Here is a 55,498-nt window from a genome sequence, read left to right as displayed (position 1 = left end):
ACGGCCGGGGCCTGGAGCTGGTGGACGGCCTCGCCGACCGCTGGGGCTGGCAGCCGGAGGGCTCGGGCAAGCGCATCTGGTGCGAGGTCGACCGGCGCGCGCCGCTGATCCAGCTGCCGCTGCACCCCGGCGCCACCGGCACGCCCGCGCCGGACCTGCGCAAACGCCCGGTGAAGCGGGCCGTCACGCATCTCGCGTGACGCCCCGGGAATCTGCATAAAGGTTAAAGCAGTCGGAGTGCGCCGCCCCCGGGGCGGCCCGCTCCGACTGCGTCGAGCGTGCCGAGTGCTTTGATCGGTGCGGACGCCCGGCGTTCAGGGCCTGTTGGCGAGGAAGAGGGCGAGGGGCCCGGCCGGGAGAAGGAAGCGCCCGCTCCCAACGGCCCCCAGAGCATCTGTCATGGGCCACCAGGAAAGCTTGAAGTCCTTCTCCGTAACGGTCAGTTCCTGTGGCCCGAGGGTCAGGTCGCGGGCTTCGTAGAGGTGGACGCGGGCGGCGGAGTCCAGGGTGATCGCGTACACGCCAAGGGGCCGCCAGTGGCCGGCGGTGATCCCGGCCTCCTCGCGAAGCTCGCGCCGTGCGCATTGCTCCGGTGTCTCGCCGTCCTCCCGCCGTCCGCCGGGGAGGAACAGGTGCTCGCCGCCATGGCGGGGGAAGGCGGCGGACAGCAGTGCGACCATGCCGTCGGCGTCGCGGGCCACGACGACGGCTGCGTCGTGGGCCGGACCACATGCGGGTGCCTGGTTCTCGGTCATGGCGGGCGAGCATAATCGCAGGGCTTATCGCACCCAGGCCGCGTAGGGAACGTTCATCACGACGGAGTGTGCGATACCCCGTCCGTGGTAGCCGTCCTCTCCGTAGGCGTCGCCGTGGTCGGCGCACATGATGACGAGCCATCTGCGTTTGGCGGTCAGGGTGGTGATCAGCCGGGCGAGGTGCTCGTCGGCGTACGTGAGCGCGGCCTTCTGCGACGCGGCCGTGTCGGTGGATTCGCCGAGGTAGTGACCGTGAGGTACGTGGGTGGCGGAGACGTTGAGGAACAGGAACAGTGAGGTGCCCGCGTGCGATTCCGCGGCTTCCAGGACGTGGTCGACCTGGTGGCGGGTGGAGTCGGGTTCGGGTGAGCAGAACTCGGGCCGCCAATGGTCCTCGTCGAACATGTCCGGGAGGACGCTGCCGAGGGGGGTCTCGCGGGAGAAGTAGGTGACGCCGCCGATGCACACCGTGCGGTATCCGTGCTGACCGAGTCCGGCGAGAAGGTTGGGGGCGTCGAACACGAAGGTCTGGTCGGGGACCTTCTTGAAGGCCGGAGGCCGGCACTCCCACATGCGCGGTGGCTGGTCGGGGCGGGGAAGCTTGGGCAGGAACCCGGAGAAGAGCGCCATGTGGGCGGGCAGGGTGAAGGTCCCGGGGGTCTGCCGCCTTTCCCACCCACCGTGGGGCAGGAGGGCTGCCAGTCGGGGCGTGAGGCCCTCGCCGTACGCCTGCTGGGCGACGTCGTAGCGCAGGGAGTCCAGCGTGACGAACAGGATGCCTGCACCAGTTCCGATGAGTTCGGCCGCGTTGATCACGCCTGCCCCTCCCCGCACGGGTACGGTGCGACGGTGCCCTTGGCCGCGGTGTTGACGGGGATGGGCACCCGGTCGGAGGCGATCAGGTCCCGGATCCTGCCCAGGCCCTCGTCCTCCCCGAGGGGCCGGCCTTCTTGGTCGTACAGGGAGATCCGTACGGTCTGCCCGTCGTGGGCGGGCAGGGTGGACACGCGGATGCCGGGTACGGCCCCAAGATCCTGCATGGCGGCCATCAGGACTCCTTTCGTCGCTTCGCCGAGGTCGGCGACATGGCAGGCGTGGTGGTCGGCGTTGACCGCCCCCCGGCACAGCCGGTCGTGGAACGCGACGCTGGTGGGGTGCCCGTCGTGGGCGACCGCCAGGTGTTGGGCCCTGGTGATGACGACCAGGCAGGCCGCCACCCACCAGGCGACGCCTTCGTGGATCTCGCCGGGGAAACGGCCGGTCACGCCGCCGTCGCGAATCACCTTGTCGGTGTCGATGGGGTTAAGCACGATCGGTCTCCAGGCGGTTGGCGATCCAGTCGGCGAGTTCCTCGGGGGTCTTGTTGTCGGTGTCCACAGGGACGGCGGTGGGGTCGTCGGCGGCGACCGCCTCGAAGTTGGCCAGCAGCACGGCCAGCCGTCCCGGCACGTCGAACAGGTCCTGGTCGTCGGGGGTGAGCCCGGTCGCTGTCTCCTTGGCCGTCATGCGGTCCCTGAGCGCCGCCTCCGAGCACCTCAAGTAGAACGTGTGGTGCGGGATCTCCAGATAGGGACGGAACGGTGCCATGAACCGGGCCACGTCCTCGACGCCGACCCTGTTGACGGCCGCGTGGCAGGCGATGACTGAGGACGCGTACCGGTCGGCGATCACAGGGCCGAGCGCACGGTCGCGGCGTACGACATCGGAGGCGTGCAGGAGCCCGGAGAGGTAGAACGCGAACTGGGGCAGCGGACGCAGTTGTCGGTTGGCGTGGCCCGACCATTCGGAGTGCGGATCGGGCAGGGTGTGCAGACCGGTTCCGCCGAGTCGCTCGGACAGGAGCTTGGCAAGGGTGGACTTCCCGATGCCGGAGACCCCTTCCAGGACGATGAACGGCTCCTGGCGATCGACGGCGGAGGACGGCTCGTAGCCGTGCGGCAGATTCACAGGGTCCCCTCGGTGAAGGCGGTCACGTGCCGGGCAACGGCGGCGGCGAGCTGGTCGGGGTCGTCCAGATAGGGCTTGAGGTCCATGCGTAGGTCCTCGCGGAGCAGGCACGGCTGGAGGCCACCGTCGTGGTCGACGCGCAGGGCCCAGAGTCCTTCGACGCACTGGGGGCGCAGGGAGCACGCGCCGCACTGGCCGACGTGATGGCGGCCGAGGTTGCGGTGGATGACCTCGATCTCGACCCCGTCGACGCGGAAGACCCTCCGCCCCTGCCCGACTCCGGCGACCTCGGTGTGCTCGTCGCTGGTCAGGGTCCGTAGGTAGGCGATGGTGTCGTCGGCGGGGACGGCGGAGGCGGCCCGGCCCGTGTTGAAGTCCGTGCCGACCAGTTCGATGAACTGCACGGGCATGCGCCGATTGAGGGCGAATTCCAGGATGGGGCGGATCTCGTGGGCGTTCTCCCGCATCAGCAGGCAGTTCAGCTCCACCCGGTCGAAGATCTCGCGGGCGGTGTCGATGCCGTCGAGGATGGTCGTGATGCCGATGCGGGTTCCGGCGATGGCCTTCAGAGTCTCGTCGGAGAAGTAGTGCAGGGACACCTTGACCTTGTCCAGTGGCGTGCGGGCCAGCCATGACCGGTGAGTACGCACCCGCGTCCCGTTCGTGATCAGGGTGTACGAGGCGTCGGGAGGTGGTGGTGGGAGTTGTTCGAGTACTGGGCGGGCCAGTGGAGAGGTGAGTGGTTCCCCGCCGGTGAAGTAGACCCGCTTCAACCCGGCCTCCATCAGCGCGGTGATCATGATGAGGTAGTGCTCGGCGCACAGGGCCCGTTCACGGGGCTGTTGACTGCGGTTGGTCCGGGTCAGCGGCGGCGGCACGTCGCCCTCGTTGTGGCAGAACCAGCAGGCGATGTTGCAGCGCGGGGTCAGCGAGATCCGTAACTGCCCTCGCAGAGCAGCGAAGTTCTGCAAGGCGGTCCAGTCGATCTCCGGCCGCGTGTTGGGTGGCGCGAGGGTGAGAGGGATGTCCAATTTGTCCTCCAAGAGGGCTGGGGCCCGCCGCCGGTGACAGGCGAATGTTCGAGGTGTCGGCGGAGTGGAGTCCTCGGCTGGCGTTGTCATTCAAGGACAGGCGCCAACGGGCGGTAACCTCACGAAGGCCCCCCCATGGCGGGGGGCACACCATGGGGTCACCGGAGAGGTAAGCAGCATGGAACTTCCCGTGTCACCGGCAGCACTCCCCGCTGACCTGCGAAAAGACCGACGTGTGATCGAAGCTTTACATCGGCGCGACATCGGCGTCGTCTTCGCGCTCGCCCACGACGAGGCGGGCATCAGCTACAACCGGCTTGCCGAAGCCTGCGACATCCGCCCCCAACGCGTGAGTCGCATGGCTCGCGGAGACGGAGCAGTCACATCCCTGCCGGTCCTAGAGCGCATTGCCGACGGGCTTCACATTCCGGGCGCTGCCTTAGGCTTGGCCTCAAGGCCATGGGAGGTGAATCGCCACTCAAGTTCCTTAATGAGTAAAGGAGATGAGGACGATCCGATGAAGCGCCGCGATGTGATGCGCGGCGCGCTCGCTGCCGGTCTGGCAGGTACCGGGCTCGCCGCTTTGACTACCACCCGTACCGACGTTGACGCAGCCCTCGCCGCCGATCACACCCACTCCGACCTCGCCCACTGGGAATCGACCGCCGAACGCTACGGCTACGGCTACCATGGCCAGGCCCCTGCCGACGTGCTCTCCGACCTGGCTGTGGACTTCCAGGACTTGAAAAACCTGCTGGCCAGGCCGCAGACGGACAAGAGTCGATCCCGGCTGTGTCACGTCACCGCGCAGATGGCCGGAATGGTCGCCATCGTCCTCCACGACTTGGGCGAGCATCGCGAAGCCCACCGCTGGTTCGGTACTGCGGGGCGGGCCGCGAGCAAGTCCGGAGACAAGCTCCTACACGCCTGGGTCGTGGGCCGCGAGGCGATGGTGCCACTGAACTACGGCGCCCCGCAGGCCGCTGCAGACCTCGCCGAACGAGCCCTCTTCCTCGCAGGAGAGAAGCCGTCCGCGCCCGCCGCGCTGGCCTACGCGGTCGCGTCCCGGGCGTACGCGGTCGGCGGGTACACCGAAAAGGCCCTGGACGCCGTTGCCCGAGTGGAGGCCCTGGTCGAACGCCTCAGCCCACAGCAGCAGAGCGACACTTGGTTCGGCTACCCCGCCCAAAAGCACCACGTCCATATGAGCCAGGCACTGACGCTGCTCGGTCAGACCGGGCGGGCGTACGAGACCCAGGCCAGAGCCCTGGAGCTGTCGAGGGCCCCGTCGCTGATGACACGGGCACTGATCTCGATCGACCGGTCAAGCTGCAAGGTTCACGACGGTGAGCGCGCCGAAGCCGCCTACATCGCAGCCCAGGCGTACGGGAACCTCCCCGTTCCCTACCGCAATGGGCTTACCCGGGCCAGAGCCCTGGCCGTGTACCGCATGCTCCCGCGCGATACCCCCGGCCTCGGCCGGTTCGCCGACGCCCTCGCCATCGGTCGTGGTGGCACGAATCGACTTTAGGCAGCCCCACGGCAGCTGCTCGGCGCGTGGCATGTCGGACCGTCCTGTGCGCTGTGATGCGGGCCGGCCCATCGGTGGTCGAGCGTCGGCCCTGGATTTTCGGGGTTGTCGTCATCGCGGCACCGCCGACGCTGCGGGTCAGAGCACCGCGACCGGGGCGACCGGGGTGCCCGTGGCGCCGGTGAAGGGTTCCGGCATCGCGGAGAGCAGGAAGGCGTAGCGCTTCTCCTGCGCGCAGGCGGTGGACAGCGCTTCCAGGTTCCAGTTCTGGCCCTGGAGCATGCCCATCTCGACCAGGTCCAGCGCGTGCACCCCCAGCCACAGGTTCTCGATCTCCGGCGGGAAGATCTCGAAGGTCAGGGTGTCGTTGGCGACCGCCGCGACATCGCGGGCGCGGAACCACTCGGGCGTCCGGATCGACAGCCCGGGCGAGGGGTAGGCGTACGCGTGCGTGTCGCCCGCCAGGTACGCCTGTATCTGGCCGGTGCGTACGAGGACGATGTCGCCGGGGCGCACGCGCAGCCCGGCCAGTTCCTCGGCCGCCTCCAGGTCCTCGGGGGTGACGGCGTGGTCGCCGGGCAGCCGGTCCGTGCCGAGTGCGCGGGCCACGTCGAGCAGCACCCCGCGCGAGACGAGGTGGGGCACCTTGTCGATCCCGCTGAACTCCGCGCCGCCGTGCGCGGTGATCGTGGCGGCGGGGCGGCCGTTGTAGATCCGCCCCGAGTGCGAGGCGTGGGTGAGGGCGTCCCAGTGGGTGGCGGTCTGGAGGCTCAGTACGGCCATGTCGTCGCTGGTGGCGACGGTGCCGGGGCCGAACAGCTCCTGGTTGATCTGGACCATGGTGTGCGTCGGGTTGATCCGCCCGGGGACCAGCCCGCTCTGTACGCCGTCCTGCCGCAGCGGCAGCGCCAGCGGGACGCGCAGCCCGCTCCGGACGGTCGCGGCGGCCTCGCGGACCACGGCGTCGGTGATCAGGTTGAGGGTGCCGATCTCGTCGTCGGCGCCCCAGCGTCCCCAGTTGTTGACCCGCTTCGCGATGTCGTGGAACTCGGCCGGCAGTGACATGGCGCCTCCCGGGGCTTGTGCTCGTGGACCTGATGGCCCATAAAATCTAACGGTCCGTCAGAAACCGCGGGAAGGGGCCGGGCATGGGGAACTTCTTGGCAGGCAAGGTGGTGGCCGTGACGGGTGCCGGGCGCGGCATCGGCCGGGCGGTCGCGCTCGCGGCGGCGGCCGAGGGCGCGAAGGTCGTCGTCAACGACTACGGGGTCTCCATCGAGGGCGGCGAGCCGAGCAGCGAGGTGGCCGAGTCCGTCGTCAAGGAGATCGTGGCGGCGGGCGGCGAGGCGGTGGCGGTCGCCGACGACATCTCCACGATGGCTGGCGGCCAGCGCATCGTGGACACCGCGCTCGCCCGGTTCGGCCGGATCGACGGGGTGGTCTGCGTGGCGGGCATCCTGCGCGAGCGGATGCTCTTCAACATGTCCGAGGAGGAGTGGGACCCGGTGGTCGCCACCCATCTCAAGGGCACGTTCACCGTCTTCCGGGCCGCCTCGGCGGTGATGCGGAAGCAGGAGGGCGGCGGCACCCTGATCGGCTTCACCAGCGGCAACCACCAGGGCAGCGTCGCCCAGGCCAACTACAGCGCGGCGAAGGGCGGGATCATCTCGCTGGTGCGGAGCGCGGCGCTCGGCCTGCACAAGTACGGCGTCACGGCCAACGCGGTCGCGCCGGTGGCCCGTACCCGGATGTCCGCCAATGTGCCGATGGAGCTGAAGGAGATCGGCGAGCCCGAGGACGTGGCGGCGCTCGTGGTCTACCTGCTCAGCGAACGGGCCCGGGCGGAGGGCATCACCGGCCAGGTGTACACGGTCGCCGGCCCGAAGATCGCGGTCTGGGCCCAGCCGAGGGAGCTGCGGGCCGGGTACGTCGAGGGGGCGTGGACGCCGGAGCGGATCGCGGACTTCCTGCCGGGGACGGTGGGCACCGACCCGATGCCGATGCTGGCGCGGCTGGAGGAGATGGCGGCCGCCGCGGCGGCGAAGGCACGGCCGAACGCGTAGGCCGTGCGGGGCCCGCAGCCCTTCCGGGGCCCTTCCACAGCTCTTCCACAGCCCTTCCGGAGTCCTTTCGCGGGCCGTTCGCGGGCCTTCGTACGGATCGGACCGGACCATCTTCGCCGGGCGGCCGAGACCGCCCGGCCCACCGAGGGAGACCGGATGAGAGGCGTCGTCTTCGACGGCGAGCGGACCGAGGTCGTCGACGATCTGGAGATACGTGATCCGGGGCCCGGCGAGGTACTGGTGCGGGTGGCCGCGGCCGGGCTGTGCCACAGCGACCTGTCGGTGATCGACGGGACGATTCCGTTCCCGGCGCCGGTGGTGCTCGGGCACGAGGGCGCGGGCGTGGTGGAGGCGGTCGGGGCGGGCGTCGGCCATGTCGCGCCCGGCGACCACGTCTCGCTGTCGACGCTGGCCAACTGCGGGGCGTGCGCCCAGTGCGACCGGGGGCGGCCGACGATGTGCCGCAAGGCGATCGGCATGCCCGGGAAGCCGTTCACCCGGCGCGGCACACGGCTGTACCAGTTCGCGTCCAACTCGGCCTTCGCCGAACGGACCCTGGTCAAGGCCGTGCAGGCGGTGAAGATCCCGGCGGACGTTCCGCTGACCTCGGCGGCCCTGATCGGCTGCGGGGTGCTGACCGGTGTCGGGGCCGTCCTCAACCGGGCGAAGGTCGACCGCGGCGACACGGTCGTGGTCATCGGCACCGGCGGCATCGGGCTCAACGTGATCCAGGGCGCCCGGATCGCGGGCGCGCTGACCATCGTCGCGGTGGACGCCAACCCGGCGAAGGAGGCCGTGGCCCGGCAGTTCGGCGCGACCCACTTCCTGACCTCGGCGGACGGGGTGCGGGAGATCCTGCCGCACGGCGCCGACCACGCCTTCGAGTGCGTGGGCCGCACCGAGCTGATCCGTACCGCGATCGACCTGCTGGACCGGCACGGCCAGGCGGTCCTGCTGGGCGTGCCGCCCGCTACGGCCGAGGCGTCGTTCCTGGTCTCGGCGATGTACCTGGACAAGTCGATCCTCGGCTGCCGCTACGGCTCCTCGCGGCCGCAGCGGGACATCGCGCTCTACGCGGAGCTGTACCGGCAGGGGCGGCTGCTGCTGGACGAACTCGTCACCACCACCTACCCGGTGGAGGACTTCGCCAAGGCGGCCGAGGACGCGCACCACGGCCGGGTGGCCCGCGGCGTGCTGGTGTTCTGAGCGTCCGGGGACTTCGAGGCCCTGTGGCCGCGAACCCCCGGACGGGGCCTCTCTCAGCTCCGCCCGGCGCGGAAGGTGCGCCGGTAGACCGTCGGGGAGACCCCCAGCGCCGCCTGGAGGTGCTGCCGCAGGGACGTGGGCGTACCGAAGCCCGCGTCCCGGGCCACCTGGTCGATCGACAGGTCCGTCGACTCCAGCAGGTGCCGGGCCCGCTCGACCCGCTGCCGGGTCAGCCACTGCACGGGGCTCACCCCGACCTCCTCCCGGAACCGCCGGGTGAAGGTCCGTACGCTCATCGACTCCTGCTGCGCCATGTCGCGCAGCAGGATCGGCCGCTCCAGCCGGCCGAGCGCCCAGGTCCGCGCGGTCGTCGTGGTCGCGAGCCGGGCCTCCGGCACCGGGCGCCGGATGTACTGCGCCTGCCCGCCGTCCCGGTGCGGCGGCACCACCGTGCGGCGGGCCACGTCGTTGGCGACGGCCGTGCCGTGGTCGCGGCGCACGATGTGCAGGCAGAGGTCGATCCCGGCGGCCACCCCGGCCGAGGTGAGGACGTCCCCGTCGTCGATGAACAGGACGTCCGGATCGACCCGGACCGCGGGGAACAGCTGCTGGAAGTGGTCGGCGTGCCACCAGTGCGTGGTGGCGGGGCGCCCGTCCAGGCGGCCGGAGGCGGCCAGCACGTAACTGCCGGTGCAGATCGAGACCAGTCGGGTGCCCGGCCTGATCAGGGCGAAGGCGGCGGCCAGTTCGTCGGTGAGCCTGCCCTCGGAGTGGACCGGTCCCAGCTCGTGACTGGCCGGGATCACCACCGTATCGGCCGTGGCCAGTGCCTCGGGGCCGTGCTCGACGCCGATGGTGAAGTCCGCGTCCGTGCGGACCGGGCCCGGCGGGCGGACCGAACAGGTCACGACTTCATACAGGCGGCGCCCCTCGTTCCATGCCTCGACGCCGAACGCGCGGCCGAATATCCGCTGGGGGATGCCGAGTTCGAAGGGAAGCAGCCCGTCGAGGGCCAGGACGACGACCCGGTGCGGCGGACGTGGCATGCGCAGGACTCCTTTCACCTCTAGTGGTATAGACCTCGACCCTGATACATGTCACTCCCGTGAAGGCAAAGTCAGCGCGGCTCCCGCGCATTCCCGCTGCGGAGAGCGAGGGCGCGCAGCCCCTCCCGCCCGGTTCCTCCGCTGCGCCCCCGATCGGCGACGACCGGTCACAAGCTCTGTGGAACCGTAACTTCCGGCTCTTCTTCGTCGCCCGCACCGCCGCCCTCTTCGGGGACGGCATGATTCCGGTGGCCCTCACCGCCGGGCTGCTGGGGGCCGGCCGGCCGCACTCCTCCGTGGGGTACGCGCTGGCCGCCTGGATGGGGCCGCTGGCGCTGTTCGTACTCTTCGGCGGCGTACTGGCGGACCGGTTCACACCCCGCCGGATGATGATCATCGCGGACGCGCTGCGGCTGGTCGGCGCCTCGGCGCTGGCCGTCTCCTTCGCCACCGGGAACCCGCCGCTGTGGGCGGTGTACGCGCTCAGCGCGGTGGCCGGGGTGGGTGCCGCGCTCTTCCAGCCGGGCGTCGCCTCGACCGTGCCCCGGGTGGCGGCGGACGTGCAGCGGGCCAACGCGGTGCTCCGGGTCTCCGAGGCGCTGATGACCATGGCGGGCCCGGCCTTCGCGGGCATGCTCGTCGGACTGGCCAGCGCCGGGGCCGTCTACGCGGCGAACGCCTCGACGTTCCTGGTCTCCGGGGTCTGCCTGTTCCTGCTGCGGCTTGCCCCGGCCCCCGCGGACGAGGCCCGGCGCGGCGGGTTCATGGCCGAACTGGTCGACGGGTGGCGGGAGTTCCGGGCCCGCAGCTGGCTGTGGGGGGTGATCGCGATCTGGACGGTGTACGGCTTCGCGGTGCTCGGCCCGATGCTGCCGCTCACCGCGGTCGAGGTCACCGAGGCGCACGGGTCGGGGACGTACGGCGTGATGATGGCGGTGAACGGCGCGGGCAGCGTCGTCGGCGGGCTGCTCGCCCTGCGGCTGCGGCCCCGCCGCCCGCTCGCGGCGGGGGCCGTCGCGCTCACCGGGGTCTGCGTGAACCTGGTGGTGCTGGGGGCCGGGATGCCGGTGCCCGCGCTGGGGGCCGGGCAGTTCACGGCGGGCGCGGCGTTCGCGTTCTGGCTGGTGATGTGGTCGACGACGGTGCAGACCCATGTGCCGCCCGAGGCGCTGAACCGGCTGCACGCCTACGACGTGGCGGGCTCGCTGCTGATGCTGGCGGCGGGCCGGGCCCTGGCGGGGCCGGTCGCGGACCGGCTGGGCGCGCCCGAGGTGCTGCTGGCCGGGGCGGTCATCAACCTGCTGGTGGTGGCGGTCCTGCTGGTGGCCCGGCCGATCAGCAGACTGGAGCGGATCGCGTGACGGGCGGCGGGGGCGCCGCCCGCGGCCCGCGGACGCGGACACCGGTACGGACGGGGCTGCGGGAACGGGCGCCGGTACGGTCGCGGCTGCGGGTGCGGACGCGGCTGGTGGCGGCCGGGGCCGCCGTGGCGACCGTTCTCGCGGGGCTCGGGATCAGGGCTCTCGCCGACGGGGACCTCGCCAAATACGCGGGGGACGCGCTCTACACGGTGCTGGTCTGCGCCCTGGCCGCGGTGATCGCCCCCGGTGCCCGGCCGGCCGGGTGGGCGGGGGCGGCGCTGGCGGTCAGCTGGGCGGTGGAGCTGGCCCAGCTGACCGGGGTGCCCGGCGAACTCTCCCGGCGCAGCGCGGTGGCGCACCTGGTGCTCGGCTCGACCTTCAACGCGCCCGACCTGCTGTGGTACGCGGTGGGGGCCGGGTTCGGCTGGGCGGTCGCGGCCGGGTGGCGGCGGGTGCGCGGATGGCCCGATCCCTGCGAAGGGTGTCCTTCCGGCCACTCGTGAGCGGGTCCCGCACGACCGGATGCTGAGTGGCGTGACCCAGACAACCCAGAGCACCGCGCGGGACGGTGGCCGCCGGGGCGCGGCAGCGGGCTCCCGGCGGCCGCTCCGTCCGCGTATCCGGCCCGAGCGGCCGGCCCGTTCCCGTGGCGGCCGCCGCATCCATCGCGCGTGGATCGTCGCCGCCGTCACCTTCGTGACGATCATCGGCGGCGCCGCGTTCAACTCGCTGCCCGGCCTCCTCATGGACCCGCTCAACCAGGAGTTCGGCTGGTCGCGCGGGGAGATCGGGCTCGCCGTCTCCATCGACATGGCGCTGTACGGGCTGACCGCGCCGTTCGCCGCCGCGCTGATGGACCGCTTCGGCATCCGCCGGGTCGTCGCCGTCGCCCTCGGCGCCGTGGCCGCCGGGGCGCTGGCCAGTGTGTGGATGACGGCGTCCTGGCAGCTGATGATCTACTGGGGCCTGCTCGTCGGCCTCGGCACCGGCTCCATGGCCATGGCCTTCTCCGCCACGGTCACCAACCGCTGGTTCGTCGCCCGGCGTGGCCTGGTCACCGGCATCCTCACCGCCGCGGGCGCCTCCGGCCAGCTGGTCTTCCTGCCGCTCTGCGCCTGGATCGTCGACCACCACGGCTGGCGCCCCGCCTCGGTGACGGTGGCGCTCGCGGCCCTGGTCGTCGTCCCGTTCGTCTGGTTCCTGCTCCGCGACCACCCGGCCGACGTGGGCCTCGCCCCGTACGGCGGCGCGTACGAGCCGAAGCCCGCGCCCGCGCGCGGGGCCGCGCGGCGGACCGTGCGGGTCCTGGCCGACGCGGCGCGCACCGGGCCGTTCTGGCTGCTGGCCGGCACGTTCGCGATCTGCGGCGCCTCGACCAACGGCCTGATCCGTACGCACTTCGTGCCCTCGGCCCACGACCACGGCATGCCGATCACCGCCGCGGCCTCGCTGCTCGCCGTCATCGGGATCTTCGACGTCATCGGCACCGTCTTCTCCGGCTGGCTCACCGACCGCTTCGACGCCCGCCGCCTCCTCGCCGTCTACTACGCGCTGCGCGGCGTCTCGCTGCTCTTCCTGCCGATGCTGATGGCCCCCGAGGTGCATCCGCCGATGCTGTTCTTCATCGTCTTCTACGGTCTGGACTGGGTGGCCACCGTGCCGCCGACCCTGGCCCTGTGCCGCGAGCAGTACGGCGACGACAGCGCCATCGTCTTCGGCTGGGTCCTGGCCTCCCATCAGGTGGGGGCGGCCCTGGTCGCCTTCCTGGGCGGCGTGGCACGCGACGTCTTCGGCACGTACGACGTGGTCTGGTACGCCTCGGGCGCACTGTGCGCGACGGCGGCCCTGATGGCACTGGTCATCCGCCGCGTGCAGAAGCCCGTGTAGCGGAAGCCCGTGTCGCGGAAGCCCGCGGGCGGGAATCCGTGGAGCGGGAATCCGTGGCGGGTATCCGTGGACTCAGTCGTCGAGAGGGGCGAAGCGGCCGAACGCGCCCCGGTGGAACAGCAGGGGAACGGTCCCGTCCGCCGCGCCCAGGGCCTCCACCCGGCCGACCACGATCAGGTGGTCGCCCCCGGTGTGGACGGCCTGGACGCGGCAGTCGATCCAGGCGGCCACGGAGTCCAGCCGGGGCGAGCCGGTCACCGGGGCGGGCCCGTACGCCACCCCCGCGAACTTGTCCGCGCCGCTCACCGCGAAGCTCCGGCACAGCGCGCCCTGGTCCGCGCCGAGCACGTTGACGCAGAAGGCCCCGGCGCGTGCGATGCGCGGCCAGGTCGTCGACGTACGGGCGACCATGAACGTGACCAGCGGCGGGTCCAGCGAGAGCGAGGCGAAGGACTGGCACGCGAAGCCGGCCGGGCCCGCCGGGTCGTCCGGGTTGTGTGCCGTGACGACCGTGACGCCGCTGGCGAAGCTCCCCAGCACCCGGCGGAACTCGCCCGGATCCACCGGCGGTTGCTCCCCCTCGGCGACGGCGCGCAGATGCGGGCGCGGCAGCGGGTCGACCGGTGCCGGTCCGGCGGTGGTGGCGGCGCCGACGGACCTGAGATACCGGACGGCGGTGGCGGCCATGCCTGCGTGTCCCATCATCCCTCGATTAGAGCTGACGTGCCGTCAGATGGGAAGGGGGTGGTGGGGTGCCGGGCGCGGGAGCTGACTATCCTCGCCCGGAGACGGGGGAGCGGGACGGGGGAGGGCGCATGCCGATGTCCGAGGCGGGGGACGGCGGTCCGAGAGGGAACACGGGTCCGGCGGAGGGCGCCATGGAGTCCGATCCCGATCCCGATCCCGATCCCGATCGCGTATCCGAGCCCGAGCCCGAGCCCGAGCCCGAGCCCGAGCCCGAGCCCGAGGCCGAGGCCGAGGCCGTATCCGAGCCCGAGCCCGTATCCGTGTCCGGTGCCGTGCCGACGGTGTGGGCCGCGCGGCCGATCGTGGCATCCGCGTGCACGCTGTACACGGCGGCCGTGCTCGGTGTGGAGATCGACGGTTTCGTGGAGCTCGCCCTCCCGTCCTTCGGCCCGCCGCCCGGCCCCTGGACAGTGCTGTTGATCGCGCCGATCCTGTTCTGCTTCGGGGGCCCGTTCGCCCTCATGGCGAGCCCGCTCCTGGTGCTTCCCACCGTCTCGGCGGCGCGTTGGGCGGCGACCCGGTTCACCGGCCGTGACGCGTGGTGGTGGGTGCCGGTGGTCGCGTCGGTCGTGGCCGGGGCGGGCATCGCGGTCCTCGCCGCGGCCCGGCACCTCGGCCCCGGCGCGTCGGTCCTGGGCTGGTCGGCGGCCACGGCGATGCTCACCGCCGCCGGTCTCGTGGCACGCCGCACCGCACTGCGCGGGGGCAGGGTCCGGCACGTCCTCGGCTGGGGCGTGGTGGCCGGGGTGGCCGTGCTCGCGATCGGCGCGGGAGCGTTCGCCACCGGGCTGGTCACGGAGTACCGGCCGCCACGGGCCGACGCGGCGGTGCTGTCCGGGAGCTGGACCGACGGCGAGGGCGGCACACTGCTGCTGGCCGCCGACGGTACGGCGGATGCCGAGGGGCTGACGGACCATGCCGCGGCCTACGCGGACGACGCGGAGCCCACCGCCGCGAAGTACCGCTGCTCGGGGCAGGGCACCTGGAGCTACACCGCCGGTGAATCCACCACGTGGGACCAGCGCGTGCGGATCCGGATCAAGGGCTGCGACGGCCTGGACGACCCCTACGGGTGGCGGATCGGCGGTACGCCGGACCGGCTCGGACTCGGCAGCGAGTACGGCGACCCGGACACGCCGGACCGGTACGAGCTCACCCGGCGGTGACCGGCCGGACCGGCCGCGGTCGGCGCACCTGGCGGATTCGGTTCCCGGTCGCACCCCCGACGTTCGTCAGGGGTGGGGACTGCCGTTCGGCACGGGCGACGGGGGCCCGCCGCTTCTAGGTTCGCCTCCCATGAGACGAGAAACCGGAAGCAGTACCAGGGCCGGACGGCCGCTGACCGCCTGTGCCGTGCTGGCCGCGGGGGCAGCGGCGGTCGCGGCACTCGCCCCGGGCGGGCTGGGTACCGACCACGCCGTGGAGGTGACGGACGGCGCCTCCGCCTCCGCCTACCGCGCGGTGACCCGGGCGGTGGCCGACGCGCCCTCCTGGACGGGACCGCTGCTGGAGGCGGCCACCGACGGCACGCTGGTGGTGCTCGGCCTGCTGCTGGTGTGGGCGTGGTGGAGCGCCGTACGCCGGGACGACACCCGGATGTCCGCCGGCGCCGTGCTCACCGGCGTCGGCACCGTGGCGGCGTACGCGGTCAGCGAGGCGGTCAAGCTGGTGGTGGACGAGGAACGCCCCTGCCGGGCCCTGCGCGGCATCGCCGGGACGGCCGCCGAGTGCCCGCCGCCCGGCGACTGGTCCTTCCCGAGCAACCACGCCACCCTGGCCGTCGGGCTCGCGGTGGGCCTGGCCGTGCTGCGCCCGCGCCTGTCCGCAGTCGCCCTGCCGGTGGGCGGGGCGGCGGTCCTGCTGCGGGTCGCGGTGGGGGCGCACTACCCGCACGACGTGCTGGCCGGTGCGGTTCTCGGCGCCTGTGTGGTGGCGGCCCTGCTGCTCGCGTTCCTGCCGCTCGCCCGTACGGCGGCCTCAGTGCTCGCCGGACGGCTGCGGGGGCGCCGCGATCCCGGCCTCGTGGGCGACGACGGCCGCGGCGGCCCGGTTGTCCACGCCCAGCCGGGCCAGGATGGAGCTCACATGCGCCTTGACCGTCCCTTCCACCAGGTGGAGCCGCCGGGCGATCTGCCCGTTGGACAGCCCGCTGCCGAGGAAGGCCAGTACGTCGCGTTCCCGGGAGGTCAGGGCGGCCACCCGTTCCCGGGCGGCGGTACGGCGGCCGGCCAGGGAGCCCGCGTCCGTCGCCGAGAGGTGGGCGACGACCCGCGCCGCGACCTTCGGTGACAGATAGGCGGCGCCGTCGGCCACCGCGCGTACCCCCGCGATCAGTTCCTCGGGCTCGCCCGACTTGATCAGGAAACCGGCGGCGCCGCCCCCGAGCGCCTGGAGGATGTAGTCGTCCTCACCGAAGGTCGTGAGCATCACGACCCCCGTCCCCGGAACCGTGCGGCGGATCTCGGCCGCCGCCTCGATGCCGTTCGTCCCGGGCATCCGGATGTCGAGCACGGCGACGGAGGGGCGGTGACGGCGTACCAGCTCCACGGCTTCGTGCCCGTCGGCGGCTTCCGCGACGATCTCGATCTCCGGGTCGGTGGACAGCACGGAGCGCACCCCCGCGCGGATCATCGGCTCGTCGTCGGCGACCAGTACCCGGATCACCGGTCACCCGCCGTGCGGGCCGGGATCACGGCGTCAGGGCCTCCTTGGACAACAGCCGGCCGTCCCGGAAGCACAGCCGGTAGGCGTCCCCCGAACGGTCGTCGAAACGATCCGCCGTCATCGCGTAGTACGCGCATGCGATGTCCTTCCCTCTCGGCTCCCCGGCCACCGGCCGCTGTCTGGTCTCCCGGTCGGGCAGCAGCCGCCGGACCGCTTCTTGATCCTGTCCCACCCGCAGCCGGGCGTAGTCCCCGGGGTCCAGCACCGACTGCCGGGCCGAGCGGACGTCCCACACCATCAGGGCCGCGCTCAGCACGGCCCACACCACCAGCGGCAGCACGGCCGCGAGGACCAGCGCCCGGCGGACCCGGCCGCGGGCCCGGTGGTGTTCCGGCGGCAGGGCGGGGGCCGGGCGAGCGGTCCGGGGCGGGGCGGGCGGCCGGTCGGCGGGCTGGGCGTGGGGGATCCGCGCGGTGACCGTGAAGCCGCCGGGGGCGTACGCGTCCGCGGCGCTCCGGTTCGGGGGGCGCGTGCCCGGGTCAGGGGCGTACGCGTCCGCCCGCGCCTCCGGGTCGTCCGCGTGCGGGCCGCCGGTGTGCGGGTCGTCCGTGTGCGGGCCCTGCGTGTTCGGTCCGTATGCGAAGGTGCCGCCGGTCAGCCGTACGCGTTCGTCGAGCCCGATCAGTCCGCTCCCGGTGCCCGGGGCGGAGGTGGAGGCGGAGGCGGAGGCGGTGCGGGCCGGGGCGGGGGCGGGGCCGTTGGACACGCGGACCGTCGTCTCCCCGGCCGCGTGGGTCACCCGCACCCGCACCCGTGCTCCCGGCGCGTGCTTGGCCGCGTTGGTCAGGGACTCCTGGACGACCCGGTGGGCGGCCCGCGCGGCGGTCGGGGGCACGGCGCCCGCGTCCCCCGCCACCCGCAGCTCCACCGCGAGCCCGGCCGCCGCGGCCTCCTCGACCAGACGGGGAACATCCGCGTCCGTCTTCCCGCCCGCTCCCTCGCCCGCCTCCTCGCGCAGCAGGCCGATCACCTCGCCGAGCCGCTCCACCGACGCGGCCGCACGGGCCCGGATCTCCCCGGCCGCCGCCCGGTGCGCCTCGTCGAGCCCGGGTGCCAGCTTGAGGGCACCGGCCGACAGGGCGATGAGGCTCAGATCGTGCCCGAGGACGTCGTGCATGTCCTGGGCGATCCTGGCCCGTTCGCGGGACCGGGCCTGCTCGGCCACGAGCCGCTGCTCGCGCTCCAGCCGGGCCGCCCGTTCCCAGCCCGCCCGGACGAGGTCCTGGTACTGACGCCAGAAGCGCCCCACGAACCACGGCAGCATCGCGGCCAGCACCACCGTCGCGACGAACTGCCCCGCCATCAGCAGCCACGACGGCACCAGGGCCACCGCCGCCACCCCGCCCGCCACCACCGCGACGAGCACGAGGACCGCGGGCCCGGTCCGTCCCGGCTCCCGGCCCGCGAGGAAGGCCGCCACGGCCGCGGGCAGCGCCCACCACGGACTGACCGCGCTCGACGCCACGCAGGCCCCCGCACCGACGGCGGCCACCGTTCCCCGGGCGGCGACGGCCCGCCGGACCGCCCCGCTGATCACCACACCCTTCACCCGTACGACCGTACGCGGACCGCCGCACCGGCCGTCCGTCAGCGCATGCCGTCTCCGCCGCCGTTCCTGCCGATCACGACGTACGCCTCCCCGTCCCCCGGGGGCCGCGTCCACGAGCGCGTGGTGAACGTGTGCAGCCGGCCCTCGGTGAGGGCATGACGCGGCAGCCGGACGCCGAACTCCTCGGAGACCGCCTCCAGCAGCGACCGCTCCCGTGCGCCGTCGCCCTCGGGGCCGAAGAACCGGCCGGGGTCCAGGGCCGGGGGTATCTCCCCGGTGCGGTGCGTCTCTCCGGCCACGTACGTGAAGGCGTACTGCTCGGCCCCGTCCCGCGCCACGGACAGGTGGAAGAACGGCTCCCCGTGCCCCGACCGCGATCCGCTCCACACGACCACCGCACGGGTGCCCGTGCCGGCGGCCGCGGCCACGGCGGGGGAGACGAACCGCCTCGCGTCGAAGTACGCGGGACCGCCGTCGAAGGCGAAGCTCCACCCGGCCCCGGCCCGGCCGACCGCCACGAGGGCCCGGTCGTCGTAGGAGGAGAACTCCCGCCGCCCGTGGAACGAACGGCTGCGGGCCTCGTAGGACGTCATCGGACCGGCCAGCACCGCCCCGTCCGACTCACCGTCCGACTTGCCATCCGGCTCCCCGTCCGGCTCCCCGTCCGTGAGGAGCCCCGGCAGGTCCTTCGGCTCCACGCCCTCCACCAGGACGAACCGGTAGGACGTCGGACCGTCGTGGCCGTCCGGGTCCGCGAGCCACGCCAGGCCGTCCGGGTCGAGGGCGGCCGACCGGTCCGGGAGCTCGCCCCGCTGCCCGCCCCTGGGGGTGGACAGCAGCTCGCGGCCCCGCTCCGGGGTCAGCAGGGGCCCGAGCAGGGGGTCGGCCAGCCACCCCAGCGGGGCCAGGTGGTCCGGGCCCAGTGGCAGCCACTCCGGCAGGGCGTCCATCAGCGTCCGCCACGCCCCGTCGCCGTCGCCCCACCGCGCCTGCTCCCGCGCCCGCCCGACCGCCTCCCCGAACGGCCCGGCCGGCGCGTACCGGTACGTGCCGGCGCGCATCTCCTCCAGCATCGCGCGGGCCGACGACACCACGTCCTCGCCGGCCCCCCGCATGTGGAAGGTCAGTGTGGAGTCCCTCCGGAAGGGGTGCGCCGCGTGCTCGGTGACCAGCACGGGCAGCAGGTCCGGCGCGTACCGGGGGTCGGCCGCCACGTCGTCGAAGCGGAACGTGCCGGCCTGCCCGAGCAGGCGGCGTATCTGGTCGCCCAGACAGACCGCCCGCGGCCTGCCGTACTCCTCCGCCTCGTCCAGCGCGGGCAGGGCCCCCTCCCAGTCGCCGCGCAGCGCCGCCGTCCGGGCCCGCTCCATCAGGGCGTCCAGCTCGCGCGTCGTGTCGTTGACGAACTCCGGCTCCCCGTCGCCCGGATGCGCCCGCAGACCGTGGAACTCCCGGTACATGTCCCGCATGAACGCGGCGAAGCCCGCGTACCGCTCGGGCGGCGCGGCCCGCCAGCTCGCCCAGCTGTACACGGCCCACTCGCCGTCCTCGTCCACGTCCTCGGGATCCAGGACGACGTGCATGGCGTCGGCCTCGACATCGATCTGGAGCCCGCGCCGCCAGACGGTCGCCTCCCGCCGCTCCTCGGGATCGGAGTCCTCGTCCAGGCACTCCTCGAAGATGTCCGCCAGGCCGGACTCGTCGTTGTGCCAGTGGACCTCGGCGGTTCCCGCCAGCAGCCAGACGAAACCGCCCGCGTGCTGCCACCCGTCGCTGACCTGGAGGAACTCCCGGTACGACGGGGGCAGCCGACGGCCGAGACGCTTCTCCACGGCCGCGATCCGCTCCTCGGACGCGGGCGGGAACCCCAGCCACCGCGCCCGCCGCGCGGCTTCGTCCTCCTTGCTCCGCACCTCGCCGTCGGGCAGGGAGTCCGCCCACTCCTCGCTCCACCTGAGCAGGAACGTCCGCCAGTCGAACGGTGTCGTATCCGTCATGGGCCCGATGCTGCCACCCGCCACTGACAGCGCCCGGTCCGAAGAAGCCCTACACCCCCCGGAATTCGGGCTTCCGGCGTTCCACGAAACTCGCCACGCCCTCCTGCGCGTCCCGTGTCGTCATGTTGATCTCCTGGGCCGCCGCCTCGGCGGCGAAGGCGGTCGAACGGTCGTTCTCCATCGAGGCGTTGACGAGCTGCTTGGCGAGGGCGATCGCCCGGGTCGGCCCCTCGGCCAGCCGTTGCGCCCACTCGGTCGCAGTCTTCGCCAGCTCCTCGTCCGGCACGACGCGGTTGACCAGCCCGATCCGTTCCGCCTCCGCGGCCGGGAGCGCGTCGCCGAAGAACATCAGCTCCTTCGCGCGCTGCGGGCCGATCAGCCGGGGCAGCAGATACGCCCCGCCGCCGTCCGGCACCAGACCACGGCGTACGAACACTTCGATGAACCTCGCCGATTCGGCGGCCAGCACCAGATCGCAGGCGAACGCGAGGTGGGCGCCGATCCCGGCCGCCGTGCCGTTGACCGCCGCGACGACCGGCTTCTCGCAGTCCAGCACCGCGCCGATCAGCCGCTGCGCGCCGAGCCGGATCGTACGGGCCACATCGCCCGGCACCCGCTCGCCGGACGCCGGAGCCGTACCGCGCAGATCGGCGCCCGCGCAGAAGCCGCGGCCGGTGGCGGTGAGGACGACGGCCCGCACGGCCGGGTCGGCGGAGGCGTCCGCGAGCAGGGCGATCACGCGTTCCCGCTGCTCCCAGGTGACGGCGTTCATCGCCTCGGGGCGGTTGAGGGTGATCCGCAGGACGCCGTTGTCAGTGGTGTGCAGTACCAATGAATCGAGCGGATCGGCGGGGCCGGTGGCCGGCTCGGATGCGGTGGATCCGGTGGTGTCTTCGGGGGAGGACGGCATGAGGCAGCTCCTGAGTGGGTCGTTCGGGCGGCGGCAGGGTGACGGCCGGTCAGCGGCAGACGGCGAGCGCGTCGAGTGCCACCGCGCCCTGCCCCCGCCCCAGCACCATCAACGGGTTGATGTCCAGTTCGGTGAGGTCGTCGCCCAGCTCCAGCGCCATCCGCTGCACCCGCAGTACGACTTCGACGAGCGCGTCCACGTCCACCGGCGGTCCGCCCCGCACGCCCTCCAGCAGGGCCCGGCCGCGCAGTTCGGCGAGCATCGAGCGCGCCTGGTCCTCGCCGAAGGGCGGCACCCGCACCGCCGCGTCGTGCAGCACCTCGACGAGCACGCCGCCGAGCCCGACCGTGACGGTCGGCCCGAACAGCGCGTCCCGGGTGACGCCGACCATCATCTCGACGCCCCGCTCCACCATCTGGCAGACCAGGATTCCGTCCAGCTCGATGCCTTCGTACCGGGCGATGTCGGTCAGCTCGCGATAGGCGTCCCGCACCTGGCTCGCGGAGGTGAGCCCGACCTTGACCAGGCCCAGCTCGGTCTTGTGGGCGAGCCGGTCGCCCGACGCCTTCATGACCACGGGGTAGCCGACCAGCCCCGCGGCCCGGACGGACGCCGCCGCGCTGGTCACCAGCTGCTCGCGCGGTACGCGGATGCCGTACGCCCGCAGCAGCTGCTTCGCCGCGTGCTCGCTGAGCTGGCGGCCCGGGCGTATCAGGGCCTGCGCCTTGCGGAAGGACGGCGAGGGCGTGCGCGGCGCCTCGTCGAAGGGGGAGCGGTACGCCTCGGTGAACCGGTGGTGGTCCAGGTAGGCCTTCACGGCCGTGACGCAGTTGCCGAAGGTGCGGAAGGTGGCGACACGGGACGAGCCGAGCAGCGTCGTCCGGTAGGCCTCCTCCGTACCGACGGGCGAGCCCCACACCACGCACACCAGCTTGTCCGTGGTCTCCGCCGCGTCCACGAGGTCCTGCGCGAGCTTGTCGCTCATCGGCGGGAAGGGGCCGGTGATCGGACAGATCAGCACCCCGACCGCGGGGTCGGCGAGTATCGCGTCGATGATCTTCCGGCCGCGCCAGTCGCCGACCGGATGGCCGCCGTTGTCCACCGGGTTCGCCACGTTCAGGTATTCGGGAATCCACGTGTGCAGTTCGCGCTGCTTCGCGTCGGACAGGGTGGGCAGGCTCAGCCCGGCGCCGGTCGCCAGGTCGGCGAAGTGTGCCCCGGTGCCGCCCGAGATCGAGTAGACGACGACGCCTTCGGCCCGCGGCGGACGGGCCCGGGCGAGCAGGGTCGCGGTGTCCTGGAGCTCGTCGAGCCCGTCCACCCGGATCACGCCGAACTGCCGCATCGCCGCGTCGACCACCTGGTCGGCGCCGGTCAGCTTGCCGGTGTGCGAGGCGGCCGTCCGGGCCCCCGTCTCCGTGCGCCCCACCTTGACCGCCACCACGGGCACCCCTGCCCGCGCCGCCCGGTCCGCGGCCAGCAGGAAGGACCGCCCGTCCTTGAGCCCCTCCACGTAGCAGGCGATGGCCCCGACCTCGGGGCGCTGCGAGAAGTACGAGATGAAGTCGGCGGTCTCCAGATCGGCCTCGTTGCCCGTGGGCGCCCAGTGCGAGAGCCGTACGCCCAGCTCCTGGAGGGTGAACAGGGGGCGGCCCTGGTGGCCGGACTGGGTGACCAGTGCGATGGCCGGGCCGTCGAGGTCGTCCCGGAACCGCTCGAAGGCGTTGAGGTTGGTGTTCGGCCCCAGCAGCCGCAGCCCGGACCGTTCCACCGCCTCGGCCAGCCGCGCCTGCGCGGCGGCCCCCTCCTCGCCGGTCTCGGCGAAGCCAGACGCGAAGGCGACGGCGAACCGCACCTTGGCCTGCGCCAGTTCCTCGATCACCGGCAGCGGGTCGCCGACCAGCAGCACCGCCAGGTCGACCTGTTCCGGCAGCTGCCCCACCGACGGCGAACAGGGCAGCCCGAACACCGACTCGCGCGTCGGGTGCACCGGATACAGCCGCGCCCCGACCCGCTCGGCCCAGCCGATCAGCTGCCGGGTGATGCCGGTGTTGGGGCGGCCCTCGGCGTCGGAGGCGCCGATGACGGCCACGGACTCGGGCCGGAAGAAGCGGTCCAGTTCGGGCACGGGCATGTGCAGCGGCCGGCCGCTGACGTCCAGGGCGCATTCCTCGGTGGCCTCGACCGTCACGCTGTGGACGGCCGCGTGCGGCTCCTCGCCGCAGGCCACCACCCTGGCGCGGAAGTCGGTGGTAAAGGTGCCGTGAGTCGATCCAAGCATCGTTCCGCCCACTCCTGCCTGAGGTCCGTCGGGGGATCCTGCCCGGCCAGCCAAAGCTGACACTCTGTCAGGTTACTGAACTGACGGCACGTCAGGAATGGGTGTGCAGGCAAAGACCGGCCGGAATCCGGTTGTCACGCGGCGAAGCGGCGGTGGGGCCATGCGGCCGTGCGGCGGTGCGGATGCGCGATGGCGCGGCCGCGCGGCGGTGCGGTGAAGCCGTGCGGGCCACTGGTGAAGCCGCGGGGAAGTCCTGGTAGTTCGCGCGGCGTCGTACAACCCCTTGGCGATCTTGGGGGTCCAACGAACGGCCGGACCCACCGGCCGCCGTTCGCGGTTCAGGGCCCGGCCGGGCCAGGGACCACTTCGTTTGGGGGAATGATGAGACCCGTCTCCGCCCGGCGTACCGCACGCCTCGGAGCCCTGGCCGCCGCCCTGGCCGCCGGACTGCTGACCGCCGGCCTGGCGGTCCCCGCGGCCGCGCAGGAGCTGCCGGCGAGCGACCGGCTCTGGATCCAGGCACCCGGCGAGCAGAGCCTCCCGCTCGGCGCCGATCTGCCGGGCCGCCCGCTCGACATCGGGCTCTACCACGACAACGACGACTTCACCGTCACCGACGGCCGGCTCTCGGTCGACATCTCCGGCCTCGCCGGGGTGGCCGAGGTGTACTGGCCCTCGAACTGCACTCCGAGCGGGACCACCGCCCTGTGCACCGTCGACGAGGTGCCGGTCCTCGGCGACGCCTACAGCCCGCAGGTGCAGCTGCTGGTCAACGCCGCCGACGGTGCCGCGACCGGGGCGCAGGGGCGGATCACCTACGCGGCCGTCGCCACCGGCGGCCCGGACGGGACCGTGGAGGCCCCGCACGACTCCTCCACCGACGTCACCGTCGGCTCCGGCCCGGACCTGTCCGTCGGCGGACTCGCCCCGGTGAAGGGGGCCCAGCCGGGCGATGTGCTGACCATGCCGTTCACCGTGACGAACCGGGGCGGTCAGCGGTCCGAGGGCCTGCGCGCCGTCATCACCACCACGTACGGGCTGAAGCTCCCCGACACGTACGCCGAGTGCGTGAACGGGACGACGACGGGCGGCGACGACGTCCCGATGTTCACGGCCACGTGCGACTTCGACCAGGCCGTCGAACCGGGCGGCACCTTCACGTTGCCCCGGCCGCTGCGGGTGGCCCTCGCCGACCACGCCTACCGGGAGCGGGTCGAGGTCTCCGTCCGGCCCGGCAACGGGGCCACCGACCTCGCGGAGGAGGACAACTACGCCGCCGCCGGCGTCCAGGCCACGAACACGGCCGACTTCGAAGCGCGCGGGGCCCGGGTCGAGGGCGCCGCGGGCGAGACCGTCACCGCCCGACTCGCCTTCCGCAACAACGGCCCGGCCTGGATCGGCAATCTCGGCTCCGGCGACTCGGTCGCGGCCGTCGACCTCACGGTCCCCGAGGGCGTCACCGTCACCTCCGCCCCGGCCGGCTGCGAGCCCCGCACCCTGAGCGGCGGCTTCCACCCGAACCCGGTCGGTGCCCCGCGCTACAGCTGCGAGATGCCGATCTGGACCCTCCCGGACACCGAGCGCGCCTTCCCGTTCGAGCTGCGCGTCGACCGGGTGGTCCCCGACGCGACCGGCCGCGTGGTCCTCACCGCCGGCGGTGCGAATCCGGTGACCTTCCCGTTCGACCCGCAGCCCGCCAACAACACGGACCGGCTCGTGGTCAACGCCACGCCCGCCTCCTGACAGGACCCCATGGCGAAGCGGGGCGCGACCGGTTCCCCGGCCGCGCCCCGCGCACCTCATTCCCGGTGTCCGTCGGCGGACACGACCCGAGGGCCGTCCGGGACCGCGCCGTGGCCCGCCGCCCCGAGATCCTTCAGCGCGTCGTGCCAGCGCCGGGAGAGCGTGGACAGGCCGGGCAGGGACGAGTCCGTCACGAAGCACACCACCGAGGTCTCGCCGTGGGTGATGATCAGCGCGGCGAACGGGAACCCCTCCGGCAGGCACATCAGGGGGTCGAGCCGCACCACCTCGGCGCCGAGGACGGTCAGCGGATGCCGGAGTGTCAGGTGGGACACGATCGGCAGGGCCCGGGACGGTGTCCCGAACGACCTGAGATGCAGGGCGGCGAGCCGGTGGGGCGTGCTCCGGCCGAGCCGGTCGGCCACGAGCCGGGTGGCGGGATTGCGCAGCGCCCAGGTGGAGGGCCGCACCTGCGCCAGGTGCTCGGCGGGAGCCGCGGGGGGCGCGGGCACGGGCACCGGGAGGAGCACCACACGGTTGCCGGGCACGGAGACCTGCCGGCTCGTGCGCACGTTGGCGGGTACCAGCATGCGCACCTCGTCCCGCGGCGCCGATCCCGCGTCGAACTCGGCGGCCCAGTCCCGTACCGCCCGTGCCGTCGCGGCGAGGAACACGTCGTTGCGGCTGCTGCCGTCGTCGGCGGGCGGGCGGAGCCAGGCGGCCGGGACGGCGACGCATTCGAGATCCCGGGAGCTGGAGAAGCGGTGCCCCGGGGCCTTCCACACCCGGCTCGGCCTGAGCGACCCCAGCATCAGGGCCCCGGCCCGGAACCAGTCCCCCGGCCGTGACAGCCGGACCCCTTCCCCCTTCCGGTACACGGCCGACGACTCGTGCGGCGCGACGGGCGCCGGGGCGAACAGCGTCTCCAGCGTGTGCAGCATGCCGGCGCCGTCCTGGAAGGCATGGTGGACCCGGTACACCAGGGCGTGCCGGCCGGACCTGTCGTCGCGCAGGAGGGTCAGCATCCAGGGGGGCGCGCCCTCGGCGAGCGGGGCGCCCAGAACTTCCCGCACGGCACCGCGCAGGGCGTCGTCCCCCGGCGGGAGCACCCGCTCCTCCACGTGCGCGGCGGGGTCGGAATTGACCGTGCGCCAGTTGCCGGACCGGGCGTCCATGACGTTGCGCAGCCCCGGGAGCAGGCTGATCCGCGTCTCCAGGTGGCGGCGCAGATCATGAAGGTCCGGTGGTGTCCCGCGCAGATGGAGCACGCATCCGAAGTGCTTGTGCGCGTCGGCGCCATGTACCGGGTATGCCTGAATCGCACGGTCCAGCGGGGTGGCCCGCTTCCGGTCACGCATGTTCCGCTCCCTGCAGACAGGCCCACGGTCGGTCCCACGGGCGCACTCGACGCACCATCGTGGCGTCGGGCCGCCGGTGCCGGGGCAGGATGCCGGGGCATCACCTGAACGAACTACGGTCGACGACCGTCGGCCAGGTCGGTGTCATGCCCGCTCCGCGCGATGTTGACGCACACGGACCCGACTTCGTCCGCTGGGAGGGGCGGGGCGGGGCGGGGCAGGGCGGGGCGTCGTTCGGCGGTGAGGCGCGAGGCCGTACCGATGCGGGTACGGGTGCGGGTGTGCGTACGGGTGCGGGCGTCGGGCGGCGGGGCGGTGCGGGTGTGGTGGCCGGTGCCGCGGTCAGCGGGCGGTGTCGCGGGAGAGGCGGCCCGCTATCCTGCGGGCGTCCAGGGCGAGTTCGCGGAGCATGCCGCTGATCGGGTTGGTGAAGCCGGTGAAGTACAGCCCGGGTGCCTGCTCGGGGGAGCGGGCGCCGTGGACCGTCGGGCGGCCCCGGCCGTCCAGTACGCCGAGGTGGCCGACCAGCCCCTCCAGGCCCCGCCGGTAGCCGGTCGCCGCGATCACCGCGTCCGGGGTGATCCGCTCGCCGCCGGCCAGCACCACCGCGTCCCCGTCGAACGACTCGACGGCCGCCACCGGCACCACCAGGCCCCGCCGCACCGCGTCGATCAGCCCCACGTCCTGCACCGGGATGGCCCCGTCCTTGACCCGCGAGTACAGCCCCGTGTCCGGGCGCGGCAGCCCGTGCGCGGCGAGGTCCGGCACGGAGATCCGGCCCATCAGCCGCGCGGCCCGGTCCACCAGCCGTACCGGCAGCCTGCGTACGAGTACGGCGGTCGACTGCGCGGGCCAGCCCGCCGTGGAACGGCGCACGATGTGCGGCGCGGTGCGCACCGCGATCCGTACCCGCCCGGCCCCGCCCTCGACGAGGTCGACGGCGATCTCCGCCCCCGTGTTGCCGATGCCGACGACCAGGACGTCCCTGCCCGCGTACGGGGCGGCGTTGCGGTACTGCGCGGCGTGCACCAGATCGCCGCCGAAGCCGTCGAGGCCGGGCCACTGCGGGATGCGCGGGGTGTGGTTGAAGCCGGTGGCGACGACGACGGCCCGGCCGGTCAGCACCCGCCCGCCGGTCGCGGTCAGCTGCCAGTCCCGGCCGTCCGGGGCGCGGTCGACACGGGACACCTCGACGCCCGTCACCACCTCCAGCTCGTGGTGCTCCGCGTACTTGTCCAGGTAGCGCACCATGTCGTCGCGGGAGACCCAGCGCCCGAACCGGCGTGGCATCGCGAGCCCCGGCAGCGCGGAGCGGCGCCGTGTGGTGTGGAGGTGCAGCCGGTCGTAGTGGCCCCGCCAGGAGGCCCCGACCCGGCCGGACTTCTCCAGGACGACCGCCCGTACGCCCAGTTCGCGCAGCGACGCCGCGACGGCGAGACCGCCCGGGCCGCCGCCGATGACGTAGACGGGGCGGTCCTCGGTGAGGCCGGTCCGGTCCGAGCGGGAGCTGTCGGCGGTACGTGCGCTGTCGGGCATGGTCCGGAGCGTAATCGCGCACGTTGTTGATGGGTCTCGGTCAAGACCGGAATCGATTGCGAATTGATCACGCGGGTCCGTGAGTTGGCCGTGAGTCGTGCGCGGGTCGTCCGCGAGGTGCCCATGGGTTCGCCGCGTACCCCTGCACGCCTCTTGCGGGGGCCGCCCGTCATCAGGTGAACTGACGTACCGTCAGATTCTTGGAGTGGGAGGCACCGTGCAGACGATCTGGCTCGGCGGAGCCGAGTGGCTCGCCGTCCTGCGGATAGGGCTCGGGCTGTGGTGGCTGGAGAGCTGGCGGCACAAGGACAAGAAGGGCTGGTTCGAGCGCGGTACGGGCATCGCCTGGGCCGCGGGCGTCGCGGAGAAGCACCGGTGGGCGGCCGTGCGCACCGGCTTCGGCCGGATCGTCGCCCCCCGTCCCAGGGCGATGGCCTACGTCGTCGTCTACGCCGAACTGGCCCTGGGTCTCGGCCTGGTGTTCGGCCTCCTCACCCCGGTGGCGCTGGTCGCGGGGCTCCTGCTCAACCTTCTCTACCTCGTGCTGATGATCCACGACTGGGCCGAGCAGGGGCAGAACGCGATGATGGCGCTGATCTCGCTGGTCGCGCTGTTCGCGATGGCCTGGCAGACCTGGTCCCTCGACGCGCAGATCGGACTCTTCACGTGACCTCCGCCGCCGTACGCTTCGACCTGCCCGAGCCCGACGCCTTCACCCGCCCGTACTGGGACGCCGCCGACGACGGGCGCCTGCTGCTGCGCCGCTGCCGCTCCTGCGGGCGCGCCCATCACTACCCGCGCGAGTTCTGCCCGCACTGCTGGAGCGAGGACGTCGACTGGGAAACGGCGAGCGGGGACGCCACGCTCTACACCTGGTCCGTCGTCCACCGCAACGACCTGCCGCCGTTCGGCGCCCGCGTCCCGTACGTCGCCGCTGTGGTCGATCTGGCCGAAGGGCCGCGGATGATGACGGAGATCGTGGAGTGCGAGGAGTCCGCGCTCGCCGTCGGCATGGCGCTGCGGGTGGCCTTCCGGCAGGAGGAGGGGGCGCAGGCCGTCGCGGTCTTCCGCCCCGTCCTCCGCCCAGGCAGCTGACCAGGGAACCGACCCGGGAACCGGCCCGGACGGCTCAGGACTCGATGCCGCGCAGCTTGCGGCGCTCGACGAAGTTCGGGTGGCGTACGTACACCCCGCCCATGCCGCTGGAGCCCGTCATGCGCAGGACCGGGGCACCGGGGGTCCGCTCGGACGTGGTCCGGTCCTTGAGTGCGCCGAGACCCTGGTCGACCCGGTCGCTGTCGACGGTCCAGCCCTCGGGGACCACGATGCGTACGCCGCCCATCTCGCCGCGTACCTCCAGCGCGATCTCGCGCAGCCGGCACTCGGCGCGGGTGAAGTCGATCCGCACGCCGCCCATGCCGCCCTGGGCGCGGATCACCGGGGGCACCTTCCAGGCGCCCGCGCGCTTCACGCCGTGCAGGCCGCCCTTGAGGACCAGCGGTTCGCCCATGGCCACCTCGATGGGGACCAGGTCCTCGGTGAGGGGCGCCAGTTCGGCGTAGGTCTTGGCGGCGAGCGCCTGCCCGAGCCGGGTGTCCAGTTCGTCCAGATCGATACGGCCCTCGGCGGCCGCCTCCCGCAACTGCTCGACGACCGCCTCACGATCGGCGTCCGAGGCTCGCATACGGGCGGCGGAACGGGGCGGCTCAGCAGTCATGGCAGTGATCATACGGTCGTACGAGCCCCGGATCCCAGGGGTGGACACCCCCCGGGCCGCTCCGGTCACAGGCCCGGGGCGCCCCAGACCGGGAACCAGCGGGCCAGGTCCTGTTCCATCCGGAGATCGTCCGCGAGCACGGCCCGTACCTGCAGCTCCAGCTGGTTGTCCCGCTTCTCGGCGCCGCCCGGCACCGGGGCGAACGGGTAGAACGTGCCGCGCTTGTAGAGGTAGACCAGGGCCAGCGGGCGGTCCCGCTCGTCGCGGAAGCCGATCAGCGAGCAGAGCAGCTGCGGGCCGAAGCCGCCGTCCTGGAGCAGGGTGTTGACCGCGTGCAGGTCGTTGACCAGGGTCGCGGTGTCGTCGGCGGGGTGGCGGGAGAGCAGCCAGGTGTACCCGTAGCCGTCCCGGTGGAACTCCACGGGGATGCCGCCGCGTGCGGTGTCGGCGTCGAGCAGTTCGCGTACGTCCCCCTGGAGCCGGGCGAAGGCACCGCCCTCGACGCCCGCGAAGCAGACGGAGCCGAGGCCGGTCGGTGTGAAGCCCGCGCCCGCCTGCAGGGTGAGGGCGGCGGAGGGGACGGCGAAGAGCGCGTCGAGATCGGGCCGGACCGGTTTGCTCCGGCCCAGGATCGCGTCGAGGAACCCCATGGACGTCACCTCCGGATGGTGTGGGCGGGGCCGCGGGAACGCGGGGGTTCGGGAACTCCGGGCGCTCATGGGCGGTGTCGCGGACGGTGTCGTGGGCGGTGTCGAGGACGGCTTCACGGGCGGGCGAGCTCGGCGGAGATGCGGGCCAGCTGGTCGAGGCGCTGTTCCAGGGTCGGGTGCGAGGAGAGCAGCCGGCTCAGGCTCTCCTTGGACGAGAACGCGGGAACGAAGTAGAAGGCGTTGTACGGCTCCGCCTTCCGCAGGTCCTCCGTCGGGATGCGGGCCATCTGGCCGCTCACCTTGGTGAGGGCGGAGGCGAGCGCGGAGGGGCGGCCGGTGAGCAGGGCGGCGGCCCGGTCGGCGGAGAGCTCGCGGTAGCGCGAGAGCAGCCGGGTCAGCAGGAAGCTCAGGCAGTACACGGCCGCGCTGATCAACGGGATCAGCATGATCGCGATGCCCACGGGGTCGTTGCTCCGGCTGTTGCGGGAGAGCCCGCCCCACAACGCGACCCGGGTGATGACCCCGGCGAGCACACCGAGGAAGGAGGCGATCGTCATGACGGCGACGTCGCGGTGCGCCACGTGCGACATCTCGTGCGCGAGCACCCCCTCCAGTTCGCCGGGCTCCAGTCTGCGCAGCAGCCCGGTGGTGGCGCAGACGAGCGCCGTCTTCTCGCTGCGACCGGTCGCGAAGGCATTCGGTACGTCGCTCTGCGCGATGGCCACGCGCGGTTTCGGCATATCCGCAAGAGCGCAGATCCGGTCGATCGCGCCGTGCAGCTCCGGTGCCTGCTCCGGGGTGACCTCACGGGCCCCCATGCTGAACGCCGCGATGCGGTCGCTGAACCAGAACTGGGCGACGAACATGCCGCCGACGAGGATCAGGATGATCGGCCAGGCGCCGCGCAGCACGGCGAGCAGCACCCCGACCAGCACCACGTACAGCAGGCCGATCAGGAACATGGTGCCGACCATGCGGGTGGTCAGGCCGTTGTCCGGGGCGTAACGGGAACGGGCGCGGGTGCGCGTACGGGTTCGGCTCATCGTCGCCTCCGCATTCCATCTTGCTCCTCGCGAGCCGAAAGCGGAGGGGCGAAGGGGGGGGCAAAGGGGAGGGAAGGAGGGGAGCAGGAGGGGAGAGGGGGCGGCGGCGGAGGAAGGGCGGCGGGGCTGCGGGGACGGGTGCCCGGGAAAGCGGCATTCCGTTACGGGTGGCGGGAAAAACGCGGTCGGGCGTGCCCGGCCGGGCACGCCGGCGGACAATGGAGAACACCGAGGACAAATGGCCGAACATCACCTGGACCCATTAGGTGCCTGAGGCATCTAGTGGGCGGAGATCGGTAGGACACCCCCCTCTCAATGCGAGGTCCGCCATGGCAGACGCCGAGACCGTCTCCTTCCCGCAGAACCGCACCTGCCCCTACCACCCGCCCGCCGGCTACCGCGACACACGACAGGGGCGGCATCCGGTGGCCCCCGCCCGGCTCTTCGACGGCCGTACGGTGTGGCTGGTCACCGGGCACGCCGAGGCGCGCGCGCTCCTGGCGGACCAGCGGCTCTCGTCCAACCGGGAGAATCCGGAGTTCCCGTTCTTCGCCGAGCGGCTGGCCGCGACCGCGCTGCGACGCGTCGAACTGCTCGGGGTCGACGACCCGGAGCACAACACCCAGCGGCGGATGCTGATCCCGCGCTTCACGGTCCGGCGGACGGCAGCGCTCCGGCCGCGCATCCAGGAGATCGTGGACGGCCTGCTCGACGCGATGGTCACGAAGGGCCCGCCCGCCGACCTGGTCGACGCGTTCGCCCTGCCCGTACCGTCCATGGTCATCTGCGCGCTGCTCGGGGTGCCCTACGAGGACCACCTGTTCTTCGAGGCGCAGTCCCGCAAGCTGCTGCGCGGCCCGGCGTCCTCGGACGTCGAGGCGGCACGGGAGGCGCTCGACGCGTACTTCCGCGAGCTGATCGCACGGAAGCGGGCCGCCCCCGGGGACGGGCTCCTCGACGAGCTCATCGCCGACCAGCTGGAGACCGGGACCCTCGACGGGGAGCAGCTGGTGCGGCTGGCGGAGATCCTGCTCGTCGCCGGGCACGAGACGACCGCGAACATGATCTCGCTCGGCACCTTCACCCTGCTCCGCCACCCCGACCAGCTGGCCCGGCTGCGCACCTCGAAGGACCTGGTGCCCTCGGCGGTCGAGGAGCTGCTCCGCTTCCTGTCGATCGCGGACGGGATCTCGCGGGTGGCCGTGCAGGACATCGAGGTGGCCGGGGTGACGATCCGGGCGGGGGACGGGGTCATCCTGAGCACCTCCACGAGCAACCGGGACGAGTCCGTCTACCCGTCGCCCGACGAGCTGGACCTCGGCCGGAACGCGCGCAACCACGTCGCGTTCGGCTTCGGCATCCACCAGTGCCTGGGCCAGAACCTGGCACGGGCCGAGATGGAGATCGCGCTGCCCGCGCTCTTCGACCGGCTCCCCGGACTGCGGCTCGCGGTGCCCGCCGAGGAGGTCCCCTTCAAACCCGGCGACACCATCCAGGGCCTGTTCGAACTGCCCGTGACCTGGTGACCGGCCGGCCGGGCCCCGGGCGGCACGTACGGCGACGGCACGGCAACGGCACGGCGTTGGCACAGCGACGGCACAGTGATCGGAACGTGGTGATCGACATGCGACCGGAAGGATCTGCCGGAATGCGGATCAGTATCGACAAGGGCCGGTGCATCGGCGCGGGCCAGTGCGCGCTGACCGCGCCGAAGGTCTTCACCCAGGACGACGACGGGTTCAGTGAACTGCTGCCCGGCTACGAGGACGCCCTGGACGGAGCCACGGTGCGGGAGGCCGTCCGGGTCTGCCCGGTGCAGGCGATCAGCATCGACTGACCGGCGTCCCGTGACCGGCCCGCCGCGTCGTGGGCTCCCGGGGCGACGCGCCCTACGGCCAGAGGAGGTCCCGCTCCCACGCGGCGCCCCGCCGCCGGTACCGCAGTCGTACGTGCCGGCGGCGGGCGTCGCCCTGGAAGAACTCGACCTCCCGGGCCTCGACCACGTACCGCGTCCAGCTCGCGACCTCCGCGTCCGGCTCGGCGCCGGCGCGCTCCCAGGCCGCGGCGGACGCCCGGTCCAGCTCCTCCGGCGAGCCCAGCACCTCGCTCTGCGCCCCGGTGAGCGCCGCCGCGAGCGCCCCCGTGGACCGGGCGCGCAGATCGGCCCGGCTCTCGGCGGGCGGGCACGCGGTGACCGGGCCCCGTACCCGTACCTGCCTGCCCTGCGCCGGCCAGTAGAAGCCGAGCGCCGCGTACGGGCGGGCGGCGAGCTGGCGGCCCTTCGCGCTGGTGCGGTGGGTGGCGAAGTGCCAGCCGCGCTCGTCGGCGTCGTGCAGCATCACCGTCCGTACGTCGGGCCGGCCCTCCGCGTCCGTGGTGGCCAGCGACATCGTCTGCGGCTCGGGCTGCCCGGCGGCCACCGCCCCGGCGAACCAGTGGTGGAAGAGCGGCAGCGGTTCCGGCGGCGCGGCGGCCGGGTCGAAGGAGGGCAGCTCCACGTCCCAGACGCGCTGGGCGTGCAGCAGGTCCAGGAAACTCCGGTGGGCGTCGTGGGCGTCTCGCGCGCCGGGTGCGTCGGTCGTCATGCCCCCATTGCAGCGCATCGCGGGGGCGGGGCACCGTCACCCCCGCCCCAGAACCACCGTCCCCGAGGAGCAGAACCAGCCGCCCGTCCCCGAGGCCACCGCCAGCTCCGGAAGCCCGCCGTCCGCCCGGCGCACCTGGCGTTCGCCCGCCTCGCCGCGCAGTTGGCGCACCGCCTCCACCAGCAGGAACAGCCCGCGCATCCCGGGGTGGCAGGCGGACAGGCCGCCGCCGTCGGTGTTGACCGGCAGCTCGCCCCGCAGCCCCGTCCGGCCCTTCTCCACGAACGGGCCGCCCTCGCCCTTCGCGCAGAACCCCAGATCCTCCAGCGTCACCAGGGTCATGTACGTGAACGCGTCGTAGATCTCGGCGAGATCGATGTCCGAGGGCCGCACCCCGGCCCGTTCGAAGGCCAGCCGGCCCGAGACCGCCGCGGGGGAGACCGTGAAGTCCTCCCACTCGGACATGGCGGAGTGCGAGACGTGCTCGCCCGTGCCGAGGATCCACACCGGGTCCGTGGCGGCGTCCGGTACGTACTCCTCGGCGGCCAGCAGCACCGCGCAGCCGCCGTCGCTGCGGATGCAGCAGTGCAGCTTGGTGAACGGGTCCGCGATCATCGGCCCCGACAGCACCTCGTCCACCGTGATCGGCTCGCGGAACATCGCGTCCGGGTTGGCCGCCGCGTTCGCCCGCGCCCGCACCGCGACCTCGGCGAGCTGCTCCAGTGTCGTCCCGTACTCGTGCATGTGGCGGCGGGCGGCCATCGCGTACTTGGCGATCAGCGAGTGACCGTACGGCACCTCGAACTGGAGCGGGCCGCGCGCACCGAAGGAGAGGTTCGACGTCCGCCGCCCCGCCTTGATGTCCGCCCGCGCCGTCGACCCGTACACCAGCAGTACGGCGTTGGCGCGCCCCGCCGCGATGGCGTCCGCCGCGTGGCCCGCCATCACCTCCCAGGTCGAGCCGCCGACCGAGGTGGAGTCCACCCAGGTCGGCTTCAGGCCCAGGTACTCGGCGACCTCGACCGGGGCGAGCGTGCCCAGTCCGGCGGAGGCGAAGCCGTCGACGACGGACCGGTCCAGCCCCGAATCGGCCAGCGCCCGGCGGGCGGCCTGGGCGTGCAGGGCGTACGGCGTGGCCGTGTCGACGCGCCCGCAGTCGGCGAGGGATATGCCGACGACAGCGACCTTGCGGTGGGAAGAAGGCATGAATCTGACGGTACATCAGATCGCGCGGATGGGGAGGGGGTCCGTCGCCGCCACGCCCGCCGCGCGCGACTCTGGGCATCTCGGGGATCGGCACCTAATATGACGCACCGTCAGATGAGGGGCCGCGGGCCCCTCGGCGGAAGGAGCCCGACGATGGATGCCGCCTTCACCGCGGAACAGGACGGGATACGCCGCGCCCTGCGCGAACTGCCGGCCGTGCGCCCCGCACCCGACGACGACGTCGGCGACGACACCGGGGCCGGCGCCGACGGCTACGACCCGGGGCTGTGGCGACGGCTCGCCCGTGGCCCCGGGCTGCCCGGCCTCGCCCTGCCGACGGAGTACGGCGGTGCGGGCCGCGGGCCCACCGCTCTCGCCGTCGCCTGCGAGGAGACCGGCCGGATCCTGCTGCCCTCACCCCTGATCGCCACCGCCGTGCTCGCCGCGCCCCTGATCGCCGCGCTCGGCACCGATGCCCAGCGCGCGGAACTGCTGCCGCGCATCGCGTCCGGCGAGCTGACCGCGACCCTGGCCGTCCCCGGCGGATCGCTCGCCACCGCCCTCGGCCTCACCGGCGACCCGGCCGACGCCACCTGGTCGGGCGGCGGCCGGGCGGGCGGCATCCAGGCCGGACCCACCCCCGACGCCGGGCCCGGCAGCGGCCCGGAGCGCTGGCGGCTGTACGGGGAGGCCGACCGGGTCCTCGACGGGCACACCGCCGACGTGCTCCTGGTCGCGGCCCACACCGGCGGCTTCCCGCGCAGCCGTACGCTCCTCTTCCTGGTCCGGCCGGACCGGGCGGCCGGACTCGTCCGTGCCCCCCGCACCCCGCTGGACCGGACCCGCCCGCAGGCCCGGCTGGAACTCCGCGACACCGGGGCCGAACTCCTCGGCGCGGACGCCGCCACCGACGTGACCGGCGCCCTCGCCGCGGCCGGGCAACCGGCCGCCGCGCTGCTCGCCGCGGAGGCGGTGGGCGCGGCGGCGGGCGCCCTGGAACGGACGCTCGGCCACCTCAGGGGCGCGGGCGCCCGGCCCGGAACGGCGGGCGGGCACACCGCCGACGCGCTCCGGGACGCCGAACACCGTCTGGCCGACCTGTACGTACGGGTGCAGGAGGCCCGCTCCGCGGCGTACTGCGCGGCCTGGAACCCGGCCGCCGCCGCGGGGCTCGCCCTGGCCCAGGCCCTGGAGGCACTGCGGACCACCGCCGCCGAGGCCGTGCAGCTGCCCGGCGGGGGCGGCCCCGGCCGGGAGCGCGAGGCGCGGCTGTACTTCGGGCGGGCGGCCGCCGCCGAGCTGCTCTTCGGTCCCGTGCACCGGCTCCGGGACCACGCGGCGCGCCGTGCCGGGCTGCTCGCGCAGGGGCCGCCGGGGGCGGGGGGACCGGGTGCGGCGACGGGGCCGGGTGCGGCCGAGCGGGTGGGGGCGGTCTGATGGCGCCCGGTGTCCGGCTCGTCCAGAAGGTCTCCGCGACCCGTACGTTCGCGAGGATCGCCCCGCACGTGGTGCCCGCCATGGACCGTGCGGTGCACCGGATCACCCGGGGCCGGGTGCTGCTGAGTTCGCGGATGCTGCCGGGGCTGGTGCTGACGGTGCCGGGGGCGCGGAGCGGGCTGCCGAGGACCACCCCGCTGGCCTGCATGCCCTGCGCGCCGGAGGGCGGCGGCGGGGAGCGGAGCTGGATTCTGGTGGGCAGCAACTTCGGCCGTACCGGGCACCCGGCCTGGACGGCGAACCTGCTGGCCGGTCCCGACCGCGCGGTGGTCAACTGGCAGGGCCAGGACATTCCGGTGCACGCCACGCTGCTGAAGGGGGCGGAACGGGAGGAGGCGTGGCGGGCGGCGCTGAAGTTCTGGCCGCCGTACGCGGCGTACCAGGCGAGGATCGACCGGGAGATCCGGCTCTTCCGGCTGCGCGAACGCGGCGGCGCCTGAGCGCGGAGTCTCCTGAACGCGGAGTCTCCTGAGCGTGGAGGCATCCCGGGCGCGGGCGCTTCTGGCCGGGACGGCTCCGGAATGGGGCGGCTCCTGAACGGGACGGGCCCTGAACGGGACGGCCCCGAACGGGCCGGCTCTCGAACGGCCCCGGGTGCACCGACGGCGGACCACATGCGTGGCCCGCCGTCGGTGTGACAGGACCTGGAGTGCCGCCCGGGTCGGCCGCGCGCTCCCCGGCGGGGAGGGGGCCGTCGGCGCCGGGCCTACTTCGCGGGCTTCCTTCCCGTGATGCCCAGATGCACCAACAGGGCGAGGTTCGGCTTGAGTTCGGCCTGCTTCACGCCCCAGGTGGTGAACCCCTTCTGGTGCGAGGCGACGGCGGCCAGCATCGCGACCAGCGAACCGGCCATCGCGGCGGCGCTGACCTCCTTGTCGACCCTGCCCTTGGCCTGGAGCTCCTTGACCGAATCGGTGAGGGAGTTGGTGACCGAGTTCAGGATCTTCATACGGATCTTGTAGAACCGCTTGTCACCCTCGGCCGCGCCGAGGTCGACCACGCGCAGGATCGCGTCATGGCGCCGCCAGAAGTCGAGGAAGCCGTCGACGAGGTCCTCGGCCGTCTGCCGGCCGGCCTTGCCCGCCCAGGAGCGCCCGGCGACCAGTTCGGTCAACGCGGCACCCTCCTTGGCCATTTCCTCGGCGATTTCGAGGACGGCGCCCTCGACGTCGGGGAAGTACTGGTAGAACGTCGCGGGTGAAGTCCCCGCCTTCCGGGCCACGTCGATGACTTTGACGTCCCGGTACGGCGAGGAGCTGAGCATCTCGCTGAGGCAGTCGAGCAGCTTCTGCCGCGTCGCCTGCCCGCGCCGACCGGCCACGCGGCCGTCGACGGTGCGCACTTGTCCTGTCATGCCGTCAGCTTACCGAGGGGGGATCGGAGCGCGATTCGGCCGACTGCAAATGGGGTTCGCCGCAGATGTGGTGGGGGGAGTGGCCGGATTTCGACGTATGCGCACCACGGAGCGATAAGTCTTATCAACAGCCTGTGGATAACTTCCGTGGATAACTTTCCGTGACGGCGCCGACGAGAATCCCTTCCGCCGGAGTTGTGTCGAATGGGTGTTCGATACGAGGTGTCCGGTGCGCGCGGTGCGCGAGCTGCGGCTACGTTGACTGTGACGAGCGTCACCCATGGCGTGCCGTGTGCCGTGTGCCCTGTGCCGTGTGCTCCGCGCCCGCACTCCGCGCCCCATGCCTCGCGCACCACCGAGAACCACGGAAGGACCCGGACCCATGGCCGCATTCGCACCATCCGTGCCGTGCTGGGTGGATGCGCAGCTTCCCGACCTGGAGGCGGGGAAGCGCTTCTACGGCGAGCTGTTCGGGTGGACCTTCCGGGCGGGCGAGGGCCCGTACGCGGACGCCTACGGCGGCGGGCGGCTCGTGGCGGCGCTCACCGCCAAGCAGGACGGCCGGATGCCGACCGGCTGGGAGGTCTACTTCGCCACCGACGACATCATGGCCGACGCCGCCCGGATCAGGGCGGCGGGCGGACAGATGATCACCGAGCCCGTCCGGGCCGGACGGGCCGGGCTGCTCGCCCAGGCGGCCGACCCCGGCGGGGCGGTCTTCGGGCTCTGGCAGGCCGGTGAACGCGCGGGCTTCGAAAAGCGGAACGAACCCGGCTCCTTCTGCTGGACCGAGGTCTACACCCGCCACAAGGAGGCGGTGGACGCCTTCTACGAGGAGGTCTTCGGCTACCGGGGCACGGATATGGACGACCCCGGAACGGCCGAATCCGGTCTCGACTTCCGCATGTGGTCCCCGGCGGGCACCGAGCCCGGCCCGGACACCGCGATCGGCGGCCGCAGCGTCATCACCGACGCCCTGCCCGCGGAGATGCCCAGCTACTTCCTCACCTATTTCGCCGTCGAGGACTGCAACAGCGTGGCCGGGCACGCGGTCCGCCTCGGCGGCCGGATCTCCGCACCGCCCTTCGACATCCCGTACGGACGGATGGCGGTCCTCCAGGACGACCAAGGAGCCGTTTTCGCCGTACTTCAGCCCCCTCTGTCCGGGAAGGGTGCAGAGTGAGCTGTGACACCCCGATCCGCACCCGGGTTCGCAACCACGGCCTCAGCCAGGAAGAATCGGGGTGCGCACCGCCGGGTGGTGCCCAGTGGTGAGACGCCGTACAGGGCGGGTTTTCGCGGGCTTCTGTTGCTGAGGTCCGTACGGGGAGGTGGCAGGGCAAGTGGTGGAGCAGCTGACGCAGCACGACCCGAGGCGGATCGGCCCGTTCGAGGTGCTGGGCCGGCTCGGTGCCGGCGGCATGGGGCTGGTCTATCTCGCCCGCTCGGCTTCGGGCCGGCGGGTGGCGATCAAGACGGTCCGTACGGAGCTCGCCGAGGACCAGCTGTTCCGGGTCCGCTTCACACGAGAGGTGGAGGCCGCCCGCGCCGTCAGCGGTTTCTACACGGCCGCGGTGGTGGACGCCGATCCGCGCGCCGCCGTGCCGTGGCTGGCCACCGCCTACGTACCGGCGCCCTCGCTCGAGGAGATAGTGACCGAGTGCGGGCCGATGCCCGCCCAGGCGGTCCGCTGGCTGGCCGCCGGGATCGCCGAGGCCCTCCAGTCGATCCACGGCGCGGGGCTGGTCCACCGCGACATGAAGCCGTCGAACGTGCTCGTCGTCGAGGACGGCCCCCGGGTGATCGACTTCGGGATCGCCTCCGGCGTCTCCAACACCCGGCTGACCATGACCAACGTCGCCGTCGGCACCCCCGCGTACATGTCGCCCGAGCAGGCCAGGGACTCGCGCAGCGTCACCGGCGCCAGCGACATCTTCTCGCTCGGCTCCACGCTCGTCTTCGCCGCCACCGGCCATGCCCCGTACCACGGCGGAAACCCGGTCGAGACGGTCTTCATGCTGCTGCGCGAGGGCCCCGACCTGGAGGGTCTGCCCGAGGAGCTGCGGCCGCTCATCGAGTCCTGCATGCAGATGGACGCCGGGATGCGGCCCACCCCCGCCGATCTCCAGGCCCAGCTCGCCCCGCACCTCTTCGCCTCCGGCGGCGACGACAGCGGTACGGCCTCGGCGTGGCTGCCGGGCTCCGCCACGGCGATGATCGAGCAGCGCCGCGGCGGCCGGAAGCCCGTCCCTCCCGCGGCCCCCGTCCCCGTCCCGCCGCCGCCCCAGGAGCCGCCGCGCCCCGATCCGCGCCCCTCCGTCGCCGTTCAGGCGCACCGTCCCGACGCGGGCGGCCCCGTCCGGCTGCCCGGTGCGAAGGTGCCGATCGGCCCCGGCCCGCGCGCCCAGGACGTCCGGGCCGCCGCCCCCGCGCAGGCGGGCCCCGCGACCGGCTGGGTGCGCCCGCCCGCCGGGGTGACGGCCACGGCCCCACCCGCCGCCCCCGCCCCCGTACCGGCCCCCGGGTATCCGGTCGAGCCGCCGCCGGGCCCGGACCGCTGGCGGCCCTGGCGGTTCCGGATGTCCAACGACGTCTGGGGCACCCCGGTCGTCGCCGGTGACCTCCTCTACGTCACGTCCTTCGAGGTGCACGCCCTGGACGTCGGCAACGGGCGGCGCCAGTTCAAGACCCGGGACGTGGCCTGGGTGATGGCCGTCGAGGGCGGCCGTATCCACGCCTCCGACGGGCCCTCGCTCTACGCCCTGGACGCGGCGACCGGCGCCGAGCGCTGGCGGCTCCAGACGGACGCCTGGGTCTACTCCCTCAAGGCCGACCGGGGCACCGTCGTCACCGCCACCCGCGGCGGCGGCGTCCAGGCCTGGGAGGCCGCCACCGGCGAGAAACTGTGGGAGACCACCGGCGCACAGACCGACTTCGAGACCGCCGAGGCCGGACCGGTGATCCACGACGGCACGGTCTTCCTCTGGCAGAACGCCAGACTGCGCGCCGTCGACGCCCGTACCGGCATCGAGCGCTGGTCGTACCCCATCGGCGACGCCGCCTCCTGCGGCGGTGTGCCGGTCCGGCTGACCCCGGCGCCGGACGGCTTCGTCTACGTCGCCGCGGGGGCCCGGGTCCTCGCCGTGGACACCGTGTCCGGGCATGTCCGCTGGCACTTCGAGTCGCCCGCGGTCTTCCTCTCGCCGCCCGCGTTCGCCCCCGGCCCGGCCGTCACCGGCGGTGGCGTCTACCTCGCCGACTACCTGGGCACGGTGTACGCGATCGACGCCTCGAACGGCAAGGACCGCTGGCGCATCGCCACCGAGGCCCGCCAGTCGATCGAGCCGGTCCTGGTGGCCGCCGGGAACATCCACGTCGGCAGCGGCAGCGCGCTGTACACCCTCGACGCGGTCACCGGCACCCCGAAGTGGCGGTTCGCGGCGGGCGGCGAGGTCGTCGGCTCCCCGGTCGTCGCCGACGGCCGGGTCCACTTCGGCTCCGCCGACCACGTCCTGTACACCCTGGACGCGGTGGGCGGTCAGCTCCGCTGGAAACTGGCGACGGGCGGCGAGATCACGGGCTCGCCGGTGGCGCAGGGCGGCGTCGTGTACGCGTGCAGCAAGGACCGCTGCGTGTACGCGCTGGACGCGTTGAAGGGCACGGGCACGGGGAACCGGGCCAGGGCGTAGGACCCTTCACGACGCTCCGGAGCGCGGCCCGCGCTCCGGAGCGTCCGGGCCGCCGGGGGCGCCGCCCGGCCCCTCGTCCGAATCATCCGGGCCGGCCGAATCGCCCGAGCCGACCGGGCCACCCGAGCCGACCGAATCACCCGAGCCGGCCGGGCCACCCGAGCTGACCGAATCACCCGAGCCGCCCGGGCCACCCGGCTCCGGCCCGGTGTACAGCTCCGGTTCCGGCTCCGGCAGGGTGCTCGTCTGCACCGACGGCCCCGGCTCCTGCGTCGGGGGCCAGGTGTCCGGATGCGCCGTGCCCGGCACCGGAAACGGTTCCCCGGCCGCCGCACCCGCCGACCGCCGCCGCCCCGGCATCACCACCGCCCCCACCACCATCAGAGCCCCGCCCACCAGCGCCCAGGCCACGCCCCACCCCAGCCCCGAGCCGTCCCCCGCGACCGCCAGGCTGCCCGTCGCCTGCCCCTGGCGCACCATCCACAACACCGTGAACGCCAGCACCAGGGCACCCGCGGTACCCACCGTCCACCGGGAACGCAGCAGCACACCGAACACCGCCAGCAGAGCGGCGCAGACGAAGACCAGAACGATCGACCCGAGCGGCGCGGGCCGCCCGGAGGTGACCCCGGTGAACAGCTCGCCGACCCGGTAATCCCGCCCGGGGCGACCGTCGTACCAGTCACGGAAGGGGCTCAGCACGGCGGCCGCCGCTCCGGCGAGAGCGATGACCGGGCCGAGGACTTCGCGGATCATCTCGGCCTCCCGCGTGCACGGACCGGTGTCATGGTGCCGCACCGCTCTCGGCTCGACGCTACGCCCGGCCGCCCTGCCGCGCCACCGTGCGCTAGCGTGACGCACGGTCGTTCGACAAGTGCACATAGGGACAACAGCGCAAGGGGGGCTGCGTCGATGATGCGGCATGTCAAGCTGTCTGCGGTACTGCTGGTAGTGGTACTCGCACTCACCGGTTTCTCCACCTCCGGCCACGGCCGCAGTGGCAAGAGCAGTGGCAAGAGCCACGGTTCGAGCAGCAGCAGTGGTGGCGGCTGCTCCAACTCCAAGAAGAGCAACAACGGCTACCACAGCGGCTACGACGACGATGACGACTACGGCTCGTCGAGCAGTTCCTCGGGCGGCACCGACTACGCGACGCAGACCCCGAGCCCCAGCACCACCGGGGAGCCCCGGGTCTCCGTCGTCCGCTGCGCCCAGCCGCGCAAGGGCAAGCGCAGGGCCACCGCCTTCTCCACCGTCAGCCTCACCGCCAACGGCACCGGCTCGCACAGCTACGAGGTCGCGGTGACCTTCCTCGACGCCCGCGGCAGGACCGTGGACACCGGCACCGCGTACCAGGACGCCGAGGGCGGCAACGTCGTGGAGCTCGAGGTACGGATGGACCACCCGGGCAGGGTCTCCCGGGTGAAGAAGTGCCGGGCCGAGGCCGAACTGACCTACTGACCCGCCCGGTCCACCGCTCCCGAACGTTCCGGGCCCGCCTGGTCAGCGGGTCCGGAACGAACCGGAGCCCCGTCCCCGGAACAGCTCGCCCTGCCGTTCGGGCGGCAGGTTCCCGAGCGCGATCAGGTGCGGGGCGTGGGCCATGGCCTGCGCCCGGGCCGCCTCCCGGGCGGACCACACCGCCCGCACCGTCCCCTGCACCGCCTCCGTCGGGTACCCGGCGATCACCCCGGCCGCCCGCAGCGCCGCGTCCACCGCGCCGCCCGGCTCCGTCACCTCGCTGACCAGCCCGGTCTCGTACGCCCGCCGGGCCGAGACCCGCTCGGCCGTCCCCATCAGCGCCATCCGGGCCACCTCCCCGAACGGCATCCGCTGCGCCATCGCGATCGACTCGTACGCGCTGACCATGCCGTACGTGGTGTGCGGGTCGAAGAACGTCGCCTCCTTCGACGCGATCACGAACTCCGCCTCGCCCAGCAGGTAGAACGCCCCGCCGCAGGCCATCCCCTCCACCGCCGCGACCACCGGCTTCCACAGGTCGTTCGCCTTCGGACCGATCGCCAGCAGCGGATCGTCGACCGTGTACGGGGAGGAGGGCTGCGGCACCTCGGCGTCCCGGTCGATCCCGGTGCAGAACGCCCGGCCGCCCGCCCCGGTCAGGACGACGGCCCGCACCTCGTCGTCGTAGCGGAACGCCCGCCACGTCTCAGCCAGTTCGGCCGCCGTGGCCAGGTCGATCGCGTTCAGTTTCTCCGGCCGGTCCAGGGTGACGAGCGCGACCCCGGTCGCCCGGTCGGTCTCGGTACGCAGCGCCATCGCCGCTCACCGCTCCAGCAGCCAGCGCACCAGGGTCCGCCCCGAGGTGTCCGGGCAGAACACCGCCCGCACCGCCGCCCCGATCCGCAGCCGCGCCGGATCGACCGAGTCCAGCGGCGCGTCCGGCCCGCTCACCACGTTCCCGACCAGCCGGATCCGCGGCGCGTCCGCCAGCTCCACCACCACCGCGTTGTACGGGGCCTGCGCCGCGTAGGCGGGCAGCAGTGGCGGATGCGGCAGCACGTACGACCAGATCCGGCCCCGCCCGCTCATCCGCCGCCACTCGCTGTCGAAGGACTGGCAGTGCGGGCAGCACGGCCGCGGCGGGAAGCGCAGCTGCCCGCACCCCTCGGCGGCGCAGGCCTGCACGCGCAGCTCGCCGCGGGCCGCGTACTCCCAGAACGGCGCCCCGTCCTCGTCCACCACGGGCGTCAGCAGCCCGTCCGTCTCCGTCGTCATGACGCCTCCTCAACTCCTCAGCAGTACGGCGGAGGTGGGCACACCCTCGCCCGCGGTGACCAGGCACGTCCCGGCGTCCGGGACCTGGGCGGTGGAGACGCCGCGCAGCTGCTTGACGCCCTCGGTGATCAGGTTGAAACCGTGCACGTACCCCTCGCTCAGCCCGCCGCCCCCGGTGTTGATGGGCAGCCGCCCGCCGCTCTCCAGCGCCCCGCCCTCGGTGAACGCCGCGCCCTCGCCGCGCCCGCAGAAGCCGTACCCCTCCAGGGACAGCGGGATGAGCGGGGTGAACGCGTCGTAGATCTGCGCCACGTCCACGTCCCCGGGCCCGAAGTCGGCCTGCTTCCACAGCTGCCGGGCGGCCGTCCAGGCGGGCCCGGAGAGCGGGTCGTCGTTCCAGTAGTTGACCATCCCGTGGTGCTGGGCGGGCAGCCCCTGCGCGACGGAGTGGATGTACACGGGCTTCTGCCGGCAGTCGCGGGCCCGCTCCGCCGAGACGATCACGCAGGCCAGCGCGCCGTCCGTCTCCAGACAGTTGTCGAAGAGGCAGAGCGGCTCGCTGATCCACCGCGAGGTCATATACATGTCGCGGGTCAGCGGCCGCTCGTACATCACCGCGTCCGGGTTCTGGTTGGCGCGGTTGCGGCAGGCGAGCGCGACGTTGAAGAGGTGGTCGCGGGTCGCCCCGTACTCGTGCATGTAGCGGCGGGCCAGCATCCCGATCTCGTCGGCCGGCCGCAGCAGCCCGTACGGGCGGGTCCACTGCGCCGGGGTCGGCAGCTGCACCGTGGTGTTCTTCCAGGGCCGGGGCCCCGAGCCCCGCTTCCGTGACCGCCAGGCGACCCCCACGCTCGCCTGCCCGGTCGCCACCGCGGCGGCCAGATGGGCGACCGTCGCACAGGAGCCGCCGCCCCCGTACCCCACCTTGCTGAAGAAGGTGACATCACCCGCGCCGATGGCCTTGGCGATCTCGACCTCGTCGGTCTCCTCCATCGTGTACGAGGCGAATCCGTCCACCTCGGACGCGGGGATGCCCGCGTCGTCGAGCGCCGCGACGATGGCCCGGCAGGCCAAGGTCCTCTCGGATTCGGGCAGATGCTTCGCGAAGGCCGTCTGCCCTATTCCGGCAATCGCCGTCGCGTCCTTGAGTGCCGTCACCGCCACCTCCCAGGCCGTCATGACTGCTGACAGCGGCAGAGGCTACAGCTAATCTGACGGATAGTCAGCTACTGTGTCAGGGAGGGCCGGTCATGCGCGGCGACGAGGAATGGGGCACCATCCCGGAGCTGGTCCGGGCGGCGGCGCGGCGCCACGGGGACCGGGAGGCGGTCGTCGAGGGCCGCACCCGGATCTCCTACGCCGAGCTGGGCGACCGGGTGGAGCGGGCTGCCGCCGCCTGCCTTGCCGCGGGCGTCGAGCCGGGGGACCGGGTCGCGGTCTGGGCCCCCAACACCCTGGACTGGATCGTCTCCGCGCTCGGGGCCGTCACGGCGGGCGCGGTCCTCGTCCCGCTCAACACCCGCTTCAAGGGCACGGAGGCGGCGTACGTCCTCGGCCGCAGCCGGGCGAAGCTCCTCTTCGTCACCGGCACCTTCCTCGGCACGTCGTACGTGGCGTCACTGCGCCGGGCGGAGGCCGAACTCCCGCACCTGGAGAAGGTGGTGGTGCTGGCCGACACCGCCCCCGACGACTACGTCACCTGGAAGGACTTCCTGGCGGCGGGGGAGGGGGTGTCCGCGGAAGCGGTACGCGCCAGGGCGGGAGCCGTCGCTCCCTCGGACCCCTCCGACATCATCTACACCTCAGGCACCACCGGTCGCCCCAAGGGTGCCGTCATCACCCACGCCCAGACCCTGCGCTGCTACGCGATCTGGAGCGAGCTGGCCGGCCTGCGCGAGGGCGACCGCTATCTGATCGTGAACCCCTTCTTCCACACCTTCGGCTACAAGGCGGGCGTCATCGCCTGCCTGATGCGGGGCGCCACGATGGTCCCGCAGCCGGTGTTCAACGTGGACACCGCCCTGGCCAACATCGCCGCCGAACGGATCTCGGTGCTGCCCGGCCCGCCCACCCTCCACCAGTCCCTGCTGGACCACCCGGCCCGGGACACGCACGATCTCTCCGCCCTCCGCCTGGTGGTGACGGGCGCGGCGGTGGTCCCGCTCAGGCTGGTGGAGCGGCTCCGTACGGAACTGCGGATCTCCACGGTCCTCACCGCGTACGGCCTCTCCGAGGCGAGCGGCATCGTCAGCATGTGCCGCCGCGACGATCCGGCGGAGACCGTCGCCTCGACCTCGGGCCGGGCGATCCCCGGCACGGAGATCCGGGTACTGGCCGACCCCGGCGCCCCCGGCGAGATCCTGGTGCGCGGCTTCCACGTGATGGGCGGCTACTTCGAGGACCCGGAGACCACGGCCGCCGCGATCACCCCGGACGGCTGGCTGCGCACCGGTGACGTCGGCGTACTCGACGAGCACGGCAACCTGAGGATCACCGACCGGATCAAGGACATGTTCATCGTCGGCGGTTTCAACGCGTACCCGGCCGAGATAGAACAACTCCTCGGCCTCCACCCGGACGTCGCCGACGTCGCCGTCATCGGCGTCCCCGACCCCCGCCTGGGCGAGGTCGGCAAGGCGTACGCGGTCCGCCGGCCCGGCGCCACGCTCACCGCCGACGACCTGATCGCCTGGTCCCGCCGCGAGATGGCGAACTACAAGGTCCCGCGAGCCGTGGAATTCCTCCCCGAACTGCCCCGCAACGCGAGCGGCAAGGTCCTCAAGGGCGAACTCCGGAGTCGGCGGCCGTGACGGGCCCGGAGGCATCGGAGCCCCGGACGGGCGGCCCCAAAGGCTGCGGGAACTTCACGGGTCGTTTGTCATGTGTGGCGAGGCATGTCCTCATCCGTGTGCCCTGGTGAGGTGCGGAGCATCGAGCGAGCGAATGGGGTCCCAGAGGGGAACTGCCTGGCGTACTTGAAGAGGGCGTCCGTGCGGGGGCGCTCTCTTCAAGTCGTTCCGACTTTGGTGGAGCGGGGCCCGATCATTGGTTCGAGCCCCGCTCTGTTTTCGTCGCTCAGCCGACGTGGTTCTCGTCCTGCGGGGTGACCACGGTGGCGTGGGTGTTGTCCTGCGGGGTGACCACGGTGGCGTGGGTGTTGTCCTGCGGGGTGACCACGGTGGCGTGGGTGTCGCCGGTCATGTGGCTGTCCGCCAGGGCCGGGGCGGCCGCGCCGAGACCGAGGGCCACGGTGAACGCAGCGGCGACGAGAGACTTCTTCGTGCGGGTCACTTCAACTCCTGTGCCATGAATGATCTTTGGACGTGAGTGACGCTAGCCAAAGTACTGAAGTGCCGACAGTCTCTCGGCGCAAAATATTCGAACATTGGCTCGATTTTTCAGCTGTGTACACGTGTGGTGTCGTGACGGCCTCTTCTCCCCGTTCCTCTGGCACACGCGAAGAGGGGTACGGGCCCCCAGCCCATACCCCTCTTCTGGCGCGCGGCGCGCCCACATCCCCCGTGGCAGGCACTCGCGCACCTCCGGCGGCTGCGACGACTCCCCCTCCGCGTCGTCGACACCGCCTCCCCCGTGCCCCTGAAGTGGCTCTAGTTGGCCGGCTCCGACGTGGCGTGCATGTCATCGGTGGTGGCGACGCCACCCGTGGCATGCATGTCCAGGGGCTTCACGGTTCCACCGGTGGCGTGCATGTCCTTGGTTGTGATCTGACCGGCGTCCCCACCGGTGGCGTGCATGTCCTTGGTCGTGATCTGAGCGGCGTCCCCACCCGTGGCGTGCATGTCCTTGGTCGTGATCTCCAGGTCGTTCTTCGCGTCAGCCATGTTTCGTCTGCTTTCCTTGGCATCTCATGTGATCGGTCGACGACGCCCGCCCGGCTGTTCCCCCGTGGACTGCCGGGCAGGCGCCTCGGGGCCGCTCAGACTAATGCTGCGGCCTTGGTACCAATCCGCTTGCCCCCCGTCGCGGCGGATTGACTTCCATGAGAGTGCCTGGTCCCGATAAACGAACGATGAACGCTCTCCCGGGCGAGGGGAGGCGTGCCCGTGGATGTCTACGGCGTGGCGGATGCCAGCAGGGCGCGGACCGTGGTGGCCTCGTGCGAGCCGCGTACCTCGTAGATGGCCAGAGCCTCGCGCCAGCACGCCTGAGCGCGTCCGAACTGGCCGATGCTGTTCAGGGCGCGGCCGAGCACGGTGAGTACATTGCCCCGCCGCCATTCGCCGCCGATGCCCCGGAGAGAGGTCAGGGCCTGCTCGGCCTTGGTGGCGGCGTCGGCGGAACACCCGGACGCGAGGTCGACCTCCGAGAGGCGCAGCAGCGTCATGCCTTCCCAGAGGCGCTGACGGCTGTCCAGGAAGATGTCCAGTGCCTCCGTGAGGCGTTCCGTCGCGGTGGCGAACTGACCGCTCTGCGTGAGAGCCATGCCCAGGGCGTAGCGGCCGTTCGCACTGCGGAGGGTGTGTCCCATGCTGTCGTATATGTCTATGCCCTGCTGGGCCAGTGAAACCGCGCTGCCGGTACGCCCCGTGGCGAGATGGATGCGCGACAGATTGCACAGCGCGCTCGCTTCGCCCGGACGGTCTCCTATGCCGCGGAAGCGGTCGATGGCCAGCGTCAGGTACTTCTCGCCGTCGTCGTGACGGTTCTGGTAAAGGGCCATGATGCCGAGGGCGTTCGGTGCCCAGCAGCCGGGCAGTGGGTCACGGTCGGTCTCGACGAGCAGCAGGACCTTTTCCGCCTCGTCCTCGGCCTGGTCGAAGCGCCCCGAGGTGTGGTGGACATCGGCCAACGTCATGAGCGCCCGCACTTCCGTGCGGCGGTCGACCGCCGCACGGGCGGCCTCCAGTACGGCGAACGCGGTCGTCTCGTACTGCCTGGAATTCGCCCCGGACTCACCGAGGTCGAGTGCCGCCCAGAGGAGATCCACTCCTCGCGCCAGCGTCCTGGGACCGGTCGACTGCCGGACGCACGAGAGCAGCGGACCGGCCTCCGCATAGAGCCAGTCGCGTGCGCTGTGCCGGTCCTTGAACGTCAGGCCCGCGCACTCTGTCGGCTCCAGGTGGTCCACCAGCCGGTCCCCCGGCCGCTCCAGCGCGTACACGCCCGCCGCCGTCGCCAGGTAGAAGTCCAGCAGCCGGGACAGTGCCGACTCGCGCTCCTCCAGGTCCTGTTCGTCCCGTTCCGCGCAGGAACGCGCGTAGAGGCGCACCAGGTCGTGGTAGCGGTAGCGGCCCGGGGCGGCGGACTCCAGGAGGCTGGTGTCGACGAGGGCCTCCAGGAGGTCCTCCGCCGCATGGGTCTCCAGGTTGAGCAGGGCGGCCGCCGCGGCCAGGGAGATGTCCGGGCCGTCCGCCAGGCCCAGGAGCCGGAAGGCGCGGGCCTGGGCGGGCTCCAGCTGGCCGTAGCCGAGCTCGAAGGTGGCCTTCACCGCGAGGTCGCCGGCCTGGAGCTCGTCCAGGCGGCGGCGCTCGTCCGCGAGCTTGGCGGCCAGCACGGAGACCGTCCAGGTGCGGCGAGCGGCCAGGCGGGAGGCGGCGATCCGGATGGCCAGCGGGAGGAAGCCGCAGGCGGCGACCACGTCGAGGGCGGCCTCGCGCTCCGAGGTGATGCGTTCCTCGCCCACGATCCGGGTGAAGAGCCGGAGCGCCTCCTCCGGCGACATCACGTCCAGGTCGATCAGATGCGAACCTGCCAGGTCGACCATCCGGACCCGGCTGGTGATCAGGGCCGCGCAGCCCGCGGTGCCCGGCAGCAGCGGGCGGACCTGTGCCGCGTCGTGGGCGTTGTCCAGGAGGACCAGTACGCGGCGGCCGTCGAGCGTCGAGCGGTACAGCGCGGCGCGCTCGTCCAAGGAGTCCGGGACCGCCGAGTCCGCCGTGCCCAGGGCGCGCAGGAACGCGCCGAGCACGGTCTCCGGCTCGGCGGCCCGCGCCCCGGCGCCCTGCAGGTCGACGTAGAGCTGTCCGTCCGGGAAGTGCTGGCGGGCCTGGTGGGCGACGTGCACGGCGAGGGTCGTCTTGCCGACGCCCCCGATGCCGGCCAGCGCCGAGACGGCCATCACGGAGCCCTCGGCGGTCGCCAGCCGGTCGCCCAGCTCGCGGACGAACGAGGCGCGCCCCGTGAAGTCCGGCACGGTGGCCGGGAGCTGGGCGGGCCGCACCGGCACGGAGGCGGGGGCCGGCTCGTCGGCGGGGCGGGCCAGCTCCTCGTCGGCCCGCAGGATGCGCTGCTGGAGCTGGGCCAGCTCGGGGCGCGGGTCCACGCCCAGCTCCTCGGCGAGCAGGCGGCGGGTGTCGGCGTAGACGGCCAGCGCCTCGGCCTGGCGGCCGCTGCGGTACAGGGCGATCATCAGGAGCTCGCGCAGCCGCTCCCGCAGCGGGTGCGCGGCCGTCAGCGCGGTCAGCTCGGAGACCGCCTCCGCGTGGCAGCCGACCTCCAGGTCCAGGTCCAGCCGGGTCTCGGTGAGCTGGAGCCGCCACTCCTCCAGCCGGGTGCGCTGGTTCTCCGCGTACGGGCCGGGCACGGAGGCCAGCGCCTCGCCGTCCCACAGCCCGAGCGCCTTGTTGAGCAGGGTCCGGGCCTGGCCGCGGTCGCCGCCCGCCCGGGCCTTCTCCGCATCGGCCGCCAGATCCCGCACCACGTGCACGTCGAGGGCGTCCGGACCGGTCCGGATCGAGTATCCGCCGGCATCGCTGACCAGCGTCTGCGGGTCGAGGACCTTGCGGAGCCGGGAGGCGTACGTCCGTATCGTGGCGAGCGCCTGCGAGGGCGGCTCCTCGCCCCAGATGGCGTCGATCAGCTCGGCGGCGGTGGCCGTGCGGCCACCACGCAGCAGCAGCGCCGCCAGCAACGCCCGCTGCTGCGGCGAGCCCGAGGACAGGGCTTCGCCGTCCCGCCAGGCCTTCACCGGACCCAGCACCGAGAAGCGCAGATCGGCGTCACGTGCCTGCCGCTGGTGCGGAACGCGCTGTTCCGGAACGCGCGTGTGCGGTCCGTTGTCACGGTCCATTGCTGCCCCCTGCCCTGCTCGCCCCGCCGGTGCTGCCCGTCGCGCCGAAGTGGTCCGCATTGAAAATGCCCGCCCGTGTGCCGGTCCGGGGCGAGTGGATGCGGATTGCTCGGTACCGCTGGTATCGCGCTCAACAGTCTGCCTTGTCCGGGGCGGGCGCGTCAGCAGTGGGTGGCTCTCTGCACAAGCCCTCGACAACGATTTCGCGGCGGTGTCCGGTCCAGAGAGCTGACGGTTCGTCAGATTGAGGCTACCGTGGGAAACATGGAGACCTTCCCGAAGATCATCTCGGTGGACGACCACACGGTGGAGCCCGCTCATGTCTGGCGGGACCGGCTCCCGTCCAGGTATCTCGACCGCGGCCCGCGGATCGTCCGCGCCCCGCTGAAGGAAATGACCTTCATGGGCGGAAAGTTCGCGCCCGTGATGGGTGCGAAGGGCGACGACGGACCGATCGGCGACTGGTGGGTGTACGAGGACCTGCACCGCCCGCTCACCCGGCTCGACACCGCGGTCGGCTACGACCGGGACGAGATCAAGCTGGAGATCATCACCTATGAGCAGATGCGTCCGGGTTCGTTCTCGGTGCCCGAGCGCCTCGCCGACATGGACGTCAATCACGTCCAGTCCGCGCTCTGCTTCCCCACCTTCCCGCGCTTCTGCGGCCAGACCTTCACCGAAGCGAAGGACCGCGAGCTGGGGCTGCTCGGGGTGCGCGCGTACAACGACTGGATGGTCGAGGAGTGGTGCGGCCCCGAGGCGCACGGCCGGCTCATCCCGCTCACGCTGATTCCGCTCTGGGACGCGGAGCTGGCGGCCGAGGAGGTCCGGCGCAACGCGGCGCGCGGCGTGCGCGCCGTGGCGTTCTCCGAAATACCCCCGCATCTCGGGCTTCCGTCCATTCACACGGACGAGTGGGACCCCTTCCTGCGCGCCTGTGACGAGACGGGGACGGTGATCGCCATGCATATCGGCTCGTCCTCGAGGATGCCGTCCACCTCGGCCGACGCCCCGCCCGCGGTCGGCTCCACGATCACCTTCGCCAACTGCTGCTTCTCCATGGTCGACTGGCTGATGAGCGGCAAGTTCGAGCGGTTCCCGAACCTCCGGATCATGTACGCGGAGGGGCAGATCGGCTGGATCCCGTACATCCTGGAACGCGCCGACGTGGTCTGGGAGGAGAACCGGGCCTGGGGCGGCGTCGCCGACAAGGTGCACCGCCCGCCGTCGGAGCTGTTCGCCGAGCATGTCTACGGCTGCTTCTTCGACGACGCCTTCGGGCTGCGGAACCTGGACGCGATCGGGGTCGGAAACGTCCTGTACGAGACGGACTACCCGCACTCCGACTCCACCTGGCCCAAGTCGCGCGAGGTCGGCGAGGCACAGATGGGGCATCTGGGCGCGGATGTGGTCGACCGGATCGTCCGGCGGAACGCGATCGACCTGCTGGGGCTCACCGACGACGGGCTGTGGCCGGGGCCCGGCGGCGGTCGGTAGCGGCAGAGGTGCACGGGGGCGGCGGAGACGACGTGACACTTCGCCCACGAAGTGTCACGTCGTCTGCCGGCCCCTGCCCCGCCCCGGCGCCCGGCGGCAGGCGGCAGGCGGGCGGTGGGTACGCGGTGTTCACGCCCCGGTGATCGGCTCCTGGAGCTCCGTCACCCACAGGTCCCGGTCCTCGGGGCACTCCAGGTTGACCTCCCGGACGTACCCCAGGGACCGGTACCCGTTGGCGTCGATCCAGCGGGCCAGGGTCTGGGAGGTCGGCAGTACGCCGTCCATCGAACCCCGGTGGACGACCGTCGCCGCCTCGAACGCGGGCAGCTCGACCACCGTGATCCCGGTGTCGCCCAGCGGGCCCACCGGCGCGGACACCGTGACTCCCGCATGGACGACGACCGCGCCCCCGCCCGCCGGGGCGTCCTCGTAGTACGCGATCCCCGGACCGCCCGGACGGACGCCCGTACCGGCGAGCAGCGGAAACAGCCGCTCGTACAGCGGTCCGATCACGGGCGTGATGTGCTCCGGCCCGTAGCTCGCCGCGGTGCCCGACAGCTCCGCGACCCGTACCGCCGGGACCTGCTTGACGACGACGTCGTTCGTGGACATGTGTCCCTCGCTCTCGATCGACCGGAGCCTCGCCTCGACCTGCGCCAGCCGGGCGGCCGCCGCCCGCATGGCCTCCTCCAGCTCGGCCCGGCGCAGCCGCAGCATCCCGCGCAGCTCCTCCGGTCCCACCTGCTCGTCGAGGATGGCCTGCACCTGCTGAAGCGTGAAGCCGAGGTCCTTGAGGGCGATGACACGGTTGAGGCGTGAGAGCTGGGCCGCCCCGTAGAAGCGGTAGCCGGTGGCGGGGTCGGTGCGGTCGGGGCGCAGCAGCCCGATGGCGTCGTAATGACGCAGCATCCGGGCCGACACCCGTCCGTACCTGGCGAAGTCTCCGATGGTGAACATGACGTCTCCGAGTGCACCGCTTCACACGGTGTCAAGGTCAAGCGCCGCCCTCGTGCGGCCCGGCGACGGAGGAATTCAACGCGGCGGAAAAGGCTCCGGGAAGGCCGGGAAGGCCGGGAAGGCCGGGAAGGCCGGGAAGGCCGCGCCGCAACGCGGAACGGCTGACGCGCGAACGGCGGAAGGAAACGGGGAAACGGGGGACGCGGCGAGGCCGGGGAACGGAACGGGGACGAAAAGGCAGGAGCCCCGTTCCCCGCCGAAGCGGAGGAGCGGGGCTCCTTGGGTACTACTAGCCGGCCGCGATCGGCCGACCCGGGCAACTAGGCCGGGGTGACGTTCTCAGCCTGCGGACCCTTGGGTCCCTGAGTGACGTCGAAGTTCACGACCTGGTTCTCCTCGAGGGAGCGGAACCCGGACGCGTTGATCGCGGAGTAGTGGACGAAGACATCCGGGCCGCCGCCGTCCTGGGCGATGAAGCCGAAGCCCTTTTCAGCGTTGAACCACTTGACGGTTCCGGTAGCCATAAGCCCTCCTTGGGCCAAAGGGTTGCCCTGCTCCAGAACCTGCATAGAAGTCTGAAAACTACAAAAGCCTGCGGGTTACATGCTCCGCAGGCTCTGTACTGCAAGGGAAACCAAACTGCAACTTGCGTCGAGCCTAGCACGCAGCGTGTATCGAACGGTAGAGGGAAAGATCACTTCACCCGGATGTTTGATTGGCCCCTCGGCGGGCCGCCGAAGTGGGCGCACGGAAGGGTGTCGCGGGAACGACTTCGAAGCGTACGGAGGAGAACGTTCCGCATACCTCCGGCGTTCCGCCGATGCCGTTCCGGGGCGCTTTCAAGGGCTGCTCCGCGGTGCTTCGGGGTGGCTTCGGATGCGCCTCGCGCCCCCGGTGCCGTCCGTTTCGAGCCGCGGGTCTAGCCTCGCGATGTGGACAATTCAACCGTCTCAACCGTCTCGGCCGTCGAAGGCGACGACCGCCGCAGCCGGCCGCGCGTCGGCCACATCCAGTTCCTGAACTGCCTTCCCCTCTACTGGGGTCTGGCACGGACCGGGACCCTGCTCGACCTGGAGCTGTCGAAGGACACCCCGGAGAAGCTCAGCGAGCAGCTGATCAGGGGCGATCTGGACATCGGCCCCGTCACGCTGGTGGAGTTCCTGCGCAACGCCGACGACCTGGTCGCGTTCCCCGACATCGCGGTGGGGTGCGACGGACCCGTCATGTCGTGCGTGATCGTGTCGCAGGTGCCGCTGGACCAGCTGGACCGGGCCCGGGTGGCGCTCGGCTCGACCTCGCGGACCTCCGTGCGCCTGGCGCAGCTGCTGCTGGCCGAGCGGTACGGGGTCAGTCCGGACTACTACACCTGTCCGCCGGACCTCGGGCTGATGATGCAGGAGGCGGACGCCGCGGTGCTCATCGGCGACGCCGCGCTGCGCGCCAACCTGCACGACGCGCCCCGGCTGGGTCTCCAGGTCCACGACCTGGGCCAGATGTGGAAGGAGTGGACCGGGCTGCCGTTCGTCTTCGCGGTCTGGGCGGCGCGCAAGGACTTCCTGGCGCGCGTGCCCGACCAGGTAGCCAAGGTGCACGAGGCGTTCCTGGCCTCGCGGGACCTCTCCCTGGAGGAGGTCACCAAGGTCGCGGAGCAGGCGGCGCGCTGGGAGGCCTTCGACTCGGAGGTGCTGGAGCGGTACTTCACCACCCTGGACTTCCGCTTCGGCCCGGAGCAGCTGGCGGGTGTGCAGGAGTTCGCCCGGCGGGTCGGTCCGACGACCGGTTTCCCGGCGGACGTGAACGTGGAGCTGCTCGGCGGCTGACCCGGATGCCGGCGGGCCCGGGCCGGATGCCGACAGGTCCGGCCC

Annotated in this window: 52 protein-coding genes and 1 pseudogene (1 of these 53 cut by a window edge); 22 read left to right on the top strand and 31 right to left on the bottom strand. The window is 72.7% G+C overall.

The features are described 5' to 3' along the window. Positions 1-200, top strand: partial view of an ATP-binding protein gene (locus tag ACFCV8_RS06860; RefSeq protein WP_376684196.1) — the 3' portion only. The gene continues 307 nt to the left of window position 1, outside the view; the window shows 200 of its 507 coding nt (coding positions 308-507); its start codon lies off the left edge, out of view; it ends in the stop codon at positions 198-200. 114 nt (positions 201-314) lie between these two features. Here ACFCV8_RS06860 and ACFCV8_RS06855 read toward each other — a convergent pair whose 3' ends face one another. The 5 genes from ACFCV8_RS06855 to ACFCV8_RS06835 are packed head-to-tail and all read right to left on the bottom strand — an operon-like array spanning position 315 to position 3,733. Next, a complete protein-coding gene (locus ACFCV8_RS06855; RefSeq protein ID WP_376684195.1) occupies positions 315-755 on the bottom strand; it encodes an NUDIX hydrolase in 441 nt (146 codons plus the stop codon). 24 nt (positions 756-779) lie between these two features. Beyond that, the gene (locus tag ACFCV8_RS06850) at positions 780-1,571 is read right to left on the bottom strand and encodes an STM4013/SEN3800 family hydrolase (protein ID WP_376684194.1); all 792 of its coding nucleotides are present in this window, start codon (positions 1,569-1,571) and stop codon (positions 780-782) included. Further along, the gene (locus tag ACFCV8_RS06845) at positions 1,568-2,065 is read right to left on the bottom strand and encodes a hypothetical protein (protein WP_376684193.1); all 498 of its coding nucleotides are present in this window, start codon (positions 2,063-2,065) and stop codon (positions 1,568-1,570) included. Before ACFCV8_RS06845 ends, ACFCV8_RS06850 begins: the two co-directional genes overlap by 4 nt. Further along, positions 2,058-2,702 carry a dTMP kinase gene (locus ACFCV8_RS06840; RefSeq protein WP_376684192.1) on the bottom strand — a complete coding sequence of 215 codons (645 nt, stop codon included), beginning with the start codon at positions 2,700-2,702 and terminating at the stop codon, positions 2,058-2,060. The genes ACFCV8_RS06845 and ACFCV8_RS06840 overlap by 8 nt, the downstream gene beginning before the upstream one ends. After that, on the bottom strand, positions 2,699-3,733 hold the full coding sequence (locus ACFCV8_RS06835) for a radical SAM protein (RefSeq protein WP_376684191.1): 1,035 nt from the start codon (positions 3,731-3,733) through the stop codon (positions 2,699-2,701). The genes ACFCV8_RS06840 and ACFCV8_RS06835 overlap by 4 nt, the downstream gene beginning before the upstream one ends. A gap of 178 nt (positions 3,734-3,911) precedes the next feature. Here ACFCV8_RS06835 and ACFCV8_RS06830 point away from each other — a divergent pair, with 178 nt between their 5' ends. Beyond that, positions 3,912-5,264, top strand: a complete 1,353-nt coding sequence (locus ACFCV8_RS06830; protein ID WP_376684190.1) for a helix-turn-helix domain-containing protein — start codon at positions 3,912-3,914, stop codon at positions 5,262-5,264. A 138-nt stretch (positions 5,265-5,402) separates the two neighbouring features. Here ACFCV8_RS06830 and ACFCV8_RS06825 read toward each other — a convergent pair whose 3' ends face one another. Beyond that, complete coding sequence (locus ACFCV8_RS06825; protein WP_376684189.1) at positions 5,403-6,329, bottom strand: cyclase family protein; 927 nt, start codon at positions 6,327-6,329, stop codon at positions 5,403-5,405. 83 nt (positions 6,330-6,412) lie between these two features. On the opposite strand from ACFCV8_RS06825, the gene ACFCV8_RS06820 reads away from it, so the two are divergent. Together ACFCV8_RS06820 and ACFCV8_RS06815 are read left to right on the top strand one after the other, a co-directional pair. Further along, the gene (locus ACFCV8_RS06820; protein WP_376684188.1) at positions 6,413-7,327 is read left to right on the top strand and encodes an SDR family oxidoreductase; all 915 of its coding nucleotides are present in this window, start codon (positions 6,413-6,415) and stop codon (positions 7,325-7,327) included. A gap of 156 nt (positions 7,328-7,483) precedes the next feature. After that, complete coding sequence (locus ACFCV8_RS06815) at positions 7,484-8,533, top strand: Zn-dependent alcohol dehydrogenase (protein WP_376684187.1); 1,050 nt, start codon at positions 7,484-7,486, stop codon at positions 8,531-8,533. 53 nt (positions 8,534-8,586) lie between these two features. Here the strand turns inward: ACFCV8_RS06815 and ACFCV8_RS06810 are convergent, their stop codons facing one another. Continuing rightward, positions 8,587-9,579 (bottom strand): GlxA family transcriptional regulator, encoded by a 993-nt coding sequence (locus ACFCV8_RS06810; RefSeq protein WP_376684186.1) that lies wholly within the window; start codon positions 9,577-9,579, stop codon positions 8,587-8,589. A 59-nt stretch (positions 9,580-9,638) separates the two neighbouring features. On the opposite strand from ACFCV8_RS06810, the gene ACFCV8_RS06805 reads away from it, so the two are divergent. Genes ACFCV8_RS06805 through ACFCV8_RS06795 form a run of 3 tightly spaced genes read left to right on the top strand, consistent with a single transcriptional unit; the run spans position 9,639 to position 12,827 of the window. Continuing rightward, on the top strand, positions 9,639-10,940 hold the full coding sequence (locus ACFCV8_RS06805) for an MFS transporter (RefSeq protein ID WP_376684185.1): 1,302 nt from the start codon (positions 9,639-9,641) through the stop codon (positions 10,938-10,940). 56 nt (positions 10,941-10,996) lie between these two features. Continuing rightward, positions 10,997-11,443: a DUF2809 domain-containing protein gene (locus tag ACFCV8_RS06800; RefSeq protein ID WP_376684209.1), complete on the top strand. Its 447-nt coding sequence runs from the start codon at positions 10,997-10,999 to the stop codon at positions 11,441-11,443. Positions 11,444-11,462: 19 nt separating this feature from the next. Continuing rightward, complete coding sequence (locus ACFCV8_RS06795; protein WP_376684184.1) at positions 11,463-12,827, top strand: MFS transporter; 1,365 nt, start codon at positions 11,463-11,465, stop codon at positions 12,825-12,827. Between the two features lie 72 nt (positions 12,828-12,899). Here the strand turns inward: ACFCV8_RS06795 and ACFCV8_RS06790 are convergent, their stop codons facing one another. Further along, positions 12,900-13,514 (bottom strand): flavin reductase family protein, encoded by a 615-nt coding sequence (locus ACFCV8_RS06790; RefSeq protein ID WP_376684208.1) that lies wholly within the window; start codon positions 13,512-13,514, stop codon positions 12,900-12,902. 191 nt (positions 13,515-13,705) lie between these two features. Here ACFCV8_RS06790 and ACFCV8_RS06785 point away from each other — a divergent pair, with 191 nt between their 5' ends. Next, positions 13,706-14,740 (top strand): hypothetical protein, encoded by a 1,035-nt coding sequence (locus ACFCV8_RS06785; protein WP_376684183.1) that lies wholly within the window; start codon positions 13,706-13,708, stop codon positions 14,738-14,740. Positions 14,741-15,025: 285 nt separating this feature from the next. Here the strand turns inward: ACFCV8_RS06785 and ACFCV8_RS06780 are convergent, their stop codons facing one another. Continuing rightward, positions 15,026-15,337, bottom strand: a complete 312-nt coding sequence (locus tag ACFCV8_RS06780; RefSeq protein WP_376684210.1) for a hypothetical protein — start codon at positions 15,335-15,337, stop codon at positions 15,026-15,028. Between ACFCV8_RS06780 and ACFCV8_RS06775 the strand changes: the two are divergent. Then, a pseudogene (locus ACFCV8_RS06775) lies at positions 15,243-15,461 on the top strand (phosphatase PAP2 family protein); the annotation flags it as partial. The gene ACFCV8_RS06780 and the pseudogene ACFCV8_RS06775 sit on opposite strands and share 95 nt — an antisense overlap. 90 nt (positions 15,462-15,551) lie before the next feature. Here the strand turns inward: ACFCV8_RS06775 and ACFCV8_RS06770 are convergent. Genes ACFCV8_RS06770 through ACFCV8_RS06750 form a run of 5 tightly spaced genes read right to left on the bottom strand, consistent with a single transcriptional unit; the run spans position 15,552 to position 23,035 of the window. Beyond that, positions 15,552-16,238: a response regulator gene (locus ACFCV8_RS06770; RefSeq protein WP_376684182.1), complete on the bottom strand. Its 687-nt coding sequence runs from the start codon at positions 16,236-16,238 to the stop codon at positions 15,552-15,554. A 25-nt stretch (positions 16,239-16,263) separates the two neighbouring features. Next, on the bottom strand, positions 16,264-17,847 hold the full coding sequence (locus ACFCV8_RS06765; RefSeq protein ID WP_376684181.1) for a sensor histidine kinase: 1,584 nt from the start codon (positions 17,845-17,847) through the stop codon (positions 16,264-16,266). Between the two features lie 38 nt (positions 17,848-17,885). Continuing rightward, a complete protein-coding gene (locus ACFCV8_RS06760; protein WP_376684180.1) occupies positions 17,886-19,844 on the bottom strand; it encodes an SMI1/KNR4 family protein in 1,959 nt (652 codons plus the stop codon). Positions 19,845-19,893: 49 nt separating this feature from the next. Next, positions 19,894-20,754 carry an enoyl-CoA hydratase/isomerase family protein gene (locus ACFCV8_RS06755; RefSeq protein WP_376684179.1) on the bottom strand — a complete coding sequence of 287 codons (861 nt, stop codon included), beginning with the start codon at positions 20,752-20,754 and terminating at the stop codon, positions 19,894-19,896. A gap of 49 nt (positions 20,755-20,803) precedes the next feature. After that, positions 20,804-23,035 carry an acetate--CoA ligase family protein gene (locus ACFCV8_RS06750; protein ID WP_376684178.1) on the bottom strand — a complete coding sequence of 744 codons (2,232 nt, stop codon included), beginning with the start codon at positions 23,033-23,035 and terminating at the stop codon, positions 20,804-20,806. 378 nt (positions 23,036-23,413) lie between these two features. On the opposite strand from ACFCV8_RS06750, the gene ACFCV8_RS06745 reads away from it, so the two are divergent. After that, on the top strand, positions 23,414-24,778 hold the full coding sequence (locus ACFCV8_RS06745; protein ID WP_376684177.1) for a hypothetical protein: 1,365 nt from the start codon (positions 23,414-23,416) through the stop codon (positions 24,776-24,778). Positions 24,779-24,834: 56 nt separating this feature from the next. Here the strand turns inward: ACFCV8_RS06745 and ACFCV8_RS06740 are convergent, their stop codons facing one another. Continuing rightward, positions 24,835-26,136, bottom strand: a complete 1,302-nt coding sequence (locus ACFCV8_RS06740; RefSeq protein ID WP_376684176.1) for a wax ester/triacylglycerol synthase domain-containing protein — start codon at positions 26,134-26,136, stop codon at positions 24,835-24,837. 342 nt (positions 26,137-26,478) lie between these two features. Beyond that, complete coding sequence (locus ACFCV8_RS06735) at positions 26,479-27,672, bottom strand: flavin-containing monooxygenase (protein WP_376684175.1); 1,194 nt, start codon at positions 27,670-27,672, stop codon at positions 26,479-26,481. 217 nt (positions 27,673-27,889) lie between these two features. Here ACFCV8_RS06735 and ACFCV8_RS06730 point away from each other — a divergent pair, with 217 nt between their 5' ends. Together ACFCV8_RS06730 and ACFCV8_RS06725 are read left to right on the top strand one after the other, a co-directional pair. After that, on the top strand, positions 27,890-28,342 hold the full coding sequence (locus tag ACFCV8_RS06730; protein ID WP_376684174.1) for a DoxX family protein: 453 nt from the start codon (positions 27,890-27,892) through the stop codon (positions 28,340-28,342). After that, entirely contained in the window at positions 28,339-28,767 is a 429-nt protein-coding gene (locus ACFCV8_RS06725) for a Zn-ribbon domain-containing OB-fold protein (RefSeq protein ID WP_376684173.1), read from the top strand. Before ACFCV8_RS06730 ends, ACFCV8_RS06725 begins: the two co-directional genes overlap by 4 nt. A gap of 34 nt (positions 28,768-28,801) precedes the next feature. Here the strand turns inward: ACFCV8_RS06725 and ACFCV8_RS06720 are convergent, their stop codons facing one another. The 3 genes from ACFCV8_RS06720 to htpX all read right to left on the bottom strand — a co-directional run bounded on the left by ACFCV8_RS06720 (position 28,802) and on the right by htpX (position 31,082). After that, a complete protein-coding gene (locus ACFCV8_RS06720) occupies positions 28,802-29,389 on the bottom strand; it encodes a DUF1707 domain-containing protein (protein ID WP_376684172.1) in 588 nt (195 codons plus the stop codon). A 65-nt stretch (positions 29,390-29,454) separates the two neighbouring features. After that, complete coding sequence (locus tag ACFCV8_RS06715; protein ID WP_376684207.1) at positions 29,455-30,039, bottom strand: hypothetical protein; 585 nt, start codon at positions 30,037-30,039, stop codon at positions 29,455-29,457. Positions 30,040-30,152: 113 nt separating this feature from the next. Continuing rightward, positions 30,153-31,082 carry a zinc metalloprotease HtpX gene (gene htpX, locus ACFCV8_RS06710; protein ID WP_376684171.1) on the bottom strand — a complete coding sequence of 310 codons (930 nt, stop codon included), beginning with the start codon at positions 31,080-31,082 and terminating at the stop codon, positions 30,153-30,155. 329 nt (positions 31,083-31,411) lie between these two features. Here htpX and ACFCV8_RS06705 point away from each other — a divergent pair, with 329 nt between their 5' ends. Then, the gene (locus ACFCV8_RS06705) at positions 31,412-32,608 is read left to right on the top strand and encodes a cytochrome P450 (RefSeq protein WP_376684170.1); all 1,197 of its coding nucleotides are present in this window, start codon (positions 31,412-31,414) and stop codon (positions 32,606-32,608) included. A gap of 122 nt (positions 32,609-32,730) precedes the next feature. Then, a complete protein-coding gene (locus tag ACFCV8_RS06700; protein ID WP_376684169.1) occupies positions 32,731-32,919 on the top strand; it encodes a ferredoxin in 189 nt (62 codons plus the stop codon). 52 nt (positions 32,920-32,971) lie between these two features. Here the strand turns inward: ACFCV8_RS06700 and ACFCV8_RS06695 are convergent, their stop codons facing one another. Continuing rightward, positions 32,972-33,667 (bottom strand): pyridoxal 5'-phosphate synthase, encoded by a 696-nt coding sequence (locus tag ACFCV8_RS06695; protein WP_376684168.1) that lies wholly within the window; start codon positions 33,665-33,667, stop codon positions 32,972-32,974. A gap of 36 nt (positions 33,668-33,703) precedes the next feature. Next, entirely contained in the window at positions 33,704-34,873 is a 1,170-nt protein-coding gene (locus tag ACFCV8_RS06690; RefSeq protein WP_376684167.1) for an acetyl-CoA acetyltransferase, read from the bottom strand. A gap of 153 nt (positions 34,874-35,026) precedes the next feature. Between ACFCV8_RS06690 and ACFCV8_RS06685 the strand changes: the two genes are divergently transcribed. Together ACFCV8_RS06685 and ACFCV8_RS06680 are read left to right on the top strand one after the other, a co-directional pair. Next, positions 35,027-36,310 (top strand): acyl-CoA dehydrogenase family protein, encoded by a 1,284-nt coding sequence (locus ACFCV8_RS06685; RefSeq protein WP_376684166.1) that lies wholly within the window; start codon positions 35,027-35,029, stop codon positions 36,308-36,310. Next, positions 36,310-36,810: a nitroreductase family deazaflavin-dependent oxidoreductase gene (locus tag ACFCV8_RS06680; protein WP_376684165.1), complete on the top strand. Its 501-nt coding sequence runs from the start codon at positions 36,310-36,312 to the stop codon at positions 36,808-36,810. The genes ACFCV8_RS06685 and ACFCV8_RS06680 overlap by 1 nt, the downstream gene beginning before the upstream one ends. 266 nt (positions 36,811-37,076) lie before the next feature. On the opposite strand, the gene ACFCV8_RS06675 is transcribed toward ACFCV8_RS06680, so the two are convergent. Then, the gene (locus tag ACFCV8_RS06675; RefSeq protein WP_376684164.1) at positions 37,077-37,724 is read right to left on the bottom strand and encodes a TetR family transcriptional regulator; all 648 of its coding nucleotides are present in this window, start codon (positions 37,722-37,724) and stop codon (positions 37,077-37,079) included. 382 nt (positions 37,725-38,106) lie between these two features. Between ACFCV8_RS06675 and ACFCV8_RS06670 the strand changes: the two genes are divergently transcribed. Next, the gene (locus ACFCV8_RS06670) at positions 38,107-38,907 is read left to right on the top strand and encodes a VOC family protein (protein ID WP_376684163.1); all 801 of its coding nucleotides are present in this window, start codon (positions 38,107-38,109) and stop codon (positions 38,905-38,907) included. Between the two features lie 163 nt (positions 38,908-39,070). Beyond that, complete coding sequence (locus ACFCV8_RS06665; RefSeq protein WP_376684206.1) at positions 39,071-41,413, top strand: PQQ-binding-like beta-propeller repeat protein; 2,343 nt, start codon at positions 39,071-39,073, stop codon at positions 41,411-41,413. 6 nt (positions 41,414-41,419) lie between these two features. Here ACFCV8_RS06665 and ACFCV8_RS06660 read toward each other — a convergent pair whose 3' ends face one another. Beyond that, on the bottom strand, positions 41,420-42,169 hold the full coding sequence (locus ACFCV8_RS06660) for a hypothetical protein (protein WP_376684162.1): 750 nt from the start codon (positions 42,167-42,169) through the stop codon (positions 41,420-41,422). 156 nt (positions 42,170-42,325) lie between these two features. Here ACFCV8_RS06660 and ACFCV8_RS06655 point away from each other — a divergent pair, with 156 nt between their 5' ends. After that, positions 42,326-42,874 carry a hypothetical protein gene (locus ACFCV8_RS06655; protein ID WP_376684161.1) on the top strand — a complete coding sequence of 183 codons (549 nt, stop codon included), beginning with the start codon at positions 42,326-42,328 and terminating at the stop codon, positions 42,872-42,874. A 42-nt stretch (positions 42,875-42,916) separates the two neighbouring features. Here ACFCV8_RS06655 and ACFCV8_RS06650 read toward each other — a convergent pair whose 3' ends face one another. The 3 genes from ACFCV8_RS06650 to ACFCV8_RS06640 are packed head-to-tail and all read right to left on the bottom strand — an operon-like array spanning position 42,917 to position 45,307. Beyond that, on the bottom strand, positions 42,917-43,690 hold the full coding sequence (locus ACFCV8_RS06650; protein WP_376684160.1) for an enoyl-CoA hydratase/isomerase family protein: 774 nt from the start codon (positions 43,688-43,690) through the stop codon (positions 42,917-42,919). Between the two features lie 6 nt (positions 43,691-43,696). Continuing rightward, positions 43,697-44,149, bottom strand: a complete 453-nt coding sequence (locus tag ACFCV8_RS06645; RefSeq protein ID WP_376684159.1) for a Zn-ribbon domain-containing OB-fold protein — start codon at positions 44,147-44,149, stop codon at positions 43,697-43,699. Positions 44,150-44,158: 9 nt separating this feature from the next. After that, a complete protein-coding gene (locus ACFCV8_RS06640) occupies positions 44,159-45,307 on the bottom strand; it encodes a lipid-transfer protein (RefSeq protein ID WP_376684205.1) in 1,149 nt (382 codons plus the stop codon). A gap of 92 nt (positions 45,308-45,399) precedes the next feature. Between ACFCV8_RS06640 and ACFCV8_RS06635 the strand changes: the two genes are divergently transcribed. After that, on the top strand, positions 45,400-46,959 hold the full coding sequence (locus ACFCV8_RS06635) for a FadD3 family acyl-CoA ligase (protein ID WP_376684158.1): 1,560 nt from the start codon (positions 45,400-45,402) through the stop codon (positions 46,957-46,959). A 265-nt stretch (positions 46,960-47,224) separates the two neighbouring features. Here ACFCV8_RS06635 and ACFCV8_RS06630 read toward each other — a convergent pair whose 3' ends face one another. From ACFCV8_RS06630 to ACFCV8_RS06620, 3 genes are all read right to left on the bottom strand, one after another. Continuing rightward, positions 47,225-47,440, bottom strand: coding sequence for a hypothetical protein (locus ACFCV8_RS06630; RefSeq protein WP_376684157.1), 216 nt, complete (start codon positions 47,438-47,440; stop codon positions 47,225-47,227). A 317-nt stretch (positions 47,441-47,757) separates the two neighbouring features. Further along, entirely contained in the window at positions 47,758-47,991 is a 234-nt protein-coding gene (locus ACFCV8_RS06625; RefSeq protein ID WP_376684156.1) for a hypothetical protein, read from the bottom strand. A gap of 230 nt (positions 47,992-48,221) precedes the next feature. Continuing rightward, positions 48,222-51,179, bottom strand: coding sequence for a BTAD domain-containing putative transcriptional regulator (locus tag ACFCV8_RS06620; RefSeq protein ID WP_376684155.1), 2,958 nt, complete (start codon positions 51,177-51,179; stop codon positions 48,222-48,224). A 264-nt stretch (positions 51,180-51,443) separates the two neighbouring features. Between ACFCV8_RS06620 and ACFCV8_RS06615 the strand changes: the two genes are divergently transcribed. Then, the gene (locus tag ACFCV8_RS06615) at positions 51,444-52,676 is read left to right on the top strand and encodes an amidohydrolase family protein (protein WP_376684154.1); all 1,233 of its coding nucleotides are present in this window, start codon (positions 51,444-51,446) and stop codon (positions 52,674-52,676) included. A gap of 129 nt (positions 52,677-52,805) precedes the next feature. Here the strand turns inward: ACFCV8_RS06615 and ACFCV8_RS06610 are convergent, their stop codons facing one another. Next, positions 52,806-53,633, bottom strand: a complete 828-nt coding sequence (locus ACFCV8_RS06610; RefSeq protein WP_376684153.1) for a MerR family transcriptional regulator — start codon at positions 53,631-53,633, stop codon at positions 52,806-52,808. Positions 53,634-53,953: 320 nt separating this feature from the next. After that, complete coding sequence (locus ACFCV8_RS06605; protein ID WP_003967102.1) at positions 53,954-54,157, bottom strand: cold-shock protein; 204 nt, start codon at positions 54,155-54,157, stop codon at positions 53,954-53,956. 408 nt (positions 54,158-54,565) lie between these two features. Here ACFCV8_RS06605 and ACFCV8_RS06600 point away from each other — a divergent pair, with 408 nt between their 5' ends. Continuing rightward, on the top strand, positions 54,566-55,453 hold the full coding sequence (locus ACFCV8_RS06600) for a menaquinone biosynthetic enzyme MqnA/MqnD family protein (RefSeq protein WP_376684152.1): 888 nt from the start codon (positions 54,566-54,568) through the stop codon (positions 55,451-55,453). Positions 55,454-55,498 lie beyond the last annotated feature (45 nt).

It is taken from the genome of Streptomyces sp. NPDC056347 (assembly GCF_042262625.1).
GTDB lineage: Bacteria > Actinomycetota > Actinomycetes > Streptomycetales > Streptomycetaceae > Streptomyces.
The sequence above is the reverse complement of the archived record's forward strand: the minus strand, read 5'-3'. Positions and strand labels throughout refer to the sequence as shown.

Bases quoted from the DNA above. Each gene is read 5' to 3' on its own strand.
- ACFCV8_RS06855 (WP_376684195.1), bottom strand. From the start codon at position 755: ATGACCGAGAACCAGGCACCCGCATGTGGTCCGGCCCACGACGCAGCC.
- ACFCV8_RS06830 (WP_376684190.1), top strand. From the start codon at position 3,912: ATGGAACTTCCCGTGTCACCGGCAGCACTCCCCGCTGACCTGCGAAAA.
- ACFCV8_RS06825 (WP_376684189.1), bottom strand. From the start codon at position 6,329: ATGTCACTGCCGGCCGAGTTCCACGACATCGCGAAGCGGGTCAACAAC.
- ACFCV8_RS06820 (WP_376684188.1), top strand. From the start codon at position 6,413: ATGGGGAACTTCTTGGCAGGCAAGGTGGTGGCCGTGACGGGTGCCGGG.
- ACFCV8_RS06815 (WP_376684187.1), top strand. From the start codon at position 7,484: ATGAGAGGCGTCGTCTTCGACGGCGAGCGGACCGAGGTCGTCGACGAT.
- ACFCV8_RS06810 (WP_376684186.1), bottom strand. From the start codon at position 9,579: ATGCCACGTCCGCCGCACCGGGTCGTCGTCCTGGCCCTCGACGGGCTG.
- ACFCV8_RS06795 (WP_376684184.1), top strand. From the start codon at position 11,463: ATGCTGAGTGGCGTGACCCAGACAACCCAGAGCACCGCGCGGGACGGT.
- ACFCV8_RS06790 (WP_376684208.1), bottom strand. From the start codon at position 13,514: ATGGCCGCCACCGCCGTCCGGTATCTCAGGTCCGTCGGCGCCGCCACC.
- ACFCV8_RS06785 (WP_376684183.1), top strand. From the start codon at position 13,706: ATGGAGTCCGATCCCGATCCCGATCCCGATCCCGATCGCGTATCCGAG.
- ACFCV8_RS06760 (WP_376684180.1), bottom strand. From the start codon at position 19,844: ATGACGGATACGACACCGTTCGACTGGCGGACGTTCCTGCTCAGGTGG.
- ACFCV8_RS06755 (WP_376684179.1), bottom strand. From the start codon at position 20,754: ATGCCGTCCTCCCCCGAAGACACCACCGGATCCACCGCATCCGAGCCG.
- ACFCV8_RS06750 (WP_376684178.1), bottom strand. From the start codon at position 23,035: ATGCTTGGATCGACTCACGGCACCTTTACCACCGACTTCCGCGCCAGG.
- ACFCV8_RS06745 (WP_376684177.1), top strand. From the start codon at position 23,414: ATGATGAGACCCGTCTCCGCCCGGCGTACCGCACGCCTCGGAGCCCTG.
- ACFCV8_RS06740 (WP_376684176.1), bottom strand. From the start codon at position 26,136: ATGCGTGACCGGAAGCGGGCCACCCCGCTGGACCGTGCGATTCAGGCA.
- ACFCV8_RS06735 (WP_376684175.1), bottom strand. From the start codon at position 27,672: ATGCCCGACAGCGCACGTACCGCCGACAGCTCCCGCTCGGACCGGACC.
- ACFCV8_RS06720 (WP_376684172.1), bottom strand. From the start codon at position 29,389: ATGACTGCTGAGCCGCCCCGTTCCGCCGCCCGTATGCGAGCCTCGGAC.
- ACFCV8_RS06715 (WP_376684207.1), bottom strand. From the start codon at position 30,039: ATGGGGTTCCTCGACGCGATCCTGGGCCGGAGCAAACCGGTCCGGCCC.
- htpX (WP_376684171.1), bottom strand. From the start codon at position 31,082: ATGAGCCGAACCCGTACGCGCACCCGCGCCCGTTCCCGTTACGCCCCG.
- ACFCV8_RS06705 (WP_376684170.1), top strand. From the start codon at position 31,412: ATGGCAGACGCCGAGACCGTCTCCTTCCCGCAGAACCGCACCTGCCCC.
- ACFCV8_RS06700 (WP_376684169.1), top strand. From the start codon at position 32,731: ATGCGGATCAGTATCGACAAGGGCCGGTGCATCGGCGCGGGCCAGTGC.
- ACFCV8_RS06695 (WP_376684168.1), bottom strand. From the start codon at position 33,667: ATGACGACCGACGCACCCGGCGCGCGAGACGCCCACGACGCCCACCGG.
- ACFCV8_RS06690 (WP_376684167.1), bottom strand. From the start codon at position 34,873: ATGCCTTCTTCCCACCGCAAGGTCGCTGTCGTCGGCATATCCCTCGCC.
- ACFCV8_RS06685 (WP_376684166.1), top strand. From the start codon at position 35,027: ATGGATGCCGCCTTCACCGCGGAACAGGACGGGATACGCCGCGCCCTG.
- ACFCV8_RS06680 (WP_376684165.1), top strand. From the start codon at position 36,310: ATGGCGCCCGGTGTCCGGCTCGTCCAGAAGGTCTCCGCGACCCGTACG.
- ACFCV8_RS06675 (WP_376684164.1), bottom strand. From the start codon at position 37,724: ATGACAGGACAAGTGCGCACCGTCGACGGCCGCGTGGCCGGTCGGCGC.
- ACFCV8_RS06670 (WP_376684163.1), top strand. From the start codon at position 38,107: ATGGCCGCATTCGCACCATCCGTGCCGTGCTGGGTGGATGCGCAGCTT.
- ACFCV8_RS06660 (WP_376684162.1), bottom strand. From the start codon at position 42,169: ATGATCCGCGAAGTCCTCGGCCCGGTCATCGCTCTCGCCGGAGCGGCG.
- ACFCV8_RS06655 (WP_376684161.1), top strand. From the start codon at position 42,326: ATGATGCGGCATGTCAAGCTGTCTGCGGTACTGCTGGTAGTGGTACTC.
- ACFCV8_RS06650 (WP_376684160.1), bottom strand. From the start codon at position 43,690: ATGGCGCTGCGTACCGAGACCGACCGGGCGACCGGGGTCGCGCTCGTC.
- ACFCV8_RS06645 (WP_376684159.1), bottom strand. From the start codon at position 44,149: ATGACGACGGAGACGGACGGGCTGCTGACGCCCGTGGTGGACGAGGAC.
- ACFCV8_RS06635 (WP_376684158.1), top strand. From the start codon at position 45,400: ATGCGCGGCGACGAGGAATGGGGCACCATCCCGGAGCTGGTCCGGGCG.
- ACFCV8_RS06625 (WP_376684156.1), bottom strand. From the start codon at position 47,991: ATGGCTGACGCGAAGAACGACCTGGAGATCACGACCAAGGACATGCAC.
- ACFCV8_RS06620 (WP_376684155.1), bottom strand. From the start codon at position 51,179: ATGGACCGTGACAACGGACCGCACACGCGCGTTCCGGAACAGCGCGTT.
- ACFCV8_RS06615 (WP_376684154.1), top strand. From the start codon at position 51,444: ATGGAGACCTTCCCGAAGATCATCTCGGTGGACGACCACACGGTGGAG.
- ACFCV8_RS06610 (WP_376684153.1), bottom strand. From the start codon at position 53,633: ATGTTCACCATCGGAGACTTCGCCAGGTACGGACGGGTGTCGGCCCGG.
- ACFCV8_RS06605 (WP_003967102.1), bottom strand. From the start codon at position 54,157: ATGGCTACCGGAACCGTCAAGTGGTTCAACGCTGAAAAGGGCTTCGGC.